Annotated in this window: 34 protein-coding genes and 3 pseudogenes (2 of these 37 running past the window's edge); 12 read left to right on the top strand and 25 right to left on the bottom strand. The window is 72.0% G+C overall.

Going from position 1 to position 44,010, the window contains the following annotated elements:
* Positions 1–1,612, top strand: a pseudogene (locus tag DK389_RS26575) (DEAD/DEAH box helicase) (it extends 25 nt beyond the left edge of the window).
* 10 nt (positions 1,613–1,622) lie between these two features.
* Here the strand turns inward: DK389_RS26575 and DK389_RS26570 are convergent.
* Entirely contained in the window at positions 1,623–2,042 is a 420-nt protein-coding gene (locus DK389_RS26570) for a group III truncated hemoglobin (RefSeq protein WP_418291977.1), read from the bottom strand.
* Positions 2,043–2,390: 348 nt separating this feature from the next.
* Here DK389_RS26570 and DK389_RS32970 point away from each other — a divergent pair, with 348 nt between their 5' ends.
* Positions 2,391–2,555: a hypothetical protein gene (locus tag DK389_RS32970; RefSeq protein WP_162560879.1), complete on the top strand. Its 165-nt coding sequence runs from the start codon at positions 2,391–2,393 to the stop codon at positions 2,553–2,555.
* Positions 2,556–2,851: 296 nt separating this feature from the next.
* On the opposite strand, the gene DK389_RS26565 is transcribed toward DK389_RS32970, so the two are convergent.
* The 4 genes from DK389_RS26565 to DK389_RS26550 form a co-directional block, all read right to left on the bottom strand.
* Positions 2,852–3,325, bottom strand: a complete 474-nt coding sequence (locus DK389_RS26565; protein ID WP_109894220.1) for a hypothetical protein — start codon at positions 3,323–3,325, stop codon at positions 2,852–2,854.
* A gap of 98 nt (positions 3,326–3,423) precedes the next feature.
* Positions 3,424–6,585, bottom strand: a complete 3,162-nt coding sequence (locus tag DK389_RS26560) for an efflux RND transporter permease subunit (RefSeq protein WP_109894218.1) — start codon at positions 6,583–6,585, stop codon at positions 3,424–3,426.
* A 1-nt stretch (position 6,586) separates the two neighbouring features.
* A complete protein-coding gene (locus tag DK389_RS26555) occupies positions 6,587–7,699 on the bottom strand; it encodes an efflux RND transporter periplasmic adaptor subunit (protein WP_109894216.1) in 1,113 nt (370 codons plus the stop codon).
* A gap of 174 nt (positions 7,700–7,873) precedes the next feature.
* Positions 7,874–9,061 carry a sensor histidine kinase gene (locus tag DK389_RS26550; protein WP_109894213.1) on the bottom strand — a complete coding sequence of 396 codons (1,188 nt, stop codon included), beginning with the start codon at positions 9,059–9,061 and terminating at the stop codon, positions 7,874–7,876.
* 266 nt (positions 9,062–9,327) lie between these two features.
* On the opposite strand from DK389_RS26550, the gene DK389_RS26545 reads away from it, so the two are divergent.
* Genes DK389_RS26545 through DK389_RS26535 form a run of 3 tightly spaced genes read left to right on the top strand, consistent with a single transcriptional unit; the run spans position 9,328 to position 13,128 of the window.
* Positions 9,328–9,819, top strand: coding sequence for a (2Fe-2S)-binding protein (locus DK389_RS26545; protein WP_109894211.1), 492 nt, complete (start codon positions 9,328–9,330; stop codon positions 9,817–9,819).
* The gene (locus tag DK389_RS26540; RefSeq protein ID WP_109894209.1) at positions 9,816–10,907 is read left to right on the top strand and encodes an FAD binding domain-containing protein; all 1,092 of its coding nucleotides are present in this window, start codon (positions 9,816–9,818) and stop codon (positions 10,905–10,907) included. Before DK389_RS26545 ends, DK389_RS26540 begins: the two co-directional genes overlap by 4 nt.
* Positions 10,900–13,128, top strand: coding sequence for a xanthine dehydrogenase family protein molybdopterin-binding subunit (locus DK389_RS26535; protein WP_109894207.1), 2,229 nt, complete (start codon positions 10,900–10,902; stop codon positions 13,126–13,128). Before DK389_RS26540 ends, DK389_RS26535 begins: the two co-directional genes overlap by 8 nt.
* Before the next feature lie 18 nt (positions 13,129–13,146).
* Here the strand turns inward: DK389_RS26535 and DK389_RS26530 are convergent.
* Together DK389_RS26530 and DK389_RS26525 are read right to left on the bottom strand one after the other, a co-directional pair.
* Positions 13,147–14,165: pseudogene (locus DK389_RS26530) on the bottom strand (zinc-dependent alcohol dehydrogenase family protein).
* Positions 14,166–14,201: 36 nt separating this feature from the next.
* Complete coding sequence (locus DK389_RS26525) at positions 14,202–14,702, bottom strand: cupin domain-containing protein (RefSeq protein ID WP_109894205.1); 501 nt, start codon at positions 14,700–14,702, stop codon at positions 14,202–14,204.
* 347 nt (positions 14,703–15,049) lie between these two features.
* Between DK389_RS26525 and DK389_RS26520 the strand changes: the two genes are divergently transcribed.
* The 3 genes from DK389_RS26520 to DK389_RS26510 all read left to right on the top strand — a co-directional run bounded on the left by DK389_RS26520 (position 15,050) and on the right by DK389_RS26510 (position 17,817).
* Positions 15,050–15,334 carry a hypothetical protein gene (locus tag DK389_RS26520; RefSeq protein WP_236960369.1) on the top strand — a complete coding sequence of 95 codons (285 nt, stop codon included), beginning with the start codon at positions 15,050–15,052 and terminating at the stop codon, positions 15,332–15,334.
* A 216-nt stretch (positions 15,335–15,550) separates the two neighbouring features.
* Complete coding sequence (locus DK389_RS26515) at positions 15,551–16,258, top strand: carbonic anhydrase (protein WP_109894203.1); 708 nt, start codon at positions 15,551–15,553, stop codon at positions 16,256–16,258.
* Complete coding sequence (locus DK389_RS26510) at positions 16,255–17,817, top strand: SulP family inorganic anion transporter (protein ID WP_418291976.1); 1,563 nt, start codon at positions 16,255–16,257, stop codon at positions 17,815–17,817. Before DK389_RS26515 ends, DK389_RS26510 begins: the two co-directional genes overlap by 4 nt.
* Before the next feature lie 53 nt (positions 17,818–17,870).
* On the opposite strand, the gene otnI is transcribed toward DK389_RS26510, so the two are convergent.
* From otnI to DK389_RS26440, 14 genes and pseudogenes are all read right to left on the bottom strand, one after another.
* Positions 17,871–18,674: a 2-oxo-tetronate isomerase gene (gene otnI / locus DK389_RS26505; RefSeq protein WP_109894199.1), complete on the bottom strand. Its 804-nt coding sequence runs from the start codon at positions 18,672–18,674 to the stop codon at positions 17,871–17,873.
* 13 nt (positions 18,675–18,687) lie between these two features.
* A complete protein-coding gene (gene hflX, locus DK389_RS26500) occupies positions 18,688–20,109 on the bottom strand; it encodes a GTPase HflX (protein WP_109894197.1) in 1,422 nt (473 codons plus the stop codon).
* A gap of 137 nt (positions 20,110–20,246) precedes the next feature.
* Positions 20,247–20,498 (bottom strand): RNA chaperone Hfq, encoded by a 252-nt coding sequence (hfq, locus tag DK389_RS26495; RefSeq protein ID WP_007563033.1) that lies wholly within the window; start codon positions 20,496–20,498, stop codon positions 20,247–20,249.
* Positions 20,499–20,727: 229 nt separating this feature from the next.
* Complete coding sequence (gene ntrX, locus DK389_RS26490; RefSeq protein WP_109894195.1) at positions 20,728–22,098, bottom strand: nitrogen assimilation response regulator NtrX; 1,371 nt, start codon at positions 22,096–22,098, stop codon at positions 20,728–20,730.
* Positions 22,095–24,470, bottom strand: a complete 2,376-nt coding sequence (locus DK389_RS26485) for a sensor histidine kinase NtrY-like (RefSeq protein ID WP_109894193.1) — start codon at positions 24,468–24,470, stop codon at positions 22,095–22,097. The genes ntrX and DK389_RS26485 overlap by 4 nt, the downstream gene beginning before the upstream one ends.
* Before the next feature lie 229 nt (positions 24,471–24,699).
* Positions 24,700–25,503, bottom strand: a complete 804-nt coding sequence (locus DK389_RS26480; protein WP_109894191.1) for an MBL fold metallo-hydrolase — start codon at positions 25,501–25,503, stop codon at positions 24,700–24,702.
* Positions 25,504–25,546: 43 nt separating this feature from the next.
* The gene (locus tag DK389_RS26475) at positions 25,547–26,329 is read right to left on the bottom strand and encodes a TatD family hydrolase (protein ID WP_109894189.1); all 783 of its coding nucleotides are present in this window, start codon (positions 26,327–26,329) and stop codon (positions 25,547–25,549) included.
* 59 nt (positions 26,330–26,388) lie between these two features.
* Positions 26,389–27,960, bottom strand: a complete 1,572-nt coding sequence (gene metG / locus DK389_RS26470; protein ID WP_109894187.1) for a methionine--tRNA ligase — start codon at positions 27,958–27,960, stop codon at positions 26,389–26,391.
* A gap of 87 nt (positions 27,961–28,047) precedes the next feature.
* Positions 28,048–29,109, bottom strand: coding sequence for a DNA polymerase III subunit delta' (locus DK389_RS26465; protein WP_109894185.1), 1,062 nt, complete (start codon positions 29,107–29,109; stop codon positions 28,048–28,050).
* Positions 29,099–29,772: pseudogene (gene tmk, locus DK389_RS26460) on the bottom strand (dTMP kinase). Before tmk ends, DK389_RS26465 begins: the two are co-directional and overlap by 11 nt.
* Before the next feature lie 46 nt (positions 29,773–29,818).
* Complete coding sequence (locus DK389_RS26455) at positions 29,819–31,015, bottom strand: D-alanyl-D-alanine carboxypeptidase family protein (RefSeq protein WP_109894183.1); 1,197 nt, start codon at positions 31,013–31,015, stop codon at positions 29,819–29,821.
* Positions 31,016–31,128: 113 nt separating this feature from the next.
* Entirely contained in the window at positions 31,129–32,376 is a 1,248-nt protein-coding gene (locus DK389_RS26450; RefSeq protein WP_109894181.1) for a septal ring lytic transglycosylase RlpA family protein, read from the bottom strand.
* Between the two features lie 445 nt (positions 32,377–32,821).
* Positions 32,822–33,178, bottom strand: a complete 357-nt coding sequence (locus DK389_RS26445; RefSeq protein ID WP_109894179.1) for a ribbon-helix-helix domain-containing protein — start codon at positions 33,176–33,178, stop codon at positions 32,822–32,824.
* On the bottom strand, positions 33,162–33,800 hold the full coding sequence (locus DK389_RS26440) for a ParA family protein (protein WP_109894177.1): 639 nt from the start codon (positions 33,798–33,800) through the stop codon (positions 33,162–33,164). Before DK389_RS26440 ends, DK389_RS26445 begins: the two co-directional genes overlap by 17 nt.
* A 497-nt stretch (positions 33,801–34,297) precedes the next feature.
* On the opposite strand from DK389_RS26440, the gene DK389_RS26435 reads away from it, so the two are divergent.
* Positions 34,298–34,876: a PAS domain-containing protein gene (locus DK389_RS26435; RefSeq protein WP_109894175.1), complete on the top strand. Its 579-nt coding sequence runs from the start codon at positions 34,298–34,300 to the stop codon at positions 34,874–34,876.
* A 30-nt stretch (positions 34,877–34,906) separates the two neighbouring features.
* Here the strand turns inward: DK389_RS26435 and ntrC are convergent, their stop codons facing one another.
* Genes ntrC through dusB form a run of 3 tightly spaced genes read right to left on the bottom strand, consistent with a single transcriptional unit; the run spans position 34,907 to position 38,582 of the window.
* A complete protein-coding gene (ntrC, locus tag DK389_RS26430) occupies positions 34,907–36,373 on the bottom strand; it encodes a nitrogen regulation protein NR(I) (RefSeq protein WP_109894173.1) in 1,467 nt (488 codons plus the stop codon).
* A 5-nt stretch (positions 36,374–36,378) separates the two neighbouring features.
* A complete protein-coding gene (locus tag DK389_RS26425) occupies positions 36,379–37,533 on the bottom strand; it encodes a two-component system sensor histidine kinase NtrB (protein WP_109894171.1) in 1,155 nt (384 codons plus the stop codon).
* On the bottom strand, positions 37,530–38,582 hold the full coding sequence (dusB, locus tag DK389_RS26420; protein ID WP_109894169.1) for a tRNA dihydrouridine synthase DusB: 1,053 nt from the start codon (positions 38,580–38,582) through the stop codon (positions 37,530–37,532). Before dusB ends, DK389_RS26425 begins: the two co-directional genes overlap by 4 nt.
* A 224-nt stretch (positions 38,583–38,806) precedes the next feature.
* Here dusB and DK389_RS26415 point away from each other — a divergent pair, with 224 nt between their 5' ends.
* Together DK389_RS26415 and DK389_RS26410 are read left to right on the top strand one after the other, a co-directional pair.
* A complete protein-coding gene (locus DK389_RS26415; RefSeq protein WP_109894167.1) occupies positions 38,807–40,102 on the top strand; it encodes a bifunctional 2-C-methyl-D-erythritol 4-phosphate cytidylyltransferase/2-C-methyl-D-erythritol 2,4-cyclodiphosphate synthase in 1,296 nt (431 codons plus the stop codon).
* Positions 40,103–40,106: 4 nt separating this feature from the next.
* Entirely contained in the window at positions 40,107–40,610 is a 504-nt protein-coding gene (locus tag DK389_RS26410; protein WP_109894165.1) for a CinA family protein, read from the top strand.
* 11 nt (positions 40,611–40,621) lie between these two features.
* On the opposite strand, the gene DK389_RS26405 is transcribed toward DK389_RS26410, so the two are convergent.
* On the bottom strand, positions 40,622–42,850 hold the full coding sequence (locus tag DK389_RS26405) for an ATP-binding protein (protein ID WP_236960368.1): 2,229 nt from the start codon (positions 42,848–42,850) through the stop codon (positions 40,622–40,624).
* A gap of 178 nt (positions 42,851–43,028) precedes the next feature.
* Here DK389_RS26405 and DK389_RS26400 point away from each other — a divergent pair, with 178 nt between their 5' ends.
* Positions 43,029–44,010, top strand: partial view of an FAD-dependent oxidoreductase gene (locus DK389_RS26400; RefSeq protein WP_109894163.1) — the 5' portion only. It continues 245 nt past the right edge of the window; 982 of the gene's 1,227 nt are visible here — the first part of the coding sequence; the start codon lies at positions 43,029–43,031; the stop codon falls past the right edge of the window.

The raw sequence follows: 44,010 nt of genomic DNA, 5'->3' as shown, positions 1-44,010 counted from the left end.
GCGCGAGCCTCGACGCGCTCGACGCCCACTGGCGCGGGGAGGGCGGGACGGGCTCGTCGTGCTGCCGACGGGCGCCGGCAAGGCCTTCGTCATCGCGACCCTCGTCCGGGAGACCCTGACGCGCGCCCCCGCCACACGGATCGCCGTCGTTACGCACAGCCGCGAACTGATCGCCCAGAACCATCAGGAACTCCTCGCCCATTGGCCGGAGGCGCCGACAGGTATCGACTCGGCCGGGCTGGGGCGGCGCGAATCCGGCGCCCCGGTCCTGTTCTGCGGCATCCAGTCGGTCTGGAACCGGGTCGAGGCGATCGGCCCGCGCGACCTCGTCGTCGTCGACGAGGCGCATTTGATCCCGCGCTCGGCCGAGACCCGCTACGGCCGCTTCCTCGCGGGCCTGCGCGCGCAGCGGCCGGAGCTGCGCGTGGTCGGCCTCACCGCGACGCCCTACCGGCTCGATTCCGGGCGCCTCGACGAGGGGGAGGGGCGGATCTTCGAGCGCATCGTCCACGAGGCGAATGTCGGCGACCTGATTCACCGGGGCTATCTCAGCCCCCTCGTCTCCAAGGCGATGGTCACCGCGCTCGACGTCTCGGGCGTGGCCAAGCGCGGCGGCGACTACGTCCCGAGCGCCCTCGACGCAGCCGTCAATCAGGAATGGATCACCCGCGCCGCGGTTGAGGAGATGGTGACGTACGGGGAACGGCGCCGGGCCTGGCTCGCCTTCTGCGTCAGCCTCGCGCACGCGGACGCCGTCCGGGACGCGATTCGCGCCCACGGCCTGCCCTGCGAGGCGGTCTCCGGCGAGACGGGCAAGCGCGAGCGCGACCGCATCGTCCGGGCCTTCCGCGAGGGCCGCATCCGCTGCCTCACCTCGGTCGGCGTGCTGGCGACCGGCTTCAATGTGCCGGCGGTCGACCTCGTGGCTCTGCTGCGGCCGACGCAGAGCACCGGCCTCTACGTGCAGCAGGTCGGGCGCGCCCTGCGGCTCGCTCCGGGCAAGAATGACGCCCTGATCCTCGATTATGCCGGCCTCGTGCGCATGCATGGGCCGGTCGACATCGTCACCGCCCGCACGGCCGCCGCGGTGCGGGGGCGGGAAGGGGAGGTGCGCGCCAAGCCCTGCCCCGGCTGCGGCGCCCTCATCGCCCTCAATGCCAGTACCTGCGAGGCCTGCTGGGTCGAGGAGGATACCGAGCCCGAACCGAGGCACGAGGCCGTGGCCGACGACGAAAGGCCGATCCTGTCGCGGGCGGTCTCGGCCTGGATCCCGATCGCGGGCCGGAGCGTCCGGGCCTGCCCCGCGCCCGGAGGCACGGAGAGCCTCGGCTTGAGCCTGCACCGGGCGGATGGCGGCCGGCACGAGTTCCGCCTCTGCCTCGAGGACAGCGGCTACGGGCGCGAGAAGGCCGTGCGCTGGTGGCGGGGCCTCGGCGGCGGGCGCGACGCGCCGCTCACGGTGGCCGAGGCGCTCCAGAGGATGGACGAGACCGCCTGTCCCGTCGCGATCCGGATTCGCGCCAGCGGCCGGCTCGCCGAGAGCGTCGAGCTGCGCTTCTCGGACGGTCGCAGCTTCACGGATCTCCAGCGGATCGACGGAATGGCGGCCTGAGGGCAGGGGGTCAGGCCCCCTCGCCCGTCGCCACCTCCGGCCGAAAGAACAGGCCCGCTTTCAGGCTGTCCCCGATGCGGTGGGCTCGCTCGACGAGGGCGGCCGCGATCCCGGGCTCGAACGCCTCGGCCGCCGTCTCCTCGAACAGGCCGAGCCAGCGGGCGAAATGGGCGCGTTCCAGGGTGCCGAGCGCGAGGTGCTTGCCGAACGGATTGCCCTTGTAGCGCCCGGATCTGAGCAGCACCGAGGACCAGAAATCCTGGATGACTGCGAGATGAGCCGGCCAAGCCGCATCGGGGATCGCCTGGGCGAAGACGGGGCCGATCAGGTCGTCGCGCCGCACCTTGGCGTAGAAGGCGGCGAGGAAGGCCGCGAGGCTCGCCTCGGTGAGGTGGTGGTAGCGGATCCTCTCGTCGTTCGGATGCGTCACGCGCGGCCGTCCCGTTGCCGGTGAGAATCTCGGAGCCGGGGAGGGGACCGGCATGCCCTCCCCGCCGCGTTGCCCTGCGGCGTTTCGACCGGTCAGGCTCGGGCGCTCGAACCGCGATCCGGGCTTCCTTGCGGGCATCCCGGACGGAATCCCGCGCAACCCGTTGAGGCGGCTGATATCGCGCGCCGGCCCGCGCACACCGCGCCGACATCCGGTCGGTCTGTCGAGAGGACGGAGCGTCGCAGGTGACTATAAAATTCGCCCCATTCAGCATCGGAACACATCGAAGCAGAATTTGTTATTCGATCAGCGACGTGACAGCGTCGTTCTGCAAAATGGAGATGCGTAATGGCAAATAATCATCAGCAGAACAACGACCGCAACACGAACAATAACTCCGACAACCGCGGAAAAAATACCGGAAATGCACATCAGGGCAGCGTCCAACATTCGGATGACGGCCGCCTGAAGGAGAACCGCGACAAGGGTGTCCACCGCGGCGACAAGGAGTGACCGGGCGGCCCTGACGGGTCGATCCTGAGCCGGAAGGACCGCCCGCGGGCGGTCCTTCCTCAGATTCCGTGCCGCAGCTCGACGGCCCCGACCCGGGCCGGGGCAGGGCGGTGATGCCCCCTCGCCCGTTCGCGAACCGCCCGGCACGAAGCCTTGCCCCGCCAGCATCCGGCTCAGGAAACCGCAGTGTGGCGAGCAGGCCGCAGAGCCGACCTTTCCACGGTCTCAGGTTCCATAATATATCTTATGCGAACGACATCGACGGGCTGCCGGAGCCGTCCCGGCCCCGTTCCCGCTCAGCGCACCGAAACCTTCACCTCGGATTCGAAGCCCGTCCCGTCCGGGTTGATGAGGAAGATCCGGTACGTGTCGAGGCCCTCGAACCCCTCCTCCGACTCGTAGACCATCTTCAGGCCCGGCACGCGCTTGGCGTTGCAGGCGGCGAGCGGCGAGCCGGCGGCGTAGCGCGGGAAGGAATCGGCCTCCGAGAAGCTCACCGTGCCGTGTTTCGGCGGAGCCAGCAGTCGCACCACGATCGGCCCCTGCGAGCTGCAATCCGGGAAGAGCGCGGCGAAGAAGCCGATGCTGCGCGCCTCGCCCTTCGGCACGACCCGCATCAGGGGCAGGACCGGGGGAGCCTGCGGTGCCGTGGCCTGCGGTCCGGCCGGCGGCTGGGGCGCGGCGGGGGCCGGGGCCGGTTCGGCCCAGGCAGGGCGGCCGGCGACCGTTCCGAGGAGGGCGGCGAGCAGGATTCGGGTCGCGAGGCGCATGCGGGTCTCGTTCGCGGGAGCGGGCGGCCGCTCCCGGCCGACCCTTTACCCTGTATCCGCCGGCCGGAGGCTCCTCTGCAAGCGGGCGAGGGCGCCCGTCACTCCGCCGCGCGGGCCCCCTCCCCGAGCTTCTCCCCGAGCCCCCTGCCCTCGTCGGCCTGGAAGCGGCCGTAGCGGAGCGCGAGCGTCGGCAGGATCAGGAGGTTGAGGAGCGTCGAGGTCACGAGGCCGCCGAGGATCACGATCGCCATCGGGCCCTCGATCTCGCGGCCGGGCTCGCCGGCGCCGAGCGCCAGCGGCAGCAGGCCGAGGCCGGTGACGAGGGAGGTCATCAGGATCGGCACCAGCCGGTCGGCCGCGCCCTCGATGGCGGTCGCGCCGTCCCAGCTGCGGCCCTCGATGCACACCAGATGCTCGTAGTGCGAGACCATCATGATGGTGTTGCGCAAGGAGATGCCGAACAGGGTCACGAAGCCGACGATCGAGCCCAAGGACAGCACGCTGCCGGTGAGCGCCACCGCGAACACCCCGCCGACGAAGGCGAAGGGCAGGTTCACGAGGACGAGGACGAGATTGCGCAGCGAGCCCGTGATCACGGCCAGCAGCAGCACGATGCCGAGGCCGGCGAGCCCCGAATAGGTGAGGAGGTCCCGCCGCGCCCGCGCCTGCGCCTCGGCCGATCCCGTGAAGGAGACGTAGACGCCCTGGGGCAGGCGCACCTCGCGGGCGATCTTGCGCTGGGCGGCGGCGACGAAGGAGGCGATGTCGCGCCCGACCACGTTCGCCGTCACCGCCTGGACGCGCTGCGCGCCCTGGTGCTGCACCTGGTAGCGGCCGGAGGTCTCGTAGATGTCGGCGACCTGAGACAGGCGGATGTAGCTGCCGCCGGGCGTCCGCAGGGGCATGTCGCCGACGGCGGTGAGGCGCGCCCTCACCCCGGCATCGAGGATGACGATGACGTTGAAGACGGCGTTGCCCTCGTAGGATTGGCCGACGATGTCGCCCTGATAGGCGGTGCGCACCGCCTCCAATACCTCGATTGCGTCGAGGCCCCAGTGGCGCAGGTCGTTCGGGCGTAGGGACACGTTGATCTGCGGCAGACCGGCAGGCGAGGCCTGCTGGATGTCGCTCGCGCCCCGCACCTCGGCGAGTTCCCTGGCGACCTCGCGGGCGGCGGCCTCGATCCGGTCGAGGTCGTTGCCGATCACGTTGACGACGACGGGGGCGGTGAACCCTGAGACCGTCTCCTCGATGCGCTCGGTCAGGAAGGTCTTGAGGGAGAAGGCGGCGCCGGGGAACCCCGCCATCAGGGCGCGGATGCGCGTCTCGACGCCCTTCTGCCCGGCCCCGTCGAGGCCGGCGTCGAGGTCGATGTGGATCTCGCTGTAATGCGTGCCCGCCGTGTCCTGCCCGGCCTCGGCGCGCCCGATCTGCGAGGCGACGGCCCGGATGCCGGGAATCGCCCGGAGCTCCCCCGTGATCTGGACGCCGAGGCGCTGCGATTCCTGCAGCGAGGTGCCGGGCGCCGCCGCCATGTGCAGGATGAGGTGGCCCTCCTTGAGGTCCGGCAGGAAGGTGCCGCCGAAGAAGGGGGCGATGCCGGCGCCGAGGAGCGTCAGCACGAGGCCCGTCGCGACGACGAGGCGAGGATGCCGGTTGATGCGCGCGAGGAGGGCGGCGTAGGCCGCCCGCGACCAGCGCATGGCCGGCGGGTCGCGGGTGTCGGCGTCGCGCCGTCCCGTCAGGAGCAGCGTGGCGAGCGCCGGCGTCACCGTGAGGGCGACGCCGAGCGAGGCGACCACCGCCAGGATGTAGGCGAGGCTCAAGGGACCGAACAGGCGCCCCGCGACGCCGGAGAGCGCGAGCACCGGCAGGAAGACGAGGAGCACCGCGAAGGTCGCGTAGGCCACCGCCGTGCGCACCTCCAGGATCGCGTCGAGGACCACCCTCCCCTCGGGCCTCGGGACGCCGAGGCGCCGGTTCTCGCGCAGGCGCCGGACCACGTTCTCGACGCCGATCACCGCGTCGTCGACCACCTCGCCGATGGCGATGGCAAGCCCGCCGAGCGTCATCGTGTTGAGGCTCTCGCCCAAGGCCCCGAGCGCCAGTACCGCGACCATCAGCGAGAGCGGGATGGCGAGCCCGCTGATCACGCTGGTGCGCCAGTCGTAGAGGAAGACGAACAGGACCACGATGACGAGGAGGCCGCCGATCGCGAGCGCCTGCAGGACGTTGGCGTTGGCGACCGCGATGAAGTTCGCCGGCCGGAACAGGTCGGGCCGGAGCTCGACGCCCTCGCGCGCGAGGGCCGGCGCCAGGTCGTCGAGGGCCGCCTCGACCCGGGCCGTGACCTCGCGGGTGTTGGCACCGTACTGCGCGCCGACCATCAGGAGCACGCCGGGCTTGCCGTCGATCAGCGCGGCGCTGATCGGCGGCTCGGGCGCGGCCACGACGTTCGCCACGTCGCCGAGCACCACGCTCGCCCCGCCCTCGTTGACGAGGACGGTCCGGGCGACCTCCTCCGGGGTGAGGGACTGCCCCTCGGTCTGGAGCGCGATGCGCTGGTTGGCCGTGTCCACGAAGCCGGCGCCCCGCACGCCGGTCGCCTTGCGGGCGGCCGCCAGCACGTCGTTGATGCCGATCCGGAAGCGGATCAGGTCGTTCGGGCGGACCTGCACCTGGAGTGCGCGCACGCCGCCGCCGTAGACCGAGACCTGGGCGATGCCGGGCACCGCGAGGAGCCGCAGCCGCACGGTCCAGTCGGCGATGGTGCGCAGGTCGAGGCCGTTGCGCCGCTCCGAGGTCAGCCCGACGAGGAGCACCGTGCTGGTGGACGAGGTGAGGGCCGTCATGGCGGGCGGCATCACGCCCTGCGGCAGGCGCCCCGCGAGCGCCGCGAGGCGCTCCGAGACGAGTTGGCGCACCCGGTAGATGTCGCTCCCGCGCCCGAACGTGACGGTGATGACGGAGAGCCCCTGAATCGAGGAGGAGCGCAGGGCCTCGATGCCCGGCAGGCCGTTGACCGAGACCTCGATCGGCTGGGTCACCAGCACCTCGACCTGCTCGGGGTTGAGGCCCGGCGCCTCGGTCTGGATCACCACCGAGGGCGGCGCGAATTCGGGGAAGACGTCGTACTTGGCATCCCCGAGGCTCAGCGCGCCGAAGCCGAGGATGGCCAGCGCCAGCGCCAGCACGACCCCGCGGAAGCGCACGGCGAAGGCGACGAGCGCCGCCTGGGGACCGGAGAGAAGCGGGCCCACCTCAGTCGTCGTCCACGCCGCCGGAGACCTGCAGCAGGCTCTTCATCTCCTCGGAGAGGAGCGCCTGGCCACCGCGCAGGACGATCTCGGTCTCGCCGCTCAGGTCCTCGACGACGTAGGCATCGTCCGACATCGGCGGGTCGGACTTGATCGGGTGGCGCACGAAGGCGTTCTCGTCGAGGCCGCGATAGACCCAGGTGCCGCCCTGCCAGTGCACGACCGCGTCCTCCGGCACGAGCACGCCCGTCACCGTGCGCTCGGCGGGCACAAAGGCGAGCGTGCTCATACCGGGCAGGAGACCGCTGTCACCGGCCACGATGAAGTAGAAGCTCTGGCCCTGGACACGCTGGTCGGTCCGCGTCGCGGGCGAGACGAAGCGCAGGGCGACCCGGCTCGATTGCGGCGGCACCTCCGCGAAGGCGGCGCCGGGCATCCCCTTCAGGGTCTCGCCCGGCGGCAGGGTGACCTGCATCAGGAAGTCCTCCCGCTCGATCAGGCGGGTGACGAGGGGCGCGCGCTCGACGATGGCCTTGCCGATGACGGGCCCCCATTCCTGCTGGGCGGTGGCGGCGAGCGTGCGCAGCTGCGATTCTGCCGCCATCAGGGCGGCCTCGTCGGTCTGGAGCGTGCCGCTCGTGGTCTCGACCTGCACCGGGGTCGCGTACTGGCCGAGGTTCTTCGCCCGCCGGAAGGCGCTGCGGGAGACGTCCACCTTGGCCTGCGCGGTCTGGAGTTGGGCCCTCGCCGTGGCGTAGGAATTGGTGAGTTCCGTTACCCGGGCGAGGTCGAGGACGCTGCCGTAGGCCTGCAGTTCCTGGCGGTGGGGCTGCGCCGCGACGCGGGCGGTCTCGAGGCCGAGGCGGGCCCGCTCCTCGGGCTTGATCCGCACCACCGTGCGGCCGTCTTCGATCGCGGTGCGGGTGGCGGGCAGGTGAGGGCGCTCGGGAGGGGTGGGCGCCACGTGGGCGCGCCACAGGGCGAGGAGGGGCTCGGTCCGCTCGCGCATCTGCGCGGCGTAGGGGGCAGCGCCCTCCGAGAGGGCGAGGGCGCCGAGCGCGCCGCCGACGAGGACGAACCCGATGAGCAGGGTGGGGCGCCGCCGTCGCTCTCCCAAAGTCGCCTCCCCTGCCCCGCTCCGCCGCGACGCTGCCGTCGCGATCTTCCGGTTCTGCCCGGATTTTTTTGCCGAATCTACCCGGAATTCGGTTCTGGGGCGCTCGTCCGCCCCTGCTTTCCCCTATCATAAGCTGCGGGCGTGAGAATTCGACAACGAGCAGGCGAGGCGGGGCTACCCCGCCAGCGGCATGTCGATGTGGAAATGCGCCCCCTGCCCGCTCCGCGGCGTCGCGATGGTGCCGCCGAGCTGGCGGACGAGATTCGCGACGACGCGCATGCCGAGGCTGCGTGAGGCCCGGCCGATGTCGAAATCCTCCGGCAGGCCGATCCCGTCGTCGGATACGGCGAGGACGAGGCGGTCGCCCGCACGCTCGGCCCGGATCCGGATCTCGCCGCCCTGCTCCGGGTAGGCGTACTTGATGGCGTTGGTGACGAGTTCGTTGACGAGGAGGCCGAAGGGGATTGCCCGGTCGGCGTGCACGTGGACCGGATCGGCCCGGCAGGCGAGGCGGTGCCCGGGCGCCCCGCTCTGGAGTTTCGCGCAGAGCGTCTCGAGGAAGAGCGCGAGATCCACCTCGCCGGACTCGGAATGGCGCCAGAGCTGGTCGTGAACCCCCGCGATCGCCTCGACGCGGGTGCGCGCGTCGTTGAGGGCGCGGCGCACGTCCTCGCTCTCCGAGCCCTTGGCCTGGAGGGCGAGCAGGCTCGCCACGATGGTGAGGCTGTTCTTGACCCGGTGGCTCATCTCCCGGGCCAGCAGATCCTGCCGGGCCAGCGCCTCCTTGAGGAGGCCTTCCGTGCGCAGGCGCTCGATGGCGCCGCCGAGCAGGTTTGCGAAGCCCTGCATGAAGGCGATGTCGGCCTCCTCGAACATGCCTTCGCGGCTGTCGTCCACCTCCAGCACGCCGAAGGCGCCGTCCCGGTTCGCGATGATCACATTGATCGCCCGGCGGATGCCGTGCTCGGCCATGAGTTGGGGGGTGCGGAAGCGGGTCTCGTTCTCGAGGTGGTTGGAGATGACGGGCCGGCCCGTCTTCAGGGCGAAGCCCGCAGGCGAGGCGAGGTCGGCTCCGATGCGGGCCGTGCCGATCACATCCGGCCCCCAGCCGATACCGGCACGCACCAGCAGCATGTCCTCGCCCCGCAGGTATTCCAGGGCCTTGCAGAACTCGGCGCCCATCCCCTCCGCGCAGAGCTCGGCAGCCCGCTGCAGCAGCCGGTCGACGTCGTCGCCGCGCAGGGCCTCGACCCCGAATTCGGAGAGGATGGCCTGCTGGTGCAGGCGGATCGCCGGATCCGAGCAGTCGCCGTCGGCGGGCGTCGCGGGGGCGGTCTCGGTCGCAGGCGGAAGATGGGACATCGGGAACGGATCGTGTCGAGCAGGTCGCGGGCGTTCCGTGCGGCCTTGCGCGACCGGCGCGGCAGGATGAGGGCAGCGGAGCCGTCCGCCCCCTGTTCGGGCCTCGCGGGGGTCCGTCACTTCACAGACCCGTGATCACCGGCCCGGTGGTCGCCCGGGCACGGCGAGCTACTTGAAACCGTTCCAGACAAGCAAGTCCCCTGCCCGCTCCCTCTCCCGGCAGGCCCCCTGCATCCGATCCGAAGCGACGGAGCCCCGGAATCCGCATGAGCATGTCCATCACGCTGACCGTGAACGGCTCGGCGCGCGCGATCGATCTCGACGATCTCCGCGTCACCCTGCTCGACCTCCTGCGCGAGCGCCTCGACCTCACCGGCACGAAGAAGGGCTGCGACCGCGGCCAGTGCGGCGCCTGCACGGTGCTGGTCGACGGGCGCCGGGTGAATGCCTGCCTGGCGCTGGCCGTCAGCCTCGACGGCGCCGAGATCGTCACGATCGAGGGGCTGGCGCAGGGGGGCGAACTCCACCCGGTCCAGATCGCCTTCCTCAACCACGACGGGTTCCAGTGCGGCTTCTGCACGCCGGGCCAGATTATGAGCGCGGTCGGCCTGATCCGCGAGGGATGGGCCGGGAGCGATCACGAACGGGTCCGCGAGGCGTTGAGCGGGAACATCTGCCGCTGCGGCGCCTACCAGGGCATCACGGAGGCCGTTCTGGCAGCGCAAGCGGCGATGGCGGAGCGGGAGGACGCGGCGTGAACCGGTTCGATTACGTCCGCGCCGGCAGCGTCGCCGAGGCTCTGGCGGCGGGAGCCGCGCCGGGGGCGGCCTACCTCGCAGCCGGCACCAACCTCCTCGACCTGATGAAGGGCGGCCTCGCCACGCCCAGAATCCTCGTCGACGTCACCCGGATCCCGGGCCTGTCGGCGATCGAGACCCTGTCCGACGGCAGCACCCGAATCGGTGCCCTGGTGCGCAACAGCGACCTCGCCCACGATCCGGGCTTCGCCGCCCGCTACCCCGCCGTGGCGGAGGCGCTCCTCTCGGGGGCCTCGGCGCAATTGCGCAACGCGGCGACGACCGGCGGCAACCTGATGCAGCGGACCCGCTGCCCGTATTTCTACGACCCCGCCAGCGCCTGCAACAAGCGCGAGGCCGGCGCCGGCTGCGCCGCGATCGGCGGCGAGACGCGGCTCCACGCGGTCCTGGGCTTCACCGAAACCTGCATCGCGGTCCAGCCGTCCGACCTCTGCGTGCCGCTGGCCGCGCTCGACGCCGCGGTCGAGATCGAGGGCCCGCAGGGCGCCCGCAGCGTACCGCTCACGGACTTCCACCGCCTGCCCGGCGATGCGCCGGAGCGCGACACGGTGCTGGAACCCGGCGCGCTGATCGTCGCGGTGCGGCTGCCGCCGGCGGCCGCGGATTTCGCGGCCCATGCCCGCTATCTCAAGGTCCGCGACCGCACCTCCTACGCCTTCGCCCTGGTCTCGGCCGCCGCGATGCTGCGCCTCGACGGCGGGCGGATCGGCGAGGCCCGGATCGCGCTCGGCGGGCTCGCCCTGAAGCCCTGGCGGGCGAACGGCGCGGAGCGCCTGCTCGCCGGCCGGGAACCCGACGCGGCGGCCTTCCGCGAGGCGGCCGAGGCGGCCCTCGACGGCGCCCGCCCCTCCGGCGAGGCCAACGCCTTCAAGATCGAGCTCGCCCGCCGGGTCGTCGCCCGCGCGCTGCGTCTCGCGCTCGCTGGCACCCCGGAGCGGGTGCCGGCCCTGCCCGCGAGCCCCTTCGCGCATCCTCGCGCCGCCCGCCAAGACATCGCCGCCCAAGCCGGAGCCACCGCCCATGCCTGAGCGCGTCCGCCACGGGGCCGCCATCGGCGCCGACCTCGCCCGCCTCGACGGGCCTGACAAGGTGACGGGTGCCGCCCGCTACGCCGCCGATTTCCGCCTCGACGGGCTCCTCCATGCCGTGATGGCGGTGAGCGGCATCGCCCGCGGGCGCGTCACCGGCCTCGACGTCGCCGCAGCCGAGGCGCATCCGGGCGTCGTGCGGGTGATGACGCCGGAGAACGTGCCGAAGCTCGCCCGCTCGCCCGATGCCAAGGACGGCCCTTTCGGCTTCAAGCTGGACCTGCTGCAGGACGAGGCCGTCCGCTACGCCAACCAGCCGATCGCGGTGGTGATCGCCGAGACGCTGGAGGCGGCGACCGAGGGCGCGCGCCTCCTCGCCCCCCGCTACGCGACGGAGGCCGTGCGGGTCGGACTCGACGGCGAGCCCGTCGTGCCGGAGGCGGTGGGGCCCGGCGCCCCGGCGCGGGCCGGCTACGGCGACGTCGCCGCGGGGCTCGGGGCCGCCCAAACCTGCATCGAGGCCACCTACGAGACCGCAGCGCAGTACCACAACGCGCTGGAGCCCCACGCCGCCGTCGCGTCCTGGGAAGGCGACCACCTCACCCTCTACACGCCCTCGCAGGCCCTCGCGCTGGCCACGGCGCGGATCGCCGGCCTGTTCGGCATCCCGCCCGGCAACATCCACATCGTCTCCCACTATCTCGGCGGCGGCTTCGGCTCGAAGGGGATGGTGACCTCCCCGCAGATCCTCGCGATCCTGGCAGCCCGCCTCGTCGGGCGGCCGGTGAAGCTCGTGACGCGGCGCGAGCAGATGTTCGGCCCCGTCGGCCATCGCGCCGCGACCCGCCAGACCCTGAAGCTCGGGGCGGGTGCGGACGGCACGCTCACGGCCTTCGACCACCACACCCTGACGCAGACGAGCCGCTACGACGATTTCATCGAGCCGTCCGGCATCATCTCGCGCAATCTCTACGCCTCCCCGGCCCTCGCCTCGACCCACGAGGCGGTGCGGGTCGACATCGCGACGCCGATCTTCATGCGGGCGCCGGGCGAGGCGTCGGGCAGCGTCGCCATCGAGAGCGCGCTGGACGAACTCGCCGCCGAGCTGAACCTCGACCCTCTGGAGCTGCGGCTGAGAAATTACGCGGAGGTCGAGCCGGTCTCGAAGAAGCCCTTCTCGTCGAAGGCCCTGCGGGATTGCTACGCGCAAGGGGCCGAGCGCTTCGGCTGGGCCTCGCGGCCGACGGCCCCGCGCCAGATGCGCGACGCCGACGGGCTCCTCGTCGGCTGGGGCATGGGCACGGCCACCTACCCGGCTTCGATGTTCCAGGCCGAGGCCCGCGCCGTGGTGCGGGCCGACGGCACCGCGCTCGTCGAGACGGCCCAGCACGACATGGGACAGGGCGCCTGGACGAGCCTCGCTCAGATCGCCGCCGACGGGCTCGGGCTGCCGCTCGAATCCGTGACCCTGAGCATCGGCCACAACCGCCTGCCGAATGGCGGGCTCGCGGGCGGCTCGACCGGCACCGCCACGGCCGGCATGGCGCTCCACAATGCGGGGCAGGCCGTGATCGCGGCGCTCGCCGAGCTCGCGGTGAACGATCCCGCCTCCCCGCTCTACGGGGCCGGCAACGCGGGCGTCGCCGCCGAGGGCGGGCGCCTCGCCCGCCGGGACGATCCCGCACGCTCCGAGAGCTTCTCGGAGATCCTCGCCCGCGCCGGGCGCGACAGCGTCGAGGCCAGGGGCACGGGCGCCGCCGACCCCGCCGCCAAGAAGGCCTACGCCATGCACGCCCACGGCGCCGTCTTCGCCGAGGTCCTGGTCGATCCCGATCTCGGCCAGATCCGCGTCTCGCGCCTCGTCGGCGCCTTCGCGGCGGGCCGCATCGTCAACCCGCGCCTCGTGCGCAGCCAGTATTACGGCGGCATGATCTGGGGCGTCTCCTTCGCGCTCCACGAGCACGCGGCGATGGATGCCCGCACGGGCCGCTTCCTCAACAACAACCTCGCCGAGTACCACCTGCCCGTGAACGCCGACATCCCCGCGATGGAGGCGATCCTGGTGGAGGAGGCGGATCCGCACGTGAACCCGCTCGGCATCAAGGGCGTCGGCGAGATCGGCATCACCGGCACGGCCGGCGCCATCGCCAACGCCGTCTGGCACGCGACGGGGGTGCGGGTGCGCGACATCCCGATCACCCTCGACAAACTGCTGGGCTGAGCTGACGCCTCGGCCGGCTCAGATCTCGATGCAGATCTTGCCGAAGTGCCGGTTGCTCTCCTGGTGGCGGAACGCGTCGACGAGGTTGTCCAACGGGTAGCGGCTGTCGACGACCGGGCGGAGGCCTGTCGCGTCGATCGCCCGGATCATCGCGATCTGCTGGCGACGGCTGCCGACGAGGACGCCCTGCAGGCGGATCTGCCGCACGAGGGCGGGCACCAGCGGCAGCGGCCCGGCGACGCCGGACAGGATGCCGATGACCGATACGTGGCCGGCGACCCGCACCGCCTCCATCGACTGCTCCAGCGTCGCTGGGCCGCCGACATCGATGACGTGGTCGACGCCGTGCCCGCCGGTCCAGCGCCGCGCGCTCGCCCCCAGGCCGGGTCCGCCCGGTAGTTGATGACGTGGTCGGCCCCGAGGGCGCGCAGGCGCTCGAGCTTCGGCTCGCTCGACGAGGTGGCGATCACCGTGGCCCCGGCCATCTTGGCGAATTGCAGCGCGAAGATCGACACGCCCCCGCTGCCCTGCACGAGCACGACGTCGCCGGCCTTGAGGCCGGCATCGGCGTGCAGCGCGCGCCACGCGGTCAGCCCCGCCGTTGTCAGGGTCGCGGCCTCGGCGTGGTCCCAGCCGCGTGGGGCGCGCGTGAAGGCCGTGGCCGGCGCCGTCACCCGGTCGCGGGCGTAGCCGTCCACCCCGTCGCCCGGGACGGTGGCGAAGCCCTCGACCTGCGGCACGCCGTCGAGCCAGGTCGGGAAGAAGGTGCTGACGACGGAATCGCCCACCGCGAAGGCGGTCACGCCCGCGCCCAGGGCCTCGACCTCCCCCGCCCCGTCCGACAGGGGCACGCGCGGCTCGCTCGGGCCCCAGGCGCCGCTGACCACGGCGTAGTCGTGGTAGTTGAGGGAACTCGCCCGCAGCCGGACGGTGATCTCGCCGGGGCCGGGCGCGGGCACGGGCCGCTCGCCGGGGGCGACCTTGTCGAAGCCGCCCCCCGGGCCGACGACGACGGCGCGGGACATCGTGCTGCTCATCGAATCCTCTCCTGACTTCCTGAGGCGCGCGGCCCCTCAGCGGGCGGGCGTTCCCTGGCGCCTCGGGTCATCGGCCGGGTTGACGTAGGTCAGCCCGAACGGCCCCGTGCCCGAGACCTGAACGACCGCCGGCTCCGAAGAGGTCCAGAGGGAATGGGCCATGTTCAAGGGCAGGAACACGAATCCGCCGCGCTCCATCGTCTTCCCCCGCGCCCGGTCGACGGTGTCGCCCGTGTCGTGCGCGAGGCTGCCGGACAGGAGCGTCACGCTCTCGTCCGCCGTGTGGGTGTGGGGCGCGATCAGGGTGCCGGCCGGGATCCTGACCCGCAGGGTGAAGGGCCCGGGCTTCTCCGGATCGCCCATGATCACGCTGATCTCGATGCCCTGCGGCAGCGAGGCCGGCGCCGGGCTCCACCGCACGGCCGCTTCGCCGGGCACGAGCACCATGCCGCCGTGAGCCCCCTCCCCGGCCTCCGCCGCGCTCCCGATTAGGGCGAGCGCCAGGGCCGCGAGGGCCGCCCGTATCGCTCCCGCCATGATCCGTTCCCTCACGATGATGCCGCCGCGTTGCTCCGCGGGGCGGCGAGAGCAGGGCTTCCGAGGCCGGCCGTCAACCCACCCGAAAGACACATCCGCTTGAGCCGATCCCCGCCGGCCTCGAGCCGTCTCGGCGGGTGGATGTATAATCCTGCACCGCTGGAAATATTATTCTTGAACTCGTACGGTGAAGCACGTCTTCAGGCGCGGTGTCGGATTAAATCGTCGCCCTGATACCCGTAACTTGGCGCACAGAGGCTCGCGAAAGTGCGGCCTATGTTTCTTCTCGTCGGGAGACATCGCGGATCGTCGCGAAATATCTCTCGGACAAATGAGGAGAATATTGCATGAACCGTCTCGTGGCTGCGACCGTGTTTGCCGCCGCCCTCGCGATGCCGCTCGCGGCGCAGGCCGGACCCGATGGAAGCCGGCAGGCCGCCGGCGGGGCGTTCATGAGTTCCTATATCGGCGATCCCTATCACGATCCGCGCTCGCTCCACGCGCAGCGCCGCGGCACCGGCCAGATCCTCGGCCAGCCCATGCTCGCGGAGGAGGCCGGCGTCCGGATGCCCGCTCGCGCGGGGCTCGCGGGCACATGGGCCTCGGGCCTGTCCGGGACGCCGATCCGCTGAGGCTGCCCTCCCTTTCCGAGGGAGACGGGCCTTCGAGCCCGGCGCGGGCGCCGAGAGGTCGAGCGGCCCGCGCCGCTCGAAGGCCCCGGGGGCGACCGATCGCCATCACGGTTGCGAGGTCATCGACCGGGGCCCGACGGCCCCGGACCGGGCGGATGCCTGTCCGCCCGCCGACCCCGCACGTCACCGCAAGACCTTCATGACGAGAGGATCGACGTGGACACCATCATCCAGGGTATCTCGAACTTCCGCGGGACCGTCTTCCCGGGCCAGCAGGCCGTCTACGAGCGGCTCGTCCGCGACGGGCAGCAGCCGAAGGCCCTGATCATCGCCTGCGCGGATTCCCGCGTGGCGCCCGAGCACATCACGCAGGCCGCGCCGGGCGAATTGTTCGTCTGCCGGAACGCGGGCAACATCGTGCCGCCCTTCTCGGAGCAGAACGGCGGCGTCTCCTCGGCGATCGAGTACGCCGTGGTGGCCTTGGGCGTCCGCGACATCGTCATCTGCGGCCATTCCGATTGCGGCGCGATGAAGGGGCTGATGAAGCCCGAGGCGCTGGCCGGCATGCCGAACGTCGCGGCTTGGCTCCGCCACAGCCACGCGGCGAGCCGGATCGTCTGCGAGGCCTACCCCGCCGGGCTCGACCCGAGGGACCATCACCGGGCGCTGGCGCTGGAGAACGTGGTGGTGCAGCTGAACCACCTGCGCACGCATCCGAGCGTGGCGGCCGGCCTCGCCAAGGGGGAATTGCGCCTGCACGGCTGGTTCTTCGAGATCGAGACCGGCGCGGTGCTGGCCTATTGCGGCGAGAAGGGCCGCTTCGTGGCCGTGGAGGAGGCCGACGAGGCGCGCCTGCCGGTGGCGCAGGCGCCGAGCCCGCGCGTCGCCGCCCCCGAGATCGCCCTGCCGCTGGCGGCGGAATGAGGGCCGGGCCGATGCAGCGCTTCCTCCCCCTCTCGCGCGAGACCCTCGCGCGGGACCTGCCCGCCTCCTTCGTCGTCTTCCTCGTCGCCCTGCCCCTCTGCATGGGCATCGCCATCGCCTCGGGCGTCCCGCCCGAGCGCGGCCTCATCACCGGCATCATCGGCGGCCTCGTGGTGGGCCTGCTCGCCGGCTCGCCGCTCCAGGTGAGCGGCCCGGCGGCGGGCCTCGCCGTCATCGTGTTCGAGTTCGTGCGCCTGCACGGGCTCGGCATGCTCGGGCCGGTCCTCGTTCTGGCCGGCCTCCTGCAGATCGCGGGCGGGTTGCTCCGCGTCGGCGGCTGGTTCCGGGCGATCTCGCCGGCCGTGGTGCACGGCATGCTCGCGGGCATCGGCGTGCTGATCGTGCTGGCGCAGCTCCACGTCCTCACCGACGCCGCCCCGAAGGCGGGCGGCCTCGACAACCTGATCGCGATCCCGCGAGCCTTCTTCGACGTGATGAGCGTCGACCAGTCGGGCAGCCTCGCGGCGGTGGCGGTCGGCCTCACCACCATCGCGGCGATGGTCGGCTGGGAGCGGTTCCGGCCGGCGCGCTTGAAGCTCCTGCCCGGCGCCCTCGTCGGCGTGCTCGCCGGCACGGGGCTCGCCGTCCTCGGCGGCCTCGCGGTCAAGCGCGTCGAGGTGCCGGACTCGATCCTCGGCGGGCTCGCGCTGCCCGTCGCCGGGGACTGGGCGCGGCTCGCCGAGCCCACCATGATCGTGGCGGCGCTGACGCTCGCCGTGATCGCCAGCGCCGAGAGCCTGCTCTCGGCCGCGGCGGTCGACCGGATGCACGACGGGCCGCGCACGGCCTACAACCGGGAGCTCGGCGCACAGGGGGCGGGCAACATCCTGTGCGGCCTCGTCGGCGGCCTGCCGATGACGGGGGTGATCGTGCGCTCCTCGGCGAACGTCCAGGCGGGCGCGGCGACCCGCGCCTCGACGGTGCTGCACGGCGCCTGGATCCTGGCCTTCCTCGTCGCCCTGCCGTGGGTCCTCACGCTCGTGCCGACGGCGGCGCTCGCCGGCATCCTCGTGGTGACGGGCTGGCGCCTCGCGAGCCCGGCCCACGCCCTGCACCTCCACGCCCGCTACGGACTCGCCACCGTCGGGATCTGGCTCGCCACGATGGTCCTCGTGGTGACGATGGACCTCCTGACCGGGGTGCTCACGGGTCTGGTCCTGAGCCTGCTGCAGGTGGTCCCGGCGCTCCGCAAGGGCACGCTGCGGATCGAGAATGCGGCGGCGTCCGAGCGGGCCGACGTGCCGGAGGTGCGCCTGTCGGGCGCGGCGACCTTCCTGCAGCTGCCGCATCTCAACGCGGCCCTGGAGCGGACGCCCGCGGGCGGCGCGGTGCGGCTTTCCGCCAACGACCTCAGGGACATCGATCACACCTGCCTGGAGATGATCGGAGACTGGGCGTCGCGCAAGGCGGCCTCCGGCACCCGGGTCGAGGTGGTGGGCGGCTCCGGTGCCCTGCAGGACAAGCTCGCCGCCGCGGTCGCGGCGCCGCAGAAGGATTGAGGCCGGCGTAACAGGGTTCTCCTCCCCATGTGGGGAGGAGAGCGCTTTCGGCCCTACGCCCCCTCCCCCACCGGCGCCGCCCGGTACGGCGCGAGCCAGGAAAGGCCGGCCTCGGTGCCCGCCCGCGGGTTGTACTCGCAGCCGACGAAGCCCGAATAGCCCAGGCGGTCGAGCTCGCCGAACAGGAAAGCGTCGTTGAGTTCTCCGGTGCCGGGCTCCGCCCGGTCCGGCACGCTCGCCACCTGCACGTGGCCGATCAGCGGCATCAGCCGGGCAAGGCGTGCCGTGAGGTCGCCGTGCAGGATCTGCGCGTGGAAGAGATCGCATTGGAGGCCGACATTGGCGTGGCCGTCCGCACGCAAAGCCGCGACGCGCTCCGCCGCCCAGTCGAGGTCGTCGAGGAAGTAGCCCGGCATGCTGCGCCGGTTGATCGGCTCGATCATCAGGTCGAGCCCGCGCTCCGAGAGGCGCTCCGCCGCGTGGCGCAGGGCGCGGTCGTAGGCCGCCCGCGCGCCCGGATCCGCGCGGTCCGCAAGGCCCGCCATCAGGTGGAGGCGCGGCACGCCGGTGGCCGCGGCGTAGGCGAGCGCCGTCTCGATGCCGGCCGCCACCGCCTCGAACCGGTCCGGGAGCGCCGCGAGCCCGCGCTCGCCCGCGGCCCAGTCGCCTGGGGGCATGTTGAACAGGACGAGATCGAGCCCGCTCAGGCGCAGCGCCTGCGCCACCGCCTCCGGCGCATGCTCGTAGGGAAACAGGAACTCGACCGCCGGGAAGCCCGCGTCGCGGGCCGCCGCGAAACGGTCGAGGAAGGGGTGCTCGGTGAAGAGCAGGCTGAGATTGGCGGCAAAGCGCGGCACGGGCCCCGAAGCCTCAGCCGGCCCGCGCGAGACGGCGGGCGCCCCCGAAGCGGTTAAGGAAGCGCGGCTCCTTCTCGGGAGCGATGCGCACGGCGAGGTGCAGCGCGCCCCCGTCGACGGTGCGCCGGTCGAGCACCTCGGCGTTCTCGTAGAGCCAGTTCAGGGAGGCGCCGTCCTCGGGCGGCAGGATCACCGCGAAGGTGGAGCGGCTTCGGGCGATGCGCGCCTCGATCCGGCTCATCAGGGCGGGAAGCCCCTCCCCCGTCAGCGCCGAGACGAGGACGGGGGCCGCGCTGTCGCGGTCGTTGCGGCCGGATTCGCGGGCCATGGCGCTGAGGTTGAGGAGCCGCGTGCGCTCGGCCTCGTCGAGGAGGTCGGCCTTGTTCCAGACCTCGATGATCCGGTCGGCACGGTCGCCGATGCCGAGTTCGTCCAGCACCTCGGCGACGTCCTCGGCCTGTGCCTCGGTGTCGCCGTGCGAGACGTCCCGCACGTGGAGCAGGATGTCGGCCTCGATCACGTCCTCCAGCGTCGCCCGGAAGGCGGCGATGAGAGGGGTCGGCAGGTCGGAGATGAAGCCCACCGTGTCCGACAGGATCACGGTCTCGCCGTGGGGGAGCTTGGTGGCCCGGGCCGTCGGGTCGAGGGTCGCGAACAGCATGTCCTGCGCCCGCACCTCAGCCTTGGTGAGCGTGTTGAAGAGCGTCGACTTGCCGGCGTTCGTGTAGCCGACGAGCGCCACGATCGGGTACGGCACCCGGGCCCGGCTCTGCCGGTGCAGGCCGCGGGTGCGGGTGACCGCGTCGAGGTCGCGCTCAATGCGGGTCATGCGCTCCTGGATCAGGCGCCGGTCGGCCTCGATCTGGGTCTCGCCGGGGCCGCCGAGGAAGCCGAAGCCGCCGCGCTGGCGCTCGAGGTGGGTCCAGGAGCGCACGAGGCGGCTCCTCTGGTAGGCGAGGTGGGCGTGCTCCACCTGCAGGCGCCCCTCCCGCGTCGAGGCGCGCCGCCCGAAAATCTCCAAGATCAGGCCGGTGCGGTCGATGACCTTGGCGCCCCAGGCCTTCTCGAGGTTGCGCTGCTGCACCGGCGAGAGCGCGCAATCCATCACGACGAGGCCGATCTCCTCGGCCTTGATCAGCCCGGCGAGCTCCTCCACCCGGCCCTTGCCCAGATAGGTCGAGGGCCGGATCTTCTGGAGGCTCAGGCCCGTCGCCTGCGCCACGTCGAGGTCGATGGCGGCGGCAAGGCCGACCGCCTCGTCGAGGCGCGCGGCCGGCGAGCGCGCGGCCTGCCGGTCGGGAGCGCCGGCGGCCAAGCCTGCGGCGCGGGTGAGGTAGGGGCCGACCACGAGGGTCTTCGTCGCCGCCGCGATCTCGCCCTCGGGGGCGGCCATCGCCTGCAGCCGGGCCTCGCCGGCAGTCTGCGTCTCGCTCATGGGTCCTTCGTCGGATCGTCAGGCCGCATCGCCCACCGCATCATCCCTTCAGGGGACAATGGGAGCCCGCGCGCGGCCGACAAGGGGCCGCCCGCCGCGAAACGCGTCGATCGGGATGCGGTGTCGGGCCGCGCGGCTCACGCCTTCTCGGCGGTCTCGTCGGGCTCGAAGAGCTGGACCGGATGGCCGGGCATGATCGTCGAGATCGCGTGCTTGTAGACGAGCTGCGAGTGCCCGTCCCGACGGAGCAGCACGCAGAAATTGTCGAACCAGGTGACCACGCCCTGCAGCTTCACGCCGTTGACGAGGAAGATGGTCAGCGGGATCTTGTTCTTGCGGACATGGTTGAGAAAGGTGTCCTGCAGGTTCTGTGCGCGTTCGCCCGCCATTGTTCTTATCCTTGCGCTGTTCCGGCGCCCGCCACGGGGACGGGTTCTGATTATCGGTCGTTGCCGCGGCCGAGCCCCTGCGGGAGCCCACGGCCGCGTCTATTACGTGTTCAAATTCCGGCCCGATGCAAGTGTGGTATGCAAGAGTCCGGTCCCCGGATCCGGATGCAAGGAGAGCGCCGCGGCGGGAGCCGGGTCGCCGCGCCGTTTCCTGGGGCCCGGCGCGGCCTCAGGGGCCGATCCCGAGGGATTTCAGCTTCCTGTGGAGGGCCGAGCGCTCCATGCCGATGAACTCTGCGGTGCGGGAGATGTTGCCGGAGAAGCGGGCGATCTGTGCGATCAGGTACTCGCGTTCGAAGATCTCGCGGGCCTCACGCAGCGCGAGGCTCATCAGCTTCTCGCCGCCCGCCCCGTTCGGGGTGGTGGGCACCAGCGTCCCGATCTCGGAGGGCAGCATCTCGGAGGTGACCTCCTGCTCCGGGTCGGTGTGGGTGAGGATCATCAGCCGCTCGACGTTGTTGCGCAGCTGCCTGACGTTGCCGGGCCAGTCGTGCGACTGCAGCACCGCCATCGCGTCCTCCGCGATGCGGCGGCGCGGCAGGCCGGTGGCGGCCGAGATCTGGTCCATGAAGAACGTGATCAGCTCGGGTACGTCCTCGCGCCGCTCCGAGAGCGAGGGCACCCGGATCGGCACCACCGAGAGGCGGTGGAACAGGTCCTCCCGGAAGCGGCCGCCCGCGATCTCCTCGGCGAGATCGCGCGAGGAGGACGAGACGATGCGGACATCCACGTGGACCCGTGTGGTGCCGCCGACCCGCTGGAAGTTCTGATCGACCAGGACCCGAAGGATGCGGTTCTGGGTCTCGCGGGGCATGTCGGCGACCTCGTCGATGTAGAGGGAGCCGCCATGGGCCTCCTCCAGCGCGCCGACGCGGCGTACCCGGCCCTCGCCGCCCTCGACCCCGAAGAGCTCCGCCTCCATGTTCTCGGGCGTGATCGTCGCCGCGTTGATGACGACGAACGGCCCGTTGGCGCGGCCCGAGGCGGCGTGGAGCGTGCGCGCGGAGAGTTCCTTGCCGGAGCCCGGCGCGCCCGAGATCATGACGCGGGCATTCGTCGGCGCCACGCGCTCGACGGTCTGGCGGAGCTGGTTGATGGCAACCGAGGCGCCGACGAGCCGGCTCGCCTGGCCGGAGCGGGCCTTGAGGTCCTTGACCTCGCGCTTGAGGCGGGAAGCCTCCAGCGCCCGCTCAGCGACCAGGATCAGCCGGTCGGCCTTGAACGGCTTCTCGATGAAGTCGTAGGCGCCCGACTTGATGGCCGCGACCGCGGTCTCGATGTTGCCGTGGCCCGAGATCATCACCACCGGCAGGTCCGGATGGCCGGCCTTGATCAGGTCGAGCACCTGTAGCCCGTCGAGGCGCGAGCCCTGCAGCCAGATGTCGAGGAAGACGAGGTGGGGACGGCGGGCCTCGATGGCGGCGAGCGCCTCGTCGGAGCCGCCCGCGGTGCGGGTGCGGTGCCCCTCGTCGTCCAGGATCCCCGCGACGAGGTCGCGGATGTCGGCCTCGTCGTCGACGATCAGGATATCGGCGCTCATGGCTGCATCTCCGGCATCTTCTCCGCGACCTGAGGGGCCGTCCGTGCGGCGCCCGTCTCGATGATCTTCGCGCGCGTCTCGGGCGCCGCGTCCGCCGCGAGGGCGCACGGCACCCGCAGGCGCACGCGTCCCCCCCGGCCGGCGGGATTGTCGTTGAGCTCGATCCCGCCGCCGTGCTCCTCGAGCACCTTGCTGACGATGGCGAGGCCCAGCCCCGTCCCGCCCTCGCGGGTCGTCATGTAGGGCTCGAGGAGGCGCTGGCGGCCTTCGGCGGGGAAGCCCTTGCCGTTGTCGGTGACCTCGATCACCGCGAACTCCTCCTCGACGGCGAGCGCGAGGTCGACGTGGCCCTTGCCAAGCTCGGCCTCCGGCACCGCGGCCACCGCCTCGACGGCGTTCTTGAGGATGTTCGTCAGCGCCTGCGACAGCAGGCGGATGTCGAAAGCCGCTGTGACCCGCTCCGCCCCGTCGAGCCCGCGGGCCGAGAAGGTGAAGTCGAGGTCCGGGTGAGCCACCCGCATCATGAACAGGTTCTGCTTGGCGATCTCTGTGAGGTCCTGCTCGGCGATCGCGGGTTTCGGCATGCGGGCGAACGAGGAGAACTCGTCGACCATGCGCTTGATCTCGTCGACCTGTCGCACGATCGTGGCCGTGCACTGGTCGAAGACCTCGCGGTCGCTGACGATGACCTTCCCGTACTTGCGCCGGATACGCTCGGCGGAGAGCTGGATCGGGGTGAGCGGGTTCTTGATCTCGTGGGCGATGCGGCGCGCCACGTCCGCCCAGGCGGAGGTGCGCTGGGCCGAGACGAGGTCGGTGATGTCGTCGAGCGTCACCACGAAGCCCCGGGCGCCCCCTTGCGCCTGCTCGGTGGTGATCCGGACCGTCACCGTGCGCTCGCGCCCGTCGCGGGTGAGCTGGATCTGCTGCTGGAGCGCCCGCTGCCGCCCCTCGCCTTCGGGCAGGAGCGGCCCGAGCTCGGGCACGGCCTGGGTCAGAGGCACGTCGACGAGAGCGTCGCTGGCGAGGCCCAGCATCCGCTCGGCCGCCGGGTTGGCGATGGTGACGATGCCGCCCGCATCGACGCCGATGACGCCCGGCGAGACACCCGAGAGCACGGCCTCCGTGAAGCGGCGGCGGCGGTCGATCAGGTCGCTCGCCGCGGTGAGCCCGGCATGCTGGCGGCGCAGCTCCTGCGTCATCTTGTTGAAGCTCTCGCCGAGATGGGCGAGGTCGCCGTCGGATTTGCGGGCCGGCACCTGCGCATAGAAATTGCCGGAGGCGACTTGGTCGGCGGCGTTGATGAGGCGCCGGATCGGGGCGACGAAGCGGTTGGCGAAGTTGAGTCCGAACCAGATCGCCGAGAGCAGGGCGATGAGCGCGATCAGCACGAAGACCGAGGCGAAGGTGACCTGGATCGAGCGCTTGAGCGCGTCGTAGGTCAGGTACTCGGCCGCCGCCGCCCGCGAGACGCCGGGGAACTCGATGGCGAGCTGGGTCACCTCGCGCTGCACGAGGAGCACGGCGGCGTCGTAGGCCGGCATCCTGAGGAGGGCGGCGAAGACGCGACCCTCCGTCGGCAGCAGGCAGATCGGGTCGTTCGACTTGCCCGCCTCCTCGAAGGCCGCGGCCGAGGGCAGGCGCGTCTCCTTCAGGATGTCGATCTTGGCGCGGGCGACGACCTCGCTCGGGCCCCGCATGATCTGCGCGACGGGCAGCCCGAGATTGGTCGCGCGGGTGGTCAGGAAGCCCTGGAACCAGTCGCGGTTCACGTCGAAGTTCGGCCGGGCCCGGGTGAGGTCGTCGGCGAGGATGCGGATCTCGCGGGCGAGGCTCTGGCACTGGTTCTCCTGGTAGGCGTCGGCCACCTCCACGGATTTCAGAACCACGTCGCGGACCCGGTCGGTGAACCCGAGCGACAGGCCGCGGTCGATCGTCACCGAGGCGACGACGGCGAGCAGGATCGTCGGCAGGATCGCGATCAGGCTGAACAGCCCGACGATGCGGGTGTGCAGCCGCGCCACCGCCGCGTTCGCCCTCCGCGCCTGCAGGAAGACGCGGGCTTCCCAGGCGATGATGATGACGAGGCCGAGGACGAGGGCGACGTTGATGGCCAGCAGCGTCACGCCGATCGTCGGAGTCGGGGTGACGCGGATGACGCCCGCCAGGATCAGGAAGGTGGCGATGGCCGAGACGAGGGCGAGAGCGACGATGGCGGCCCCGATCCAGCCCGGCCCGCGGGGGCCGGGCCGCATGGCGTCGGCGACCCCGCCATGGCCCTCGGCCGGGCCCGCTCCCTCGGAGGGAGCGCCGGTCACGTCGGCGCCCTGATGAGGGGCACCCGAGGTGCGGGAGCGTCGCAGAAACGGCATGCCTGATGCAAGGCCACAACAGTGTGGCGAAATTAATACGAATCGGGGCGTTCCGGCGGCATTTGCGACCGGGGATTGCAGGATCCCGGGATCCCGGGAGGGGAGGATCCCGGCAGAAATTCAGCCGGGACGCGGGTTTCCCGGTCCTCCGCCCAGTCTCATCCGGAGACCGCCGCCGAGAGCCGCGCGGTTCCCATGCCGTCGGTCGGGAACCGCACGAACCGTCCTCTCACAGATCCACCGTCGCGGTGAGCCCGTCATGGGCCGGGACGACGCCCGGCGGCAGCCGGCGGGCGAGGGGCGCGTAGTCGAGGTCGGTGTGCAGGTTCGTCAGGATGGCGCGGCGCGGCGCCACCTCCTCGATCAGGGCGAGGGCATCAGAGACCGAGTAATGAGTCGGGTGGGGCGTATCGCGGAGCGCGTCGATGATGAGGAGGTCGAGGCCGCGCAGATGCGCCTTGCTCGCCTCGGGCATCAGGCTGACGTCGGGCGCGTAGGCCGCCGGGCCGAAGCGGAAGCCGAGCGCCGCCTCGTTGCCGTGTTCCATCCCGAAGGGCAGCGCGGAGAGCGGACCGCCGGGCCCGTCGATCGTCAGCCGCTCGCCCTCCGCGAGGTCGTTCAGGTCGAGAATCGGCGGGTAGGCGCTGCCGGGCGGTGTCTCGAAGCAGTAGCCGAAGCGGATCTCGAGGAGGCGCCGCGTCGTCGCGTCGGCGTAGACGGGGATGCGCCGCCGCATGTGGATCACCAGGGGGCGGACGTCGTCGATGCCGTGGGTGTGGTCGGCGTGGGCGTGGGTGAACAGGATCGCATCGAGGCGGCTCACCTCCGCGTCGATGAGCTGCTCGCGCAGGTCCGGCGCGGTGTCGACGAGGAGCGTCGTCGCCCCCTCCCCGTCCCGGCGCTCGGCGAGCAGCGAGCAGCGGCGGCGGCGGTTCCTCGGCTCGGCGGGGTCGCAGGCGCCCCAGCCGTAGCCGACCCGGGGCACGCCGCCGGACGAGCCGCAGCCGAGGATGCGCAGGGTCAGCGTCGCCATCCGGACCTCCCGCCCGGTTGGTAGCCGACCGCACCCGCCCCTGTCATGCCCTCTCGGCCTTCGTGAACAGGCGGTGGAAATTGTCCGTGCTCGCCCGCGCGAAGTCCTCGAAGGGGATGTCGAGGGTCGCGGCCAGCGAGCGGGCGGTGTCGGCCGTGTAGGCCGGCTCGTTCGTCCGGCCCCGGTGCGGCTCGGGCGCCAAGAAGGGCGCATCGGTCTCGACGAGGATGCGGTCGCGGGGCACCGCCCGGGCGATGTCGCGCAGCTCGTGCGAACGCCGGAAGGTGACGATGCCGGAGAAGGAGACGAAGAGTCCGAGTTCGACGCCGGCTTCCGCGAGGCGCCGGCCGGAGGAGAAGCAGTGCAGCACGCCCGTGAAGGGGCGCTTGCGCATCTCGTCCGTCAGCACGGCCTCCATATGGGCGTCGGCGTCGCGGGAATGGATAACCAGAGGGAGCGCGCTCGCCCGGGCGGCCTCGATATGGGCGCGCAGCACCCGCTCCTGCACGGCCTCCGGCGCCGCGTCCGCGTAATGGTAGTCGAAGCCGGCCTCGCCGATGCCGATGCAGCGGGGATGATCGGTCAGCGCCGCGATCGCCTCGGCCGGGACGTCCGGCTCCTCGCCTGCCCCGTGCGGGTGGGTGCCCACCGTGTACCAGACGGCCCCGTGCGCCTCCGCGATGGCCCGGTAGGTGTCGGCCTTGGCCACGCGGGTCGAGATCGTGAGCATCCGCGACACGCCCGCAGCCTCGGCGCGAGCGACGACGCCCGCGATGTCGGCGGCAAAATCCGGGAAGTCGAGATGGCAGTGGCTGTCGATCAGCATGGCTGTCAGGTCTGTGTGGGCCCTCTTCTCCCCGCAAGGAGAGGAGGGAAACGTCCGCCTCAGGCGGCCGGCGCGTCCGGCTCGACGAAGCGAGGGAAGATCGGGGCCGGCGCGGGCAGGCTCGCGCCGGGCGCGAGGCGGTTTTCCGCGCCGACATGCCCCAGCATCCGCGCCTCGGGCGAGAGGCCGAGGAGGTCGAGGAGCGCCGCGCCCGCTGTCGGTACGAAGGGCTGGACCAGGATGCCGACCGCCCGAAGGGTCTCGGCCGTGACGTAGAGCACCGTGCCCATCCGTTCCGGATCGGTCTTGCGGAGCTTCCAGGGCTCCTCGGCCGCGAAGTAGCGGTTGGCGTCGCCCACCACCGTCCAGATGTCGGCGAGCACATTGTGCAGCGCAAGGTCGGCCATCGCGGCGCGCGCTCTCCCCGGCAGCGCGTCGGCGGCGGCGATGAGCGCCCGGTCGGCCTCCGTGAGGGGGCCGGGCTGCGGCACCCGGCCCTCGCAATTCTTGGCGAGCATCGAGAGCGAGCGCTGGGCGAGGTTGCCGAGGTCGTTGGCGAGGTCCGCGTTGATGCGCCCGATGATCGCCTCGTGGCTGTAATTGCCGTCGCCGCCGAAGGGGACCTCGCGCAGCACGAAGTAGCGGAGCTGGTCGACGCCGTAGGTCGCGATCAGGTCCATCGGGTCGACGACGTTGCCGAGCGACTTCGACATCTTCTCGCCCTTCGAGAGCAGGAAGCCGTGGCCGAAGACGCGCTTGGGGAGCGGCAGCCCCGCCGACATCAGGAAGGCCGGCCAGTAGACCGCATGGAAGCGGACGATGTCCTTGCCGATGACGTGGAGGTCGACCGGCCAGTTGCGCCAGCGCAGGTCGGCCTCGTCGGGGAAGCCGCAGACCGTGAGGTAGTTCGTCAGCGCGTCGACCCAGACGTACATGACGTGGCCCGGCGCATCCGGCACCGGCACGCCCCAATCGAAGGTGGTGCGGCTGACCGAGAGGTCCTTCAGGCCCTGGCGCACGAAGCTCGCCACCTCGTTGCGGCGCGTCTCGGGGCCGATGAAGTCGGGCTGGTTCTCATAGAGCGCGAGGAGCCTGTCGGCATAGGCCGAGAGGCGGAACAGGTAATTCTCCTCCTCGGTCCACTCGACGGGCGTCTGGGTCGCCTTGGCGCGGCGGATCCCGTCGGGGCCGAGTTCCGTCTCGTCCTCGCCGTACCACGCCTCGTCGCGCACCGAGTACCAGCCGATGTACTTCGACAGGTAGATGTCGCCGTTGTCCCGCATGCGGGCCCAGATCGCCTGCGCGGCGGCGTAGTGGTCGGGCTCGGTGGTGCGGATGAAGCGGTCGTGGCTGCAATTCAGGGCCTCGGCCATGTGCCGGAACTTCTCCGACATGGCGTCGACCAGGGCGCGCGGCGTCGTGCCCTGGCGGGCGGCCGTCTGCTGGATCTTCAGGCCGTGCTCGTCGGTGCCGGTGGAGAACAGCACCTCGTAGCCGTCGAGCCGGTGGAAGCGGGCGATGGCGTCGGTCGCGATCACCTCGTAGGCGTGGCCGATATGCGGCGCGCCGTTCGGGTAGGAGATCGCGGTGGTGAGGCTGAAGCGGCCCTTGGCCGGCGGTTGGGCCGTCACGTCGAAGGTTCCCCGGATAGGCGGTTCATGGTCTCCCCCGATCCCGGGACGCCGGGATCACAGGATCGGAGATCGCGCGCAGGTCGGCTAGGCCGCCCGCACCGCGCCCGCGAGGTCCCCGAACAGGGAGAGGACGAGGGGCCGGCGGTCGAGGTTGAAGGTCGCGGCCTCCCGGGCGGCGCGGGCGGTCTTGTCACACACCTCGACCAGGGCCGCAAGGCGAGCGGGCGGCTCCGCCCGGCGCCGGTCGAGCTCGGACGAGACGAAGCGGAACACGGTGTCGAGGCTCGCCTCGAACAGGGGCTCGGCCTCGCGGCCCGCGAGCGTCTCGGCGAGCGCCAGGATGCGGCGCCAATCCGGCCGCTCGATCCCCGCCAGCAGGGCCTCGACCTCGGCGACGAGGCCGGCGGTGGCCGGGTCGAGCATCTGGACCGCGCGGGCGACCGAGCCCTCCGCGAGCGCGGCCGCGCGGGCGAGCGCCTCCGGACTGGGGGCGCGGAAGGGGCCGGGGAATCCCGCGACGACCTCCGTCACCTGCGCCTCGGAGAGAGGGCGCAGGCTGAGCGCCCGGCAGCGGGAGCGGATCGTCGGCAGGAGGCGCCCCGGCGCGTGGCTGACGATGAGGAAGAGCGAACGCGGCGGCGGCTCCTCGACCATCTTGAGGAGAGCGTTGGCGCTGTTGGCGTTGAGGTCCTCGGCGCTGTCGACGATGCAGATCCGGTAGCCCGCGTTGCCGGCGGTCGAGCCGAACAGGTCGAGGGCCCTGCGCGCGGCATCGACGCCGATCTTCGTCGGCAATGCCTTCGCACCCGGCTGCCGGTGGCGGCGCAGGGCGACGAGGTTCGGATGCGAGAGTGCGGCCACCTTGCGGGCGACCGGGTGCGCGGGGTCGACGTCGAGGCTCGCCGGCCCCGCGCCCGGCTCCGGGTTGGCGAGAAGGGAGCGGGCGACCCGGTAGGCGAGCGTCGCCTTGCCAATGCCCTGCGCGCCGCCGATCAGCCAGGCGTGGTGCAGGCGGCCCGAAGCGATCGCCCCGGCGAAGGCGGCCTCGGCCGCCGCGTGGCCGACCAGGCGCGTGCACTCCCGCGGGCGCGGCACGTCGGCGAGGTCGCCCGCCTCGACGTCGTCGTCGGGGCGCTCAGGCGGCATCGTCGCGCCCCTCCCGGCCTGACGCGGGCGCCTCCGGCAGCAGGCCCGGCAGGCGGGCTGAGACTGCGGCGCGGATCGCGGCCTCGACCGCCTCGGGAGCCTGCGCGCCGTCGATCACGGCGCAGCGCTCCGGCTCGGCCGCGGCGATGGCCAGGAATCCCTCGCGCAGGCGGGTGTGGAAGGCGAGCGCCTCCGCCTCGAAGCGGTCGGGCGCCTCCCCCGCTGCGGCCCGCGCCCGCGCCCGGGCGAGGCCGGCCTCCGGGGGAGGTCGAGGATGAGGGTCAGGTCGGGCCGCGTGCTCCCAACAGCCACGCGCTCCAGCGCCAGCAGCGTCCCCGCCTCGACGCCCCCCGCCGCGCCCTGGTAGGCGCGGGTCGAGTCCGCGAAGCGGTCGCAGAGCACGATCTCGCCGTTCCGCAGCGCCGGGCGGATCAGGCGGTCGAGATGGTCGATCCGCGCCGCCGCGAAGAGCAGCGCCTCGGCGAAGGGCCCGTAGGGCTTGGCGGTTCCGGAGAGGAGCGCCGCGCGGATCGCCTCGGCCCGCTCCGTGCCGCCGGGCTCGCGGGTCGTCACCACATGGCGGCCCGCCGCCTCGCGCAGCGTCCGGGCGAGGCGGCCGAGCTGGGTCGACTTGCCCGCCCCCTCCCCGCCCTCGAAGGTGATGAAGCGGCCGGGCGGCGAGGCGGCCCGGGAGGCGCCGGGCGCGCCGTCACGACGGGTTGCCGGCCTTGCTGAAGGCGCGCCGGAACAGGCCGGTGCCGACCTCGAGCGCGGCGTCGAGAGCCCGCTGCGGGATCGTGCCGGAGCCGACCGCCTCGCCCGCGTAGAGGGGCTGGTCGAGGGCGAGGGTGTCTCCGCGCATGACCCGCAGGCGGCCGATCTCCCGGCCCTGCTCCACGGGCGCGGAGAGCGGTCCCTGATAGACCACCTTCGCCGTGACGCGCTCGCCCGAGCCCCGCGGGAGCAGGAGCCGCACGGGCTTCTTCGCCACGAGGGGCACGCTGCCCTTCTCGCCGCCGTAGACGGAGGCCTCGGCCACCGTCTCGCCGGCCGTGAAGATCTGGCGCGGCTCGAAGGCGCGGAAGCCCCATTCCATCAGCTTGCGGGACTCGGCGGCCCGGTCGCGGGCGGTCTTGAGGCCGCTCACCACCATGACGAGGCGCTGGTTGTTCTGCACCGCCGAGCCGGTGAGGCCGTAGCCGGATTCCTCGAGATAGCCGGTCTTCAGCCCGTCCGCGCCGATGTCGAGGGCGAGCAACGGGTTGCGGTTCTGCTGCTTGATCTTGTTCCAGGTGAATTCGCGCTCGGCAAAGATCTTGTAAAGATCCGGATAGGTCTCGATGATGTGCAGCGAGAGCTTCGCGAGGTCGCGGGCGCTGACCTTCTGGTCGGGCGCCGAGTAGCCGGTCGCGTTGCGGAAGGTCGAGCGCGTCAGGCCGAGTTCCTTGGCGCGAGCGTTCATCATGCCGGCGAAAGCGCCCTCCGTGCCGGCCATGTTCTCGGCGATCGTGATGGCCGCGTCGTTGCCGGACTGGACGATGAGGCCGCGCAGGAGGTCCGACAGCTTGATGCGGCTGTTGACCTGCGCGAACATCGAGGAGCCGCCGCCGCCCGCCCCGCCGCGCCGCCACGCGTCCTCGGTCACCGTGAACTCGGTGTCCATGTTCAGGCGGCCCTCCTTCAGGGCGCCGAACACGATCTCGGTGGTCATCAGCTTGGCCATGCTGGCCGGGGCGAACAACTCGTCCGCCGCCTTCTCGAAGAGCGTCGAGCCGGAATCCGCGTCGATCAGGATGGCGTGGGGCGCGCTCGTCTGGAAATTCTGCGCGGCCGCGGGCCGGTACGTTCCGGGCGCCAGCAGCAGGCAGGCCGCGGCGAGATACACCCGGATCGACGTCGTACGCATCCCACAACCCTCGCCTGCACGCCCGGCGCCCTGCCCCGCCGGAAGCGAGACCTTACAGCGGTTTCCCGCGTGAATCGAACGTCCAATCGCCGCGCGACACGCGCAAGGCGCGCTCAGTTCACCTCCGCGAGGCGGGAGCGGCGCTGGGCAGGCGCCTTGCCGGGCGCGGAGGCCGGGCTCGGCTTGGCCTGCGGATGCGGCGGCGGGGCGGCGGCGAGCTTGGCCATCGCCAGCCGCGAGGCGGCGGGCATCGGGCTCGCGGCGAGGCGGCCGGAGGCGGCGTGGCCGGCTGGGCCCACCTTGGCCGCGGGCGGCGGGAGGGCTTTCGCCATCTGGACGGGGCCGCCCTTCGAGGCCGGGTGCGGCGCGGCACCCGCGAGGCGGACCGGCGCTGCGGAAGTGCTGGGTCGTCCCTTCGCGGCGGCAAGCTGGACGGGCGGAGCCTGGATCGGGGCCGCGGCGAGCACGGGCCGGAAGGGGGCGCCGCGGGGCGCGGTCGGCTGGAGGGCCGGCGGCACGGGCGCGGCGGCGCGCGCAACGAGCACCGGGGCCGGGCGGAGCACCGGGCGGGGCGCCTCCTCCACTTGGCGTTCCTGCTGGCGCTCCTCTTGCGGCCTGAAGGCGAGCGGCGCGCGGGCGCGGACCGGCTCGGGCGCTGCCTCCGCGGCGTCGGAGCCGAGATCGGCCAGCATCACCGGGCTGCGCCCGCCGATCGCGGCCGGGCGGCCGTCGGTGCGCAACGTCGCCAGCAGCTTGCGGTCGTCGCTGCCGGCGACCGACGCCTTGCCGATATACTCGACGCGCACCCGCGTGGTGCCGCGCCGGTGGAATTCGAGCGATTCGGCCACGGCTTCCGAGACGTCCATGACCCGGTCGGCGTGATAGGGGCCGCGGTCGTTGACGCGCACGATCATCGAGCGGCCGTTCGCGGTGTTGGTGACGCGGGCGTAGCTCGGCAGCGGCAGGGTCGGGTGGGCCGCGGCGATGGAGTGGCGGTCGAACACCTCGCCGTTGGCGGTCTGGCGCCCGTGGAAGGCGCTGCCGTACCAGGAGGCGAGGCCCTCCCGCACGTAACCGCGGGCGTCCTCGCGCGGCACGTAGGTGCGCCCGGCCACCACGTAGGGCTTGCCCGAGAAGCGGCGCCCGCCGCCCTTCGGGATCACGTCGCCCTCGTTGTAGAGGCGCGGGCTCGCCTTGACGCCGTATTTCGGATCGATCCCGTTGCCGGGCGCGGTGGCTGCGAGCTTCTGCGGGTTGTTGCTGCAATTGGCGGTGGCCAGCGCGATCGCCGAGACCGCGAGGATCCGGCGGAGCGGGAACGCGGCGATCCCCGCCGTCCCGGCCTTCGTCGAACGCACCATCACCAACCACTCGGGTCTCACCGCGTCACGCCACGCGCCCGGCCCGGCCCGGCGCGGTGAGCGATACGGGCGGACCTCGCCCCGACCGGAGGCCGGTGGGGGCGACCCCGAGGATTGTCGAGGCGACGTAAAGGAAGGCTGAACGGGGCGGCCGCCAGCCGAACGGGCGCGCGGATCATCGTTGACGCGTCGGTTGAACGGCGCCAAGCAAGTCCTTGAAGAATATCAATGAACGAAGCTTCATCAGCGGGCGGATGACGCGCCGCCGCGCTTCATACCCAGGATCTCGGGGAGCGCGCCCGACCGGCTCCTGCAGCGCATGAGGATGTCAGAGCAAACTACTGAGGCGTAAGCGTAAAACGACTCTTTGGCGTGTGGGTCTCGCCCTTAATGGGCAAGTCCCGGACGGGCCCGAGACTTGGGAGGGCCGCTCAGGCCCGCGCCGTCAGCGCGGCGGATTCTCGTTCAGCTGCTCGATCGAGCGGGCTCCACGCTGCTTGAACAGCAGGTCGAGGGCCTCCAGCATCAGCGCGTGCATCTTGGTGCGCTCGGCGTAGGCGAGGTCGCGCAGCTGGTCGTAGACCGGCGGCTCGAGATAGACCGACATCTGGCGCGCCCGTTCCTTCAGCGTGGCGCTCGGGCGGCGGGCCGGGGCCGGCGCGACGTCGAGCTGGACGATCTCCGCACTCTGCGGGACCGGGGCGAGCGCCGGGATCGGCGCGGGCTTCACGGGCGCGAGTTTCGGCGGGGGGGCCGCGGCGGCGACGATCGAGGCGAGGTTCAGCTTAGGCGGCTTTGACATGCTTGGCCCCCTGCGTCCGCCGCTCGATCCAGGTCCAGAGCCGGCGCACCTCGGTGGCCGCCTGACCCTTCGGGTTGAACTCGGTCACCCCCTGGCCGACGCCGATCGCGTCCTGATGGTCGGTGCGGGCGACGATGTTCACGTCGGGCAGCACGCCGAGCACGGCGAGGCCGTCGGCGGCGTCGCGGATGCGGTAGGAGCGGGGCGGCGTCTGATTCAGCACGAAGGCGAATTTCTTCTCCAGCCGGTAGACGGCGGCGAGCGTCGGCTTGAAGGCGCGCAGGTCCGCGGGCGTCGGCCGGCAGGGGATGATGCAGAGGTCGGCCGCGCGGATCGCCGAGAGGGTGCCCGTCGAGTCGACGCCCGGCGTGTCGATGAAGACGAAATCGTAGGCCGACTCGCGCAGCTGCGCCATCACGGCCTCGATCTGCGTGGCGTCGATCTGGGCGACCTCGGGCCCCTCCGCCGTGCGATGGTCGAGCCAGTCGCTGATCGTGGCCTGCCGGTCCATCTCCAGGATGCAGACCGAGTGGCCGGCCTCCTGAGCGGCGACGGCGAGCGAGATGCAGAGCGTGCTCTTGCCGCTGCCTCCCTTCTGCGTGACGAAGGTGATGGCTTTCATCCTGACGTCCTCTGCAACCGAAACCCGGATCTGCGAAAGGTTTAGCAACTTTAGGTTACAAAACGGACGTGGCTCCGCGCGGCCTTCCCGTTGTCGAGGCGGGACCGGCGGTTCGGTTCGACGTTCTCCGGCGGGCGGAGAGGCCGATTCGTCCTGTGACCCAAGGATGCGATGATCCCGGTTTGGCCGATCATGGTTAACGGGACGTTAAGCCATCTCTCCGCCGCGTCGTGCGGAGGGCGGGACGCGGGCGCCCTGCACCGGGGCGTCGGACGCATCGGATCGGGGAACGACGCGGCGCCGGACGCGCGAGCGGACAAATATAATCTCAGGTTGTCACAATTCCGATGCCACGAAATATTGCCCTTTCCACAGCGGCGGCCGTACCCTAGATCTCGATCTGACGGCCCTTCGATAGATCGGTCTTTAAACCTCAAGTTAATTTCGCGCGGCAGAACGGCAGCCGGAGCGCGAGACGGACCGGCTCAAGGACAGGCATGGGTGAAGCCCTGACGCTACCGGGGACCGGCGATCTGCAGGCGGCGCTCGACGCCTCCGGGGTCGTTGGCGCCTGGGAGCACGACCACTGGAGCGGTCGGCTCGCGTTCTCCGCCGCCTTCGCGCGCCTGCTCGGGATCGATCCGGACGCGGCGGCCAAGGGCGTTCCCCTCGCCGCCTTCCTGGAGCGCACCCATCCGGAGGACCGGGTCCGGGTCGAGAACCATCTCCACGCCTCCGGCGAGGCGGGCGGCCCCTTCGAGGCGGAATTCCGCGCCCTCGACGCGCGCAGCGGCGTGCGCAGCCTGCTGATGCGCGGTCGGATCGATCGCGACGCCTCGGGCCGCGCCGCGCGGGGCTGCGGCATCGCCATCGACCTCACGGAGAACCGCGCCGCGAACCTGCAGCACACCGAGCGTCTCGTGAATCGCATGGCCGAACACGTGATCGCCCTGCGCGGCCTCGCGGGCGCGCTGCAGCGCCCGATGCTCGCCAAGATGGTCGACGGGCTGATGATCGAGATCGGCTTCGAGCTCGCCCGCTACCTGCGCGACCCGACCGACGAGAACCGGCACTGAGGACCGCCTGCGGGGCGGGCCGGTCCGCGCTCAGCGGGCGGGGCGGAACACCTGCAGGTCGAGGTCGCGCACCTTCTTGCGCAGGGTGTTGCGGTTGACGCCCAGAAGCTCCGCGGCGCGGATCTGGTTGCCCCGGGTCGCCGCCAGCGCCGCCCCGATCAGGGGGCCCTCGATCTCGCGCAGGATGCGGTGGTAGAGGCCCGGCGGCGGCAGGGTGTCCCGATAGCCGGAAAAATACTCCGACAGGTGCCGCTCGACGGCGCCGGACAGCGTCTCGCCCTCCCCCGACCCCTTGCGTCCGGACTGGCCGACCGGCGCCGCGGTGGGCTGGGCCAGCGGCAGCGTGTCGAGTTCGGCCTCGATCACGGGGCCGGTGATCGTCTCCTGCGGGTAGAGGGCGGCGAGCCGCCGCACGAGGTTCTCGAGCTCGCGCACGTTGCCGGGCCAGCGGTAGCGCTTGAGCCGCTCCATGGCGTCGGCATCGAGCGTCTTGCGGGTCAGGCCCTCGCGCTCGACGAGGACGAAGAAGTGCCGCACGAGGTCCGGCACGTCCTCCGAGCGTTCGCGGAGCGCCGGCAGGCGCAGCGGCACCACGTTGAGCCGGAAGAACAGGTCCTCGCGGAAGATGCCCTGCTGGATCGAGACCCGCAGATCCTTGTTCGTCGCCGCGATGATGCGGACGTTGGTCTTGATCGGCACGCGCCCGCCGACGGTGGTGTACTCGCCCTGCTGCAGGACGCGCAGGAGGCGGGTCTGCGCCTCCATCGGCATGTCGCCGATCTCGTCGAGGAAGAGGGTGCCGCCCTCGGCCTGCTCGAAACGGCCAGCCGAGCGCGAGAGCGCGCCCGTGAAGGCGCCCTTCTCATGGCCGAACAGCTCGGATTCGATGAGGTCGCGCGGGATCGCCGCCATGTTGACCGGCACGAACGGGCCGGTGCGGCGGCGCCCGTAATCGTGGAGCGCACGGGCCACCAGCTCCTTGCCGGTGCCGGATTCGCCCGTGATCATCACCGTGAGGTCGGTCGGCATCAGGCGCGCCAGCGCCCGGTAGATCTCCTGCATGGCGGGTGAGCGGCCCACGAGCGGGATGTCCTCGTTCTCGGGACCCGAGCCCGCCGGCGCCGCCCCGCGGGGACGGGAGAGGGCGCGGCCGACGATCGCGATCAGCTCCTTCAGGTCGAAGGGCTTCGGCAGGTACTCGTAGGCGCCCCGCTCCGAGGCGCGGATCGCGGTCATGAACGTGTTCTGCGCGCTCATCACGATGATCGGCAGTTCGGGCCGCACCCGCTTGATGCGGGGCAGGAGGTCGAACACGTTCTCGTCGGGCATCACCACGTCGGTGATAACGAGGTCGCCCTCGCCCTGCGCGACCCAGCGCCAGAGGGTCGCGCAATTGCCCGTCGTTCGCACCTCGTAGCCCGCCCGCGACAGGGCCTGATTGAGGACGGTGCGGATGGCAGCGTCGTCGTCCGCGACGATGATATGGCCGTTCGGCATGACTCTTACTCGGCCTCCACGACCGATTCGCGCCCATCCCGGGCGCTCGACATGGGGAGGAGAAGGCGGAAGGTGGTGCGGCGGGGCACGGGATCGCACTCGACGATGCCCCCGTGATCGCCGACGATCTTGGCCACCAATGCAAGACCGAGGCCGGACCCTTGCGCCTTGGTGGTGACGAAGGGGTCGAACAGGTCCGGCAGGAGTTCGGCGGTGACGCCGGGCCCGTTGTCGCGCACCGCCACCTCGATCGGCAGGCTCACCCGCTCGCGCGAGCCCGGGATCTGCAGGCGCAGGCCCGTCCGGAAGGCGGTCGAGAGGGTGATCTCGCCGTCGACTGCGTCGGCGCCGATCGCCTCGGCCGCGTTCTTCACGAGGTTGAGGATCACCTGGATGAGCTGGTCGCGATTGCCGAGCACCGGCGGCAGCGACGGATCGTAGTTCTCGACGAAGCGGATGTGACGGGCGAAGCCCGACTGGGCCGAGCGCTTCACCTGGTCGAGCACGCCGTGCACGTTGACGGAGCCGCGCTCGACGGGGCGCTCGTCGCCGAACAGCTCCATCCGCTCGACGATACGCACGATCCGGTCCGACTCGTCGCAGATCAGCCGGGTCAGCACCCGGTCCTCCTCGGCACCGGATTGCTCGAGGAGCTGGGCGGCGCCTCGGATGCCGGCGAGCGGGTTCTTGATCTCGTGGGCGAGCATGGCGCCGAGGGCGATCATCGAGCGCGCGGCGCCCCGATGGGTGAGCTGGCGGTTCATCTTGTCGGCGATGGTGCGCTCCTGGAGCATCAGCACCACCGCGTCGCCCTCGTCGCCGAGCGGCGTCGCGAACACGTCGACGCTGCGCTCTTGGCCGGAGCGGGGCTGGGTCAGCTCGACCCGGTACTCGCTGACGCTGGCACGCCTGCGGCGCACCTCCGCCACGAGGGCGATGATCGGCGAGGAGAACGGGATGATGTCGCGCAGGCGCCGCCGCTGCATCAGGCGCGCCGAATGGTCGAAGAAGTTCTCGGCAGCGTGGTTGCAGTGGAGGATGCGCTCGTCCGCGCCGACGGTGAGCACCGGCAGCGGCAGGGCGTTGATCACGGCCTCCGAGGTCGGCGAGCCGCGGCCCCGCCCGCCGGCGTCCCGGCTCCAATCCCCCTCCTCGCTCATGCGGCCTCCCCGATCGGTCCCGCCGACGCCGGCTCCAGGAAGGCGCGGCGCAGGAGCGCGCGCGCGACGTCCGGATCGTGGGTGGTGAGGAGCCGGGTGCGGTCGGCGGGCGCAAGGGCCGGCCCGCCCGTCCCTCCGTTGTCCGCCGCCTCGACATAGGCCGCAAGGTGCTTGCGGGCGTGGCGCACACCCATGGCGGCCCCGTAGAGGTCGATCAGCCCGAGGTAGTGCTCGGCGGCGATGTCGGCCTTCTCGGCCGGGCTCGGCTCGCGCACGGGCCGCCCGGCGAGGGCGTTCGCGATCTGCCCGACGAGCCAGGGCCGGCCGACCGCCGCGCGCCCGACCATCACGCCCGCCGCGCCGGAGGCCGCGAGGCAGGCCCGTGCGCCTGCAAGATCCGTGACGTCGCCGTTGGCGATGACGGGAAGCGACACAGCCGCCACGACCGCGCGGATCGCCGCCCAATCGGCGCTGCTCTTGTAGAATTGCTGGCGGGTGCGGCCGTGCACGGTGACCGCCGCGAGGCCGAGGCTCTCGGCCCGGCGAGCGAGTTCGGCGGCGTTGAGGCTCGCATGGTCCCAGCCGAGGCGCATCTTGACCGTGACCGGCACCCGCACGGCGTCCCGCACGGCGGCGAGGATGCGGGCGGCGTGGTCGAGGTCGCGCATCAGGGCGGAACCCGCCTCCCCGCCCGTGACGGTCTTGGCCGGGCAGCCCATGTTGACGTCGATGACGTCTGCGCCGGCCGCCTCGCAGAGGCGCGCGGCCTCAGCCATCGCCTCCGGCGCGCAGCCCGCGAGCTGCACGACGTGCGGGCTCACCCCCGCCCCTTCCGCACGCAGGCGCGCCTCGCTGGCGCCGCGGGCGAACTCGGCCGCCGCCACCATCTCGGACACGACGGCGCTGGCGCCGAGACGCCGCGCGATTCGGCGCATGTGCAAGTCCGTGACGCCGGAGAGCGGCGCCAGCAGGACCGGCGGGGCCGGCGTGCCGGCCGCGTCCGCGGAAGCCCCCGAGCGCACAACGCTCAAATAATGATCATTCGTCATTCTGCACAAGGAATAGACAAAAGCCGGCCGGACGCAAGCCGGGCGGGCGATTTGATTTCGGGTCGTGCCCCGCTTAAACGACGAGCGGCCCGGCCGGGCCTGCGCGCCGCGCTGCAGCGATTCGGCCGACCCTGACCGAATGTCGCACCGTGGCCCGGCGTCATGATGGCACCAGCCCGGACCGGCAGTGCCGGGGCGCGGGCCTGAAGGGTATCAGAAGTCCCATGTCCAGCACCGCGTTCAGCGTTGCCGCGGTGGTCGTCGCGGCGGGTCGCGGCATCCGCATCGGCGGCGGCATGCCCAAGCAGTATCGCCGCGTGGGGGGGCAAGCCGTCCTTACCCGCACGCTCGCGGCGCTCGGCTGCCATGCGGGCATCGCACGCATCCAGCCCGTGATCGCGCCTGACGCCGCCGCCTTCTACGAGGAATGCCTCGGCGAGCTCGATCCGATCGTGCGAGGCAAGCTCGCCGCGCCGGTGCCCGGCGGCGAGACCCGCCAGCAATCGGTCCGCGCCGGGCTTGAGGCGCTGGAGCGCGCGGGCGCGCCCGACCTCGTCCTCGTGCACGACGCGGCGCGTCCGCACGTGGATTTCGGTCTGATCGACCGGGCGATCGCGGCGGGCCGCAACCATCGCGCCGCGGTGCCCGGCATCGCCGTCAGCGACACGATCAAGATCGTGGACGATGCGGGCGCCGGGATCGGGCGCGTGCGCGAGACGCCCCCGCGCGAGGCCCTGCGCGCCGTGCAGACCCCGCAATCCTTCGCCTTCCGCCCCCTCCTCGACGGGCATCGGGCTGCGGCGGAGGCCGGCCTCCACGGCTTCACCGACGACGGGGCGCTCGCCGAGTGGGCGGGCCTGTCGGTCGTCACCTTCGAGGGCGATCCGCGCAACCGCAAGATCACCCAGCCCGCCGACCTGATCGAGGCCGACCGCGCCTTCGGGTCGGCTGCCTCCGCTCCGGGATTCTCTGCCATGACCCAATACGTCACCCGCCTCGGCACCGGCTTCGATGTGCACGCCTTCACGGAAGGCGATCACGTCTGGCTCGGCGGCGTGCGCATCCCGGCCGACCGGGGCGTGCTCGCCCATTCGGACGGCGACGTGGCGCTGCACGCGCTCACCGACGCGCTCCTCGGCGCCATCGCCGACGGCGACATCGGCACCCATTTCCCGCCGAGCGACGAGAAGTGGCGCGGGGCCGCCTCCGACCAGTTCCTGGCCCATGCCTGCTCGCTGGTGCGGGCGCGCGGCGGGCGGATCGATCATCTCGACATCACGGTGCTGGCGGAGGCGCCCCGCATCGGCCGCCATCGGGAGGCGATCCGGGCGCGCATCGCCGAGATTGCGGGCGTGCCGCTCTCGGCCGTCTCGATCAAGGCGACGACGACCGAGAAGCTCGGCTTCGTCGGCCGGGCCGAGGGTCTCGCGGCCCAGGCCGCGGCGACGGTGCGGCTGCCCGAGGAGGAGGGCGCGACGCTCGTCGACGCCCAGGCCGAGACGGCGATGCGCCAGGGCTGAGGCGATGCTCGCCGACGCCGCCCTCCTCGCCCGCGCCGAGGCGCTCGTCGCCGGGTTCGCGGCGGCGGGCCTGACGGTCGCGACCGCCGAATCCTGCACGGGCGGCCTCGTGGCCGGCCTGATCACGGCGGTGCCGGGCTCCTCCGCGGTGCTGGAGCGGGGCTTCGTCACCTATTCGAACGCCGCCAAGAGCGAGGCGATCGGCGTGCCGGCCGATCTCGTTGCCAGCCACGGCGCGGTGAGCGAGCCGGTCGCACGCGCCATGGCGGAGGGCGCGCTCGAGGCCTCGCGGGCCGACGTCGCGGTCGCGATCACCGGCATCGCCGGCCCCGGCGGCGGCGGCCCGGAGAAGCCTGTCGGGCTCGTTCATTTCGGGCTGGCGAGGCGGGGCGGGAACGTTCGCCACCTGGAGCGCCGCTACGGGAGCTTGGGCCGGGCCGAGATCCGCGCCCGCGCGGTGGCCGACGCCCTCGGATTGCTCGAAGGCGCACTGGCCGAACCTCGATAGCCGGATCCGGCTCAGGCGGCCGCGATCAGTTCCCGGATCCGGGCGGTAAGCGCTTCCAGGGCGAAGGGCTTCGTCATCACGTGCATGCCGTGGTCGAGGTGCCCGTTGCCGATGACGGCGTTCTCCGCGTAGCCCGTGATGAACAGGACCCGGAGATCCGGGCGCACGTTCCGGGCCGCGTCCGCCATCTGCCGGCCGTTCAGGCCGCCCGGCAGCCCCACATCCGTGATGAGAAGGTCGATCCGGACGTCCGATTGCAGGATCCTGAGCCCGGACGGCCCGTCCGCCGCCTCGATCGCGGCGTAGCCGAGCTCCTCCAGCACCTCGGTGACCAGCATCCGGACGCTCGGCTCGTCGTCGACGATCAGCACGGTCTCGCCCTCGGCCGAGCGCAGGGTGCCGGCCGCGTCGTGCGGTTCGTCGGGCGGCGCCACCGCCCCGACGTGCCGGGGCAGGTAGACGCAGACCATCGAGCCCTGGCCGACCTCGGAATAGATCCGCACCTGGCCGCCCGATTGGCGGGCGAAGCCGTAGATCATGGACAGGCCGAGGCCGGTGCCCTGGCCGATCGGCTTCGTGGTGAAGAACGGGTCGAAGGCCTTCGAGACAACCTCCGGCGTCATACCGGTGCCGGTGTCGGAGACGCAGATCGAGATGTACTGCCCGATCGGCAGGTCCCGCTCCTTGGCGCTGCGCCAGTCGAGCCAGCGGTTGCCGGTCTCGATGGTGATACGGCCGCCCTCCGGCATGGCGTCGCGGGCGTTGATGCAGAGGTTGAGGAGGGCGTTCTCCAGCTGGTTCGGATCGACGAGGGTCGGCCAGAGGCCGCCGGCCGCCACGACTTCGAGCGCGATCGAAGGGCCGATCGTGCGGCGGATCAGCTCCTCCATCTCGGCGACGAGGCGGTTGGCGTCGGTGGCCTTGGGGTCGAGGGTCTGGCGGCGCGAGAAGGCGAGCAGGCGGTGGGTCAGCGCGGCGGCGCGGCGCGCGGCCCCCTGCGCGGCCGTGACGTAGCGCTCGACGTCCCGCAGGCGCCCCTGCGCGATCCGGTTGCTGAGGAGTTCGAGACTGCCGGTGATGCCAGTCAGCAGGTTGTTGAAATCGTGCGCGAGGCCGCCGGTCAACTGGCCGACCGCCTCCATCTTCTGCGACTGACGCAGCTGCTCCTCGGCGCGCATCAACTCGGCGGTCCGCTCGCGGACCCGCTGCTCCAGGGTCTCGTTGAGGGCGGCGAGCGCCTCCGCGCTGACGCGCAGCTCGGCCGCCGCCCCGACGCGCTCGATATGCGCCCAGGACCGGTCCGTCACCTCCCGGATCAGCGCGAGTTCGTCCGCATTCCAGGCATGGGCCGCCTTGTGGTGGATCGCCATCAGGGCGGTCAGCCGGCCCTCCTTCACCAGCGGCATGCAGATCGTCGCGGTGATGCCGATGGCCTGGAACGTCGCGGCCTCCTCGGGGGCCAACTCTCGCAGGTTGTCGTCGATGATCAAGGGCTCGCCGGCGCGCAGGTTGCGGACGGCGAGGCCGCCGAAGGCCGCGAGGCTGTAGCGCCCGATGATGCTGGGCGAGCCGGGCGCCGCCCAGTTCCCGCGGATCGTGAACCCGTCCTGGTCCGCGTCCATGTCGGCGTAGGCGCAGTTCGACACGCCCATGTGCTCGCCGACCATGCGCGTCGTCACCTCGAGAAGATCGTCGGCGCTCGCGCAGCGCGCGGTCTCCCGGGCGAGCGCGTCGAGGAAGCGCAGGCGCGCCTCGTTCTTCTGGAGCGCCTCGATCGCGCGCTTGCGCTCGGTGATGTCCTGGAAGAGGACGGCGACCTGCCGGCGCGACGGGGGCTCGATCCGGAAGGCGGACAGTTCGAGGTGGCGTCCGGTCGCCACCAGCTCGCGCTGGAAGCGGATCGACTGACCGGTCCTGAGGACGCCCCCGTAGAGTTCGAGCCAGCCCTCCGCCTCCTCCCCCACCATGTCGCGCAGCTTCTGCCCGACGACGTTCTCGATGCCGGCATGCTGCGCGTAGGCCCGGTTCGCCTCGACATGCACGTAGTCGCTGAGCGGACCGTGCGGACCGTCGAGGAACTCGATGACGCAGTAGCCCTCGTCCATCTGCTCGAACAGGGTCCGGTAGCGCTGCTCGCGCTCGGCGAGCGCCGCGCGCTGCGCCTGCTCGTCCGTCCGGAGGCGGGCGTTCTCGGCTTCCAGATCCTCGGCGCGCCGCTGTAGGCTCTCGGTCTCGCTCACACCTGCCACCCTGTCAGGCTGCCGAGCCGCCCGAGCCCGACCCTGTAACGGAAAAGCTTCCGAGAGGAACGCACGATCGTCGGTTCGGCTGCCGACAGGGGAAGCGGGACGCTCCGGGCGGGCTGCCCAGGTCCGGCCGCCCGGGTGTAGGATGGGCGCATTGACCGGGAGGCGACCCATGGACCGGCTCTCCACGAAGGTGTGCATCGTCGGCGGCGGGCCGGCGGGGATGATGGCGGGCCTGCTGATGGCCCGGGCGGGCCTCGACGTCACCGTGCTGGAGAAACATGCCGACTTCCTGCGCGATTTCCGCGGCGACACGATCCACCCCTCGACCCTCGACGTCATGGAGGAGCTCGGCCTGCGGAGGGCCTTCCTCGCCCTGCCCCACCGCAAGGTTGCGACGCTGACGGCCTATGTCGGCGCCGACAAGTTCGGGATCGCCGACTTCCGGCACCTGCCGACGAAGAACCGCTTCATCGCGATGATGCCGCAATGGGATTTCCTCGACTTCCTCGCCGGCGTCGGGCGGCGCTATCCGGGCTTCCACCTCCTCATGGAGACGGAGGGGACCGACCTGATCGAGACGGGCGGCCGCGTCACCGGCCTGCGGGCGCGGACGCCGGAGGGAGACGTCACGATCGCGGCCGACCTCGTCATCGCGGCGGACGGGCGCCATTCCCGGATCCGCGAGCAGGGCGGGTTCGAGCGGGAGGAGTTCGGCGCGCCGATGGACGTGCTCTGGTTCCGCCTCGGCCGGCGCCCGAGCGACACCGACGCCACCGGCGGCCGGTTCGGGCGCGGCAGCATCCTCGTCACTCTCGACCGGGGGGATTACTGGCAATGCGCCTACGTGGTGCCGAAGGGCGGCGACGCCGCGTTGCGGGCGCAGGGGCTCGAGGCGTTCCGCGCCGCGGTGGCGAACCTCGCGCCCTTCCTCGGCGACCGGGTCGGCGAGTTGGGGGATTGGGACGCGGTCAAGCTCCTCACGGTGCGCGTCGACCGTCTGAAGCGCTGGCACCGGCCGGGCCTCCTCTGCCTCGGCGACGCGGCGCACGCGATGTCGCCGATCGGCGGCGTCGGGGTGAATCTCGCGGTTCAGGACGCGGTGGCGGCGGCGAACCTCCTGAGCGCGCCCCTCCTCGAAGGGCGCCTGACCG

Source organism: Methylobacterium durans, from assembly GCF_003173715.1.
Lineage (GTDB): Bacteria > Pseudomonadota > Alphaproteobacteria > Rhizobiales > Beijerinckiaceae > Methylobacterium > Methylobacterium durans.
This window is presented reverse-complemented; position numbering and strand designations above follow the sequence as displayed.

Coding starts and splice junctions, on each gene's coding strand:
- dusB (WP_109894169.1), bottom strand. CDS start 38,582: ATGACGAATGATCATTATTTGAGCGTTGTGCGCTCGGGGGCTTCCGCG.
- DK389_RS26485 (WP_109894193.1), bottom strand. CDS start 24,470: ATGCCGTTTCTGCGACGCTCCCGCACCTCGGGTGCCCCTCATCAGGGC.
- DK389_RS26520 (WP_236960369.1), top strand. CDS start 15,050: ATGAACCGTCTCGTGGCTGCGACCGTGTTTGCCGCCGCCCTCGCGATG.
- DK389_RS26455 (WP_109894183.1), bottom strand. CDS start 31,015: ATGCGTACGACGTCGATCCGGGTGTATCTCGCCGCGGCCTGCCTGCTG.
- DK389_RS26425 (WP_109894171.1), bottom strand. CDS start 37,533: ATGAGCGAGGAGGGGGATTGGAGCCGGGACGCCGGCGGGCGGGGCCGC.
- DK389_RS26415 (WP_109894167.1), top strand. CDS start 38,807: ATGTCCAGCACCGCGTTCAGCGTTGCCGCGGTGGTCGTCGCGGCGGGT.
- DK389_RS26450 (WP_109894181.1), bottom strand. CDS start 32,376: ATGGTGCGTTCGACGAAGGCCGGGACGGCGGGGATCGCCGCGTTCCCG.
- ntrX (WP_109894195.1), bottom strand. CDS start 22,098: ATGAGCGCCGATATCCTGATCGTCGACGACGAGGCCGACATCCGCGAC.
- DK389_RS26475 (WP_109894189.1), bottom strand. CDS start 26,329: ATGCTGATCGACAGCCACTGCCATCTCGACTTCCCGGATTTTGCCGCC.
- ntrC (WP_109894173.1), bottom strand. CDS start 36,373: ATGCCGAACGGCCATATCATCGTCGCGGACGACGACGCTGCCATCCGC.
- DK389_RS26465 (WP_109894185.1), bottom strand. CDS start 29,109: ATGCCGCCTGAGCGCCCCGACGACGACGTCGAGGCGGGCGACCTCGCC.
- DK389_RS26565 (WP_109894220.1), bottom strand. CDS start 3,325: ATGCGCCTCGCGACCCGAATCCTGCTCGCCGCCCTCCTCGGAACGGTC.
- DK389_RS26435 (WP_109894175.1), top strand. CDS start 34,298: ATGGGTGAAGCCCTGACGCTACCGGGGACCGGCGATCTGCAGGCGGCG.
- DK389_RS26525 (WP_109894205.1), bottom strand. CDS start 14,702: ATGGCGGGAGCGATACGGGCGGCCCTCGCGGCCCTGGCGCTCGCCCTA.
- DK389_RS26545 (WP_109894211.1), top strand. CDS start 9,328: ATGAGCATGTCCATCACGCTGACCGTGAACGGCTCGGCGCGCGCGATC.
- DK389_RS26410 (WP_109894165.1), top strand. CDS start 40,107: ATGCTCGCCGACGCCGCCCTCCTCGCCCGCGCCGAGGCGCTCGTCGCC.
- hflX (WP_109894197.1), bottom strand. CDS start 20,109: ATGAGCGAGACGCAGACTGCCGGCGAGGCCCGGCTGCAGGCGATGGCC.
- DK389_RS26480 (WP_109894191.1), bottom strand. CDS start 25,503: ATGGCGACGCTGACCCTGCGCATCCTCGGCTGCGGCTCGTCCGGCGGC.
- DK389_RS32970 (WP_162560879.1), top strand. CDS start 2,391: ATGGCAAATAATCATCAGCAGAACAACGACCGCAACACGAACAATAAC.
- DK389_RS26535 (WP_109894207.1), top strand. CDS start 10,900: ATGCCTGAGCGCGTCCGCCACGGGGCCGCCATCGGCGCCGACCTCGCC.
- hfq (WP_007563033.1), bottom strand. CDS start 20,498: ATGGCGGGCGAACGCGCACAGAACCTGCAGGACACCTTTCTCAACCAT.
- DK389_RS26550 (WP_109894213.1), bottom strand. CDS start 9,061: ATGTCCCATCTTCCGCCTGCGACCGAGACCGCCCCCGCGACGCCCGCC.
- DK389_RS26440 (WP_109894177.1), bottom strand. CDS start 33,800: ATGAAAGCCATCACCTTCGTCACGCAGAAGGGAGGCAGCGGCAAGAGC.
- DK389_RS26445 (WP_109894179.1), bottom strand. CDS start 33,178: ATGTCAAAGCCGCCTAAGCTGAACCTCGCCTCGATCGTCGCCGCCGCG.
- DK389_RS26510 (WP_418291976.1), top strand. CDS start 16,255: ATGAGGGCCGGGCCGATGCAGCGCTTCCTCCCCCTCTCGCGCGAGACC.